Annotated in this window: 55 protein-coding genes, 1 tRNA gene, 1 rRNA gene and 1 pseudogene (1 of these 58 cut by a window edge); 36 read left to right on the top strand and 22 right to left on the bottom strand. The window is 60.2% G+C overall.

Features of this window, described 5'->3' with window-relative positions:
• The 5 genes from FHW37_RS15960 to FHW37_RS15940 all read right to left on the bottom strand — a co-directional run.
• On the bottom strand, positions 1-351 hold the beginning of the coding sequence (locus FHW37_RS15960; protein ID WP_145638183.1) for an ABC transporter ATP-binding protein. 399 nt of this gene lie to the left of the window's left edge; only the first 351 of its 750 coding nucleotides appear in the window; the start codon lies at positions 349-351; its stop codon lies off the left edge, out of view.
• A complete protein-coding gene (locus tag FHW37_RS15955; protein WP_145638181.1) occupies positions 344-1318 on the bottom strand; it encodes a branched-chain amino acid ABC transporter permease in 975 nt (324 codons plus the stop codon). Before FHW37_RS15955 ends, FHW37_RS15960 begins: the two co-directional genes overlap by 8 nt.
• Before the next feature lie 7 nt (positions 1319-1325).
• Entirely contained in the window at positions 1326-2249 is a 924-nt protein-coding gene (locus tag FHW37_RS15950; RefSeq protein WP_145638179.1) for a branched-chain amino acid ABC transporter permease, read from the bottom strand.
• Positions 2250-2258: 9 nt separating this feature from the next.
• Positions 2259-3395 carry an ABC transporter substrate-binding protein gene (locus FHW37_RS15945; protein WP_145638178.1) on the bottom strand — a complete coding sequence of 379 codons (1137 nt, stop codon included), beginning with the start codon at positions 3393-3395 and terminating at the stop codon, positions 2259-2261.
• Positions 3396-3517: 122 nt separating this feature from the next.
• Positions 3518-5155: a benzoate-CoA ligase family protein gene (locus FHW37_RS15940; RefSeq protein WP_145638176.1), complete on the bottom strand. Its 1638-nt coding sequence runs from the start codon at positions 5153-5155 to the stop codon at positions 3518-3520.
• Between the two features lie 198 nt (positions 5156-5353).
• Here FHW37_RS15940 and FHW37_RS15935 point away from each other — a divergent pair, with 198 nt between their 5' ends.
• The 5 genes from FHW37_RS15935 to FHW37_RS15915 all read left to right on the top strand — a co-directional run bounded on the left by FHW37_RS15935 (position 5354) and on the right by FHW37_RS15915 (position 10055).
• The gene (locus FHW37_RS15935; protein ID WP_145638174.1) at positions 5354-6178 is read left to right on the top strand and encodes an alpha/beta hydrolase; all 825 of its coding nucleotides are present in this window, start codon (positions 5354-5356) and stop codon (positions 6176-6178) included.
• A 142-nt stretch (positions 6179-6320) separates the two neighbouring features.
• Entirely contained in the window at positions 6321-7220 is a 900-nt protein-coding gene (locus FHW37_RS15930) for a DMT family transporter (RefSeq protein ID WP_145638173.1), read from the top strand.
• On the top strand, positions 7217-8425 hold the full coding sequence (locus FHW37_RS15925) for a TIGR03862 family flavoprotein (protein WP_145638172.1): 1209 nt from the start codon (positions 7217-7219) through the stop codon (positions 8423-8425). Before FHW37_RS15930 ends, FHW37_RS15925 begins: the two co-directional genes overlap by 4 nt.
• Before the next feature lie 91 nt (positions 8426-8516).
• Positions 8517-9236 carry a YoaK family protein gene (locus tag FHW37_RS15920; protein WP_145638170.1) on the top strand — a complete coding sequence of 240 codons (720 nt, stop codon included), beginning with the start codon at positions 8517-8519 and terminating at the stop codon, positions 9234-9236.
• A gap of 30 nt (positions 9237-9266) precedes the next feature.
• Positions 9267-10055 carry a YdcF family protein gene (locus FHW37_RS15915; RefSeq protein WP_145638169.1) on the top strand — a complete coding sequence of 263 codons (789 nt, stop codon included), beginning with the start codon at positions 9267-9269 and terminating at the stop codon, positions 10053-10055.
• Here the strand turns inward: FHW37_RS15915 and FHW37_RS15910 are convergent, their stop codons facing one another.
• Entirely contained in the window at positions 10056-10541 is a 486-nt protein-coding gene (locus FHW37_RS15910; RefSeq protein WP_186458321.1) for a hypothetical protein, read from the bottom strand. It lies immediately after the preceding gene.
• 112 nt (positions 10542-10653) lie between these two features.
• On the opposite strand from FHW37_RS15910, the gene FHW37_RS15905 reads away from it, so the two are divergent.
• Positions 10654-11316: a trimeric intracellular cation channel family protein gene (locus tag FHW37_RS15905; RefSeq protein ID WP_145638167.1), complete on the top strand. Its 663-nt coding sequence runs from the start codon at positions 10654-10656 to the stop codon at positions 11314-11316.
• Here FHW37_RS15905 and irrA read toward each other — a convergent pair.
• Positions 11313-11729 carry an iron response transcriptional regulator IrrA gene (gene irrA, locus FHW37_RS15900; RefSeq protein WP_145638166.1) on the bottom strand — a complete coding sequence of 139 codons (417 nt, stop codon included), beginning with the start codon at positions 11727-11729 and terminating at the stop codon, positions 11313-11315. The genes FHW37_RS15905 and irrA overlap by 4 nt on opposite strands.
• 303 nt (positions 11730-12032) lie before the next feature.
• On the opposite strand from irrA, the gene fabA reads away from it, so the two are divergent.
• The 5 genes and pseudogenes from fabA to FHW37_RS15875 all read left to right on the top strand — a co-directional run bounded on the left by fabA (position 12033) and on the right by FHW37_RS15875 (position 15304).
• Positions 12033-12548, top strand: a complete 516-nt coding sequence (fabA, locus tag FHW37_RS15895; RefSeq protein ID WP_145638164.1) for a 3-hydroxyacyl-[acyl-carrier-protein] dehydratase FabA — start codon at positions 12033-12035, stop codon at positions 12546-12548.
• A gap of 44 nt (positions 12549-12592) precedes the next feature.
• Positions 12593-13816, top strand: a complete 1224-nt coding sequence (gene fabB, locus FHW37_RS15890) for a beta-ketoacyl-ACP synthase I (RefSeq protein WP_145638162.1) — start codon at positions 12593-12595, stop codon at positions 13814-13816.
• Between the two features lie 4 nt (positions 13817-13820).
• Positions 13821-14627 carry an enoyl-ACP reductase FabI gene (gene fabI, locus FHW37_RS15885; protein ID WP_145638161.1) on the top strand — a complete coding sequence of 269 codons (807 nt, stop codon included), beginning with the start codon at positions 13821-13823 and terminating at the stop codon, positions 14625-14627.
• A gap of 89 nt (positions 14628-14716) precedes the next feature.
• Positions 14717-14898, top strand: a pseudogene (locus tag FHW37_RS15880) (type II toxin-antitoxin system HicA family toxin).
• Between the two features lie 10 nt (positions 14899-14908).
• Positions 14909-15304, top strand: coding sequence for a type II toxin-antitoxin system HicB family antitoxin (locus tag FHW37_RS15875; protein ID WP_145638159.1), 396 nt, complete (start codon positions 14909-14911; stop codon positions 15302-15304).
• A gap of 4 nt (positions 15305-15308) precedes the next feature.
• Here FHW37_RS15875 and FHW37_RS15870 read toward each other — a convergent pair whose 3' ends face one another.
• The 8 genes from FHW37_RS15870 to FHW37_RS15835 form a co-directional block, all read right to left on the bottom strand.
• Complete coding sequence (locus FHW37_RS15870; RefSeq protein ID WP_145638157.1) at positions 15309-15959, bottom strand: tetratricopeptide repeat protein; 651 nt, start codon at positions 15957-15959, stop codon at positions 15309-15311.
• A gap of 87 nt (positions 15960-16046) precedes the next feature.
• The gene (locus tag FHW37_RS15865; RefSeq protein WP_145638156.1) at positions 16047-16298 is read right to left on the bottom strand and encodes a hypothetical protein; all 252 of its coding nucleotides are present in this window, start codon (positions 16296-16298) and stop codon (positions 16047-16049) included.
• Between the two features lie 121 nt (positions 16299-16419).
• Positions 16420-17427, bottom strand: coding sequence for a class I SAM-dependent methyltransferase (locus FHW37_RS15860; protein ID WP_145638154.1), 1008 nt, complete (start codon positions 17425-17427; stop codon positions 16420-16422).
• A gap of 93 nt (positions 17428-17520) precedes the next feature.
• Complete coding sequence (gene pnp / locus FHW37_RS15855) at positions 17521-19656, bottom strand: polyribonucleotide nucleotidyltransferase (RefSeq protein ID WP_145638153.1); 2136 nt, start codon at positions 19654-19656, stop codon at positions 17521-17523.
• Positions 19657-19979: 323 nt separating this feature from the next.
• Positions 19980-20249 carry a 30S ribosomal protein S15 gene (gene rpsO, locus FHW37_RS15850; protein ID WP_112506949.1) on the bottom strand — a complete coding sequence of 90 codons (270 nt, stop codon included), beginning with the start codon at positions 20247-20249 and terminating at the stop codon, positions 19980-19982.
• A gap of 156 nt (positions 20250-20405) precedes the next feature.
• The gene (gene truB, locus FHW37_RS15845; protein ID WP_145638152.1) at positions 20406-21335 is read right to left on the bottom strand and encodes a tRNA pseudouridine(55) synthase TruB; all 930 of its coding nucleotides are present in this window, start codon (positions 21333-21335) and stop codon (positions 20406-20408) included.
• Between the two features lie 19 nt (positions 21336-21354).
• Positions 21355-21756, bottom strand: coding sequence for a 30S ribosome-binding factor RbfA (gene rbfA / locus FHW37_RS15840; protein WP_145638150.1), 402 nt, complete (start codon positions 21754-21756; stop codon positions 21355-21357).
• Positions 21757-21918: 162 nt separating this feature from the next.
• Positions 21919-23652: a hypothetical protein gene (locus tag FHW37_RS15835; RefSeq protein WP_145638149.1), complete on the bottom strand. Its 1734-nt coding sequence runs from the start codon at positions 23650-23652 to the stop codon at positions 21919-21921.
• 324 nt (positions 23653-23976) lie between these two features.
• Here FHW37_RS15835 and FHW37_RS15830 point away from each other — a divergent pair, with 324 nt between their 5' ends.
• From FHW37_RS15830 to scpA, 20 genes are all read left to right on the top strand, one after another.
• A complete protein-coding gene (locus tag FHW37_RS15830) occupies positions 23977-24303 on the top strand; it encodes an STAS domain-containing protein (RefSeq protein ID WP_145638148.1) in 327 nt (108 codons plus the stop codon).
• Positions 24303-24671, top strand: coding sequence for a response regulator (locus FHW37_RS15825; protein ID WP_145638146.1), 369 nt, complete (start codon positions 24303-24305; stop codon positions 24669-24671). The genes FHW37_RS15830 and FHW37_RS15825 overlap by 1 nt, the downstream gene beginning before the upstream one ends.
• Positions 24668-26680: a chemotaxis protein CheA gene (locus FHW37_RS15820; RefSeq protein ID WP_145638145.1), complete on the top strand. Its 2013-nt coding sequence runs from the start codon at positions 24668-24670 to the stop codon at positions 26678-26680. The genes FHW37_RS15825 and FHW37_RS15820 overlap by 4 nt, the downstream gene beginning before the upstream one ends.
• Entirely contained in the window at positions 26677-27171 is a 495-nt protein-coding gene (locus tag FHW37_RS15815; RefSeq protein ID WP_145638143.1) for a chemotaxis protein CheW, read from the top strand. Before FHW37_RS15820 ends, FHW37_RS15815 begins: the two co-directional genes overlap by 4 nt.
• Positions 27172-27219: 48 nt before the next feature.
• The gene (locus tag FHW37_RS15810; protein WP_145638141.1) at positions 27220-28926 is read left to right on the top strand and encodes a methyl-accepting chemotaxis protein; all 1707 of its coding nucleotides are present in this window, start codon (positions 27220-27222) and stop codon (positions 28924-28926) included.
• A gap of 201 nt (positions 28927-29127) precedes the next feature.
• The gene (locus FHW37_RS15805; protein WP_145638139.1) at positions 29128-30939 is read left to right on the top strand and encodes a methyl-accepting chemotaxis protein; all 1812 of its coding nucleotides are present in this window, start codon (positions 29128-29130) and stop codon (positions 30937-30939) included.
• 190 nt (positions 30940-31129) lie between these two features.
• Entirely contained in the window at positions 31130-33055 is a 1926-nt protein-coding gene (locus FHW37_RS15800; protein WP_145638137.1) for a HAMP domain-containing methyl-accepting chemotaxis protein, read from the top strand.
• A complete protein-coding gene (locus tag FHW37_RS15795; protein ID WP_145638135.1) occupies positions 33056-33544 on the top strand; it encodes a chemotaxis protein CheW in 489 nt (162 codons plus the stop codon).
• A gap of 52 nt (positions 33545-33596) precedes the next feature.
• The gene (locus FHW37_RS15790) at positions 33597-34454 is read left to right on the top strand and encodes a CheR family methyltransferase (RefSeq protein WP_145638134.1); all 858 of its coding nucleotides are present in this window, start codon (positions 33597-33599) and stop codon (positions 34452-34454) included.
• 3 nt (positions 34455-34457) lie between these two features.
• A complete protein-coding gene (locus tag FHW37_RS15785; RefSeq protein ID WP_145638132.1) occupies positions 34458-35543 on the top strand; it encodes a protein-glutamate methylesterase/protein-glutamine glutaminase in 1086 nt (361 codons plus the stop codon).
• 115 nt (positions 35544-35658) lie between these two features.
• Positions 35659-36363, top strand: coding sequence for a ParA family protein (locus FHW37_RS15780; RefSeq protein WP_145638130.1), 705 nt, complete (start codon positions 35659-35661; stop codon positions 36361-36363).
• A 127-nt stretch (positions 36364-36490) separates the two neighbouring features.
• Positions 36491-38023 carry an acyl-CoA carboxylase subunit beta gene (locus FHW37_RS15775; protein ID WP_145638128.1) on the top strand — a complete coding sequence of 511 codons (1533 nt, stop codon included), beginning with the start codon at positions 36491-36493 and terminating at the stop codon, positions 38021-38023.
• A gap of 85 nt (positions 38024-38108) precedes the next feature.
• On the top strand, positions 38109-39014 hold the full coding sequence (yghU, locus tag FHW37_RS15770; protein WP_145638126.1) for a glutathione-dependent disulfide-bond oxidoreductase: 906 nt from the start codon (positions 38109-38111) through the stop codon (positions 39012-39014).
• Between the two features lie 11 nt (positions 39015-39025).
• The gene (locus tag FHW37_RS15765; RefSeq protein WP_145638124.1) at positions 39026-39403 is read left to right on the top strand and encodes a hypothetical protein; all 378 of its coding nucleotides are present in this window, start codon (positions 39026-39028) and stop codon (positions 39401-39403) included.
• A gap of 4 nt (positions 39404-39407) precedes the next feature.
• On the top strand, positions 39408-39767 hold the full coding sequence (locus FHW37_RS15760) for a hypothetical protein (RefSeq protein ID WP_145638122.1): 360 nt from the start codon (positions 39408-39410) through the stop codon (positions 39765-39767).
• A gap of 41 nt (positions 39768-39808) precedes the next feature.
• Positions 39809-40045, top strand: a complete 237-nt coding sequence (locus tag FHW37_RS15755; RefSeq protein WP_145638120.1) for a DUF4160 domain-containing protein — start codon at positions 39809-39811, stop codon at positions 40043-40045.
• Positions 40026-40310, top strand: coding sequence for a DUF2442 domain-containing protein (locus FHW37_RS15750; protein ID WP_186458280.1), 285 nt, complete (start codon positions 40026-40028; stop codon positions 40308-40310). Before FHW37_RS15755 ends, FHW37_RS15750 begins: the two co-directional genes overlap by 20 nt.
• 11 nt (positions 40311-40321) lie before the next feature.
• The gene (locus tag FHW37_RS15745) at positions 40322-42355 is read left to right on the top strand and encodes an acetyl-CoA carboxylase biotin carboxylase subunit (RefSeq protein ID WP_145638116.1); all 2034 of its coding nucleotides are present in this window, start codon (positions 40322-40324) and stop codon (positions 42353-42355) included.
• Between the two features lie 78 nt (positions 42356-42433).
• On the top strand, positions 42434-43093 hold the full coding sequence (locus tag FHW37_RS15740; RefSeq protein WP_145638114.1) for a DUF2161 domain-containing phosphodiesterase: 660 nt from the start codon (positions 42434-42436) through the stop codon (positions 43091-43093).
• A 194-nt stretch (positions 43094-43287) separates the two neighbouring features.
• Complete coding sequence (gene scpA / locus FHW37_RS15735; RefSeq protein ID WP_432442872.1) at positions 43288-45414, top strand: methylmalonyl-CoA mutase; 2127 nt, start codon at positions 43288-43290, stop codon at positions 45412-45414.
• A 4-nt stretch (positions 45415-45418) separates the two neighbouring features.
• Here scpA and FHW37_RS15730 read toward each other — a convergent pair whose 3' ends face one another.
• The 5 genes from FHW37_RS15730 to FHW37_RS15710 form a co-directional block, all read right to left on the bottom strand.
• The gene (locus FHW37_RS15730; RefSeq protein WP_145638110.1) at positions 45419-46432 is read right to left on the bottom strand and encodes a LacI family DNA-binding transcriptional regulator; all 1014 of its coding nucleotides are present in this window, start codon (positions 46430-46432) and stop codon (positions 45419-45421) included.
• Positions 46433-46436: 4 nt separating this feature from the next.
• On the bottom strand, positions 46437-47270 hold the full coding sequence (locus tag FHW37_RS15725; RefSeq protein WP_145639268.1) for an ABC transporter permease: 834 nt from the start codon (positions 47268-47270) through the stop codon (positions 46437-46439).
• Entirely contained in the window at positions 47270-48091 is an 822-nt protein-coding gene (locus FHW37_RS15720) for an ABC transporter permease (RefSeq protein WP_145638108.1), read from the bottom strand. The genes FHW37_RS15725 and FHW37_RS15720 overlap by 1 nt, the downstream gene beginning before the upstream one ends.
• A gap of 69 nt (positions 48092-48160) precedes the next feature.
• On the bottom strand, positions 48161-49294 hold the full coding sequence (locus FHW37_RS15715; RefSeq protein ID WP_145638106.1) for an extracellular solute-binding protein: 1134 nt from the start codon (positions 49292-49294) through the stop codon (positions 48161-48163).
• 40 nt (positions 49295-49334) lie between these two features.
• Positions 49335-50474 (bottom strand): ABC transporter ATP-binding protein, encoded by a 1140-nt coding sequence (locus FHW37_RS15710; RefSeq protein ID WP_432442865.1) that lies wholly within the window; start codon positions 50472-50474, stop codon positions 49335-49337.
• 328 nt (positions 50475-50802) lie between these two features.
• Here FHW37_RS15710 and FHW37_RS15705 point away from each other — a divergent pair, with 328 nt between their 5' ends.
• The 5 genes from FHW37_RS15705 (at position 50803) to FHW37_RS15685 (ending at position 55889) form a co-directional block, all read left to right on the top strand.
• Positions 50803-51948 (top strand): ABC transporter ATP-binding protein, encoded by a 1146-nt coding sequence (locus FHW37_RS15705; protein ID WP_145638104.1) that lies wholly within the window; start codon positions 50803-50805, stop codon positions 51946-51948.
• Positions 51945-52871 (top strand): carbohydrate ABC transporter permease, encoded by a 927-nt coding sequence (locus FHW37_RS15700; protein ID WP_145638102.1) that lies wholly within the window; start codon positions 51945-51947, stop codon positions 52869-52871. Before FHW37_RS15705 ends, FHW37_RS15700 begins: the two co-directional genes overlap by 4 nt.
• Positions 52871-53692, top strand: coding sequence for a carbohydrate ABC transporter permease (locus tag FHW37_RS15695; protein ID WP_145638101.1), 822 nt, complete (start codon positions 52871-52873; stop codon positions 53690-53692). The genes FHW37_RS15700 and FHW37_RS15695 overlap by 1 nt, the downstream gene beginning before the upstream one ends.
• A gap of 28 nt (positions 53693-53720) precedes the next feature.
• Entirely contained in the window at positions 53721-55013 is a 1293-nt protein-coding gene (locus tag FHW37_RS15690) for an ABC transporter substrate-binding protein (RefSeq protein ID WP_145638100.1), read from the top strand.
• A 75-nt stretch (positions 55014-55088) separates the two neighbouring features.
• Positions 55089-55889: a phosphodiesterase gene (locus FHW37_RS15685; RefSeq protein WP_145638099.1), complete on the top strand. Its 801-nt coding sequence runs from the start codon at positions 55089-55091 to the stop codon at positions 55887-55889.
• A 194-nt stretch (positions 55890-56083) separates the two neighbouring features.
• Here the strand turns inward: FHW37_RS15685 and FHW37_RS15680 are convergent.
• Both FHW37_RS15680 and rrf read right to left on the bottom strand, forming a co-directional pair.
• Positions 56084-56160 (bottom strand) — tRNA-Met (locus tag FHW37_RS15680).
• A 243-nt stretch (positions 56161-56403) separates the two neighbouring features.
• Positions 56404-56518: ribosomal RNA gene (rrf, locus tag FHW37_RS15675) — 5S ribosomal RNA — on the bottom strand.
• Between the last annotated feature and the right edge of the window lie 300 nt (positions 56519-56818).

Genomic DNA, 56818 nt, shown 5'->3' with positions numbered 1-56818 from the left:
TTTGAAAAAGCGGAAGCTGGAGCCCTGTTTCGCCTGCACCGCCAGCATGACGTTGCGGAGGGCGGAAAAATCCGGCGCGATCGAGGAGACCTGAAACGTGCGGCCGAGACCGAGCTGCGCCCGCTCGGCGACACTCAAGGCGCCGACATCGCGGCCGACAAAGCGGATCGTGCCGGCATCCTGTCGCAACGTGCCGCAGATCTGATGGATGAGCGTCGATTTTCCCGCACCGTTCGGGCCGATCAGGGCATGGATCTCTCCGGGGCGCAGGTCGAGCGTGACACCGTCGGTCGCTCTCAGCGCGCCAAAGTTCTTCACGAGACCAGAAATTTCGAGAACCGGCTCAACCATGTTTGGCCTTTCCGGCAAGAAGCCCGATCAGACCGCCGCGGGCAAAGAGGACGACGAGAAGAAGGATGAGGCCAAGAAAGAACTGCCAGCGCTCGGTCATTCCGCCCAGTGCATATTCGAACACGACATAGAGTGCCGCGCCTGCCAGTGGACCGAACAGACGCCCGGTGCCACCCAAAATGATGAGCACGATCAGTTCGCCGGACATCTGCCAGGAGAGCATGGAGGGGCTGACGAAGCGGTTGAGATCCGCAAACAGGGCGCCGGCAATGCCGGTCAGCATGGCCGAAATGACAAAAGCCGTGAGCCGGATTCGGAACGGCCTTATGCCGACGGTTGCCACACGCACCTCATTCTGCCGGGACGCCTGCAGCGCTGCGCCAAAACGCGAGGCGCGGATCAGGGCGAAGAGGCCGATGCCGAGAATGAGGATGACGTAACAGACGAAAAAGAAGCTCAGCGGCCGCATGGTGCTGATGCCCGGAAACTGGTTGCGCACCAGGATCGACAACCCGTCCTGTCCGCCATAGGCCGGCCAGGAGATTGCGAAATAATAGACCATCTGCGCGAAGGCGAGCGTGATCATGATGAAATAGACGCCCGAGGTCCGCAGGCTGATGGCGCCGATCGCGAGACCGACGATACCGCTGACGAGGATCGAGACGACCCAGATCACCCACATCTGGTTGGTGCCGCCCAAACCGAAGATGACGGGCTCGCCGGAGAAATTATGAGCGGCGAGAATGCCGGCGACATAACCGCCAAGGCCGAAGAAGGCGGCATGGCCGAAGGAGACGAGGCCACCAAGGCCGAGCGCCAGATTGAGGCCGGTTGCGGCGAGCGCCAGAATGGCGACGCGGGTGGCGAGCGTGATGTAGAAGGGCTGGCCAAGGCCATTGGCGATCAGCGGCACGGCGATCAGCAATATGGCCAGGGCGAGATTGACGAGGTTTTCACGGTTCAGCATCGGCATGTTACCCGTGCGCCGCGGGGAAAAGCCCGCGCGGTTTGACGGCCAGGATCAGGGCCATGACCACATAGATCAGCATGGAGGCGATCGCCCCGCCGATCGGGCCGGCCTGTGCGAGCGGCATGAAGAGGCCGACGATCTGCGGCAGGAGCAGCCGGCCGAGCGTATCGACGATACCGACCAGAAGCGCGCCTAAAAGTGCGCCTTTGATCGAACCGATGCCGCCGATGACGATGACGACGAAGGCGAGGATTAGCACCGGCTCGCCCATGCCGACCTGTACCGATTGCAGCGCGCCGACCATGGCGCCGGCAAGACCGGCCAGCGCCGAACCGAGCGCAAACACCACCGTATAGAGCGTGCGGATATCGACACCGAGCGCGCCGATCATCTCGCGGTCGCTTTCTCCGGCGCGGATGCGCATGCCGAGCCGCGTGCGGGAAATCAGGAAATAGAGGCCAAGTGCCACGGCAGCACCGACGGCGATGATGGCGAAACGATAGACCGGATATTCCGCGCCGCCCGGAAGCGAGACCGCGCCCTGCAGAAGCGGTGGGATATCGAGATAAAGCGGGAAAGAGCCGAACAGCCAGCGTGTACCTTCCGAAAAGATCAGGATCAGCGCAAACGTGGCGAGAACCTGATCGAGATGGTCGCGATCGTATAGCCGGCGAACGACGACCAGCTCGACTATGGCCCCGGCCGCCGCCGCCGCGATGAGGCTGGCGACGAGTCCGATCCAGAACGAACCGGTCCAGGCCGCCACGGCGGCGCATGCGAATGCGCCGACCATGTAGAGCGAACCGTGAGCAAGGTTGATGAGGCCCATGACGCCAAAAATCAGCGTCAGCCCGGCGGCCATGAGAAACAGCATAACGCCGAGCTGGATGCCGTTCAGCAACTGCTCCAGAGCAAGTGCAAGGGTCACGAGATGGCCTTACAGCTTGCAGTCTTTGGCGTAGGCATCGCCGTGATCGGCAAAGATCTTCTCGACCGTCTTGTTGGTCAGAACGCCGTCCTTCTTCACCACTTCCGTCAGGTAGATGTCCTGGATCGGATGCTGGTTGGTGTTGAACTTGAAGTTTCCACGCGGCGATTTGATATCGGCTTTCAGGAGCTCGGCGCGGAACGCATCGGCATTCTTGACGCTGGCCTTGGAAGCGGCCGACAGGATCAGCTGGGCGGCATCATAGGCCTGAACGGCGTAGATCGACGGCAGGCGCTTGTATTCGGTCTGGAAGTCGGCAAGGAACTTCTTGCTCGCCTCATTGTCGAAATCCGGAGCCCACTGGCCGGATGCCTTGGCACCGAGCGCGGCGTCACCGATGGCTGGCAGAACGTCCTGGCTGAAGGAGAAGCCCGGACCCATGACCGGGATTTTTACGCCCGACTGGGCGAACTGCTTCATGAAGGCGATGCCCATGCCGCCGGGTAAGAAGACGAAGATGCCATCGGCGCCGGACGCGCGCATCTGGGCGATTTCGGCAGCGTAGTCGGTCTGGCCGACCTGGGTATAGACTTCGGACGCCAGTTCACCCTTGTAATAACGCTTGAAGCCGGTCAGCGAATCCTTGCCGGCCGGATAGTTCGGGGCGAGGATGAACATCTTCTTGTAGGCCTTGTTGGCATATTCGCCCATGGCTTCATGAAGGTTGTCGTTCTGGTAGGCGGCGTTGAAATAGAGCTTGTTGCAATTGGCGCCGGCAAGGGCTGCCGGTGCTGCATTGGTCGAAACGTAGAACTTGCCCTGGGCGACAGCGCCCGGAGCGACGGCCATCAGAAGGTTGGACCAGACGATGCCGGTCAGCACGTCGACATTGTCGCTCTGGATCATCTTGTCGGCGATCGAGACGGCCAGTTCCGGCTTCTGCGCATCATCCTCGGTGACGACGGTGATGTCCTTGTTGCCGGAATTCTTGATCGCCAGCATAAAGCCGTCGCGGGTGTCGATGCCGAGGCCTGCACCGCCGCCGGAGAGCGTGGTGATCATGCCGATCTTCAGCGGCTCTGCAAAGGCAAGGCCGGATGCGCTGACGCTCAGCGCCAGCGTCGCTGCTGCAAGCAAATTCTTCATGTGACGGTTCCCCTTTTTGTTCCCTATGCCACCCCGGCGACAAGCCGTTGGCGATAACCTTCCACATTCGCGTGGAAACTTCCACCGCAACCTGCGGCAAAATTCCAAAGCACAAACAATGGTTAAGCGGAGAGCTGCGCCGGGCTCGGCTGCTTCAGACGAAACCGCTGGATCTTGCCCGATTCCGTCTTCGGAAGCGCATCGGTGAACACGATCGAGCGCGGATATTTGTAGGGCGCAATCGTACTCTTCACATGCTCCTGCAGAAGTTTCGCCATGGCATCGCAGGCTTCGGAACCCGGTACGAGAACGACATGTGCCTCGACGATCATGCCGCGATCCTCATCGGCAACGCCGATCACGGCACATTCGCGCACGGCCTCGTGTTTCAGGAGTGCGGCTTCCACTTCCGGACCGGCAATATTGTAGCCGGCCGAGACGATCATATCGTCGGAACGGGCGGCGAAATGGAAATAACCGTCCTCGTCCTGCACGAATGTATCGCCCGGCAGATTCCAGCCATCGCGGACAAACTTTTTCTGGCGGTCGTCGGCGAGGTAACGGCAGCCGATCGGGCCGCGCACGACGAGATGGCCGGGCGTGCCGCGCGGCACTTCGTTCATTTCGGCATCCACCACCATCGCCTGATAGCCGGACAAAGGCTTGCCGGTGCAGCCCGGCTTGAAATCGTTGAGGCGGTTGGAGATGAAGATATGCAGCATTTCCGTGCCGCCGATGCCGTCAAGGATCGGTTTGCCGGTCTTCTTGACCCACTCGTCGAAGACGGGCGCCGGCAGGGTTTCGCCGGCGGAGACCGCGATGCGCAAGGACGAAAGATCGGCACCGGCATCCATGGCGGCCAGCATGGCGCGATAGGCGGTGGGCGCCGTGAAACAGATGGTCGCCTTATAGGTCTCGATGATCTCGACCATTTTTTGCGGTGCTGCATTTTCCAGAAGTGCGGCGCTGGCGCCAAAGCGCAGCGGGAAGACGGCAAGGCCACCGAGGCCGAAGGTGAAGGCGAGCGGCGGCGAACCGACGAAGACGTCATCTTCCCGAACGCCCAAAACTTCCTTGGCATAGGCATCGGCGATGATCAGGATATCGCGGTGAAAATGCATCGTCGCCTTCGGCACGCCGGTCGAACCGGAGGTGAAGCCGAGCAGTGCCACGTCGTCGCGGCCAGTCTTTACGGCCTCGTATTTGACCGGCTTGTTCAGGGCTGCACGATCGAGCTCGGCGTCATGGTTGGCTGTGCCGTCGAAGCCGATGACCTGCGTGAGGAAAGCGCTTTCCTTGGCAGCAGCGACCAGTTCATCCATCAGCCGGGTATCGCAAAGCGCCAGCGAGATTTCAGCCTTGTCGATGACCTTGGTGAGTTCACCGGCCCGCAGCATCGGCATCGTATTGACGACGACGGCACCGGCTTTTGTTGCGGCCAGCCAGCAGGCGACCATGGCCGGGTTGTTGGCTGAGCGGATGAGTATACGGTGACCAGGTTTTACGCCGTAATCTTCCGTCAGCGCCCGGGCGATACGGTTCGTCCAGTCCGACAATTCCTTGTAGGTGCGGCGGCGGCCATTGCCGATCAGCGCGGTGTGATCGCCGAAACCGCGCTCGACCATGCGGTCGGTCAGCTCGACGCCTGCATTCATCCATTCCGGGTATTCGAAGCCATCGAGTGCAATTTCCGGCCACTCCTCGAAGGGCGGAAGATTGTCGCGGGCAAACGTATCCTGATGGCCTGACGGTCCCAGCATATCCATGTTCCCTGATATTCTTAACGATGTGGCTTTTTGCCTTTTGTCCAGCATTGCACCGACAATCCGGGCTTGCAAGAGAGAAATTTTAAGTTTGTAATAATTTTTGCCGGCGGCATTTTTGCGCGGTTTGCGTGCTTCCCAGCCACGGGTCGCGCCGGTAGGGTCGGGTCAAATCTGCTTCGGGGAGAGACGTGCATGCGCCACAAAATCAGCGACTGGGACGACGCCTATGCCAACGGCATCAACATTGCCCAGGGCGATCGCTGGCCGGCCGCCTGGGTGGAGCCGGCAAAGGCTTACCGCGACCAAGTGGAGGCTGCCGGCCGGGCGAAGCTCGGGCTCGCCTATGGCGACAGGCCGCGCAACCGCTTCGATCTCTTCCTGCCGGAAGGCGATACGGTCGGTCTCGTCGTCTATGTCCATGGCGGGTTCTGGATCGGGCTCGACAACAGTTTCTGGTCGCATTTCGCCGCAGGCGCGGTGGCGCACGGTTACGCGGTCGCCATGCCGTCCTATACGCTTGCGCCGGAAAACCGGATTGCCGGGATCACGGTCGAGATCGGCAAGGCGGTCGAGGCTGCGGCCGGCATGGTGGACGGGCCGATCCGGCTGACGGGGCATTCGGCGGGCGGGCATCTGGTGACACGGATGATCACCACGACCTCGCCGCTGCCGGAGGCGATCCTCGAGCGGATCGCCAATACGGTTTCGATCTCGGGCGTGCACGACCTGCGGCCGATCATCAACACGAAGATGAACCAGAAACAGCGGATCGACCGGGAGGAAGCTTATGCCGAAAGCCCGGCGCTTCTCGAACCGCTGCCGGGGGCAAGGGTTACCTGCTGGGTTGGGGCAACGGAACGCTCGGAATTTTTGCGGCAGAACGCGTTGCTTGCCAATATCTGGAAAGGACTGGGGGCCGAGACGGACACGGTCGAGGAACCGGACAGGCATCATTTCAATATCCTGGACGGGTTGGCCGATCCTGACCATCCGCTGGTCCAGGCCTTGCTCTCCTAGGCCTTGAGGAAGAGAGACTGAAGGCCAACCGATAGGCTGTTTGCGCCATGGCAATTCGTGGCGGGGACTTGCTGCGAATCTGCACCGGGATTAACGTCCCGGCTTTCGCAATATCGCCATTCGCAGTGCCTTGGGGTCACGCATGTCCAGCGAAGCAAATCAATATCGGCTGGGCGTGATCTATGTCGCGCTGTCGGCACTGTCGTGGTCGCTGTCGGGCCTGTTCATGCGCGCGATTACGGCCGACCTGCCGACCATTCTTTTTCTGCGCGGCCTCGTATCCGGCACAGCGATCTTCATTCTGTTTTTCGTGATGGAAGGACGCAATGGTTGGCGGATCCTTCGCGCCATTCGCGGACCGACCATACTCGCGACCCTGTTCTCCTCGGCTTCGATGATCTCGGGCCTCGGCTCGATCTATTACACCTCGGTTGCCGACGCGATGGTGATCTATGCGACCGTGCCCTTCGTGACGGCTGGCCTCGCCTTTCTGCTAATCGGCGAAAAGGCCAGCCGCGCGACGCTGGTGGCAAGCGTCGTGGCCTTCGGCGGCGTGGCTGTGATGCTGACCGATATCCAGGGCGGCGGATCGTTGCTCGGGAAGGGCTTGGCCGGCGTGATGACGCTGACGGTCGCAGCGCTGGCCGTCGTCATGCGACAATACCGCTCCGTGCCGATGATGCCGGCCATGGCGCTTTCGGCCTATCTCTGCTCCTTCGTCACCTTCTGGTTTGCGACGCCTTCGATGGCGACAGGCAACGATATCCTGCTGATCGTGATGTTCGGCATCATTCAGAATGCGCTCGGTCTCAGCCTCTATACATTCGGCGCCAAGCGTATTCCGGCTGCCGATGCCAGCCTGCTGACCGCGCTCGAAGTACCGATGACGCCGCTCTGGGTCTGGATTTTCATGGGCGAAGTGCCGCCGCATGCGACGATGATCGGCGGGCCGATCGTGCTTGTCGCCCTGTTCGGCCATATCTTTTTCGAGGTGCGCAGAAACCGTGACCCGATCGGCGCGGCAGCGCAGCCCGGACAATGACGAAGTCGGTCGCGATCATAGGCGGCGGGCCGGCTGGGCTCATGGCGGCGGAGAAGCTTGCCTCTTCCGGCCATGCCGTCACGGTCTACGAGGCTATGCCCACCTTCGCGCGAAAATTTCTGCTGGCGGGCAAATCCGGGCTGAACATCACGCATTCGGAAGATTTTTCGCGGTTTGCCGAGCGCTTTGGCTCGTCCTCGTCAAGGCTGCGCGCAGCGCTGGACGGTTTCACGCCGGACGACGTGCGGGTTTGGGCAGCAGGTCTCGGCAGCGAGACTTTTGTCGGCACATCGGGCCGCGTCTTTCCGACGGCCATGAAAGCCTCGCCGCTTCTGCGCGCATGGCTGCGGCGGCTCGAGGAAAAGGGCGTGGCTTTGAAACCGCGGCATCGCTGGCTCGGGTTCGATGGCAATGGCCACCGGTTCGAAACGCCGCAAGGAGAGGTCCTTGTTACGCCTGACGCCACGCTTCTGGCGCTTGGCGGCGCGAGCTGGCCGCGGCTCGGTTCGAATGGCGACTGGGTTGCTTGGCTGAGGGCACAAGGCGTCACGGTAAACGAGCTCCAGCCGGCAAATTGCGGCTTCGATGTCGACTGGAGCGAAACGTTCCGCGAGCGATTTGCCGGTGCGCCGCTGAAATCGGTCTCGACAAGATCGGATGCCGGGACGTTTCAGGGCGAATTCGTCATCTCGAAACACGGTATCGAGGGCAGCCTTGTCTATTCCCATTCCGCGGCCCTGCGTGACCGCCTCAATCGGGACGGCAAGGCTTCGTTGGTCATCGACCTGATGCCGGGGCGCACTATTGAACGGCTTGAGAAAGATCTCGCGCGCCAGGATGCCAAGGCAAGCTTTTCCAACCGGCTGCGCAAGGGTGCGGGGATCGAAGGCGTCAAGGCCGCCCTCCTTCGGGAGATCTCGCAGGACGCCAACCGGGTGTCCCCGCACGAACTTGCCGGGCTCATAAAAAATCTGCCGATCCCGCTCTCAAGACCGCGCCCGATTGCCGAGGCGATCTCATCGGCCGGCGGCATTGCCTGGGAAGAGATCGACGAAAATTATATGCTGAAACATCGGCCCGGTCTGTTTGCGGCTGGCGAGATGATCGACTGGGAAGCACCGACCGGCGGTTATCTGCTGACCGCCTGTTTTGCGACGGGGCTTGCTGCCGCCAAAGGGATCGAGGCCTGGCTCGGCGCCCGATAGTCGAATTTGCGATTCCTTGTCATTTTCCGCCTATTGTCTTTTATCAATGCATGACGGTCTGAGCCCGTCAGCATGGGCATCAAGAGGCATCATGACACGGCAGCGGCGGCGGCAGATCATTCACAAGCGGCGAACGGCGACGGGGCTGGCCCTCGTCGCAGCGATCTCCTTTATCGCCGGCATGACGGATGCCGTCGGCCTGCTTTTGTCGGGCGATTTCGTTTCCTTCATGACCGGCAACACGACGCGGGCGGCGCTCGCCTTTGCCGATGCCGACTATAGCCACGCGCTCATTCTTTTTGCGGCACTCTGGGTTTTCATCGCCGGCAATGCGCTTGGGATCGTGATTGCCCACAGGGTTTCGGCCCGCCGCGCCTTCGTCGTCCTGACCGGCGTCGCCATTCTTCTGGCCTTAGCCTCTGCTGTCCCCGTGCCAGTCCATGCACGGCTGCAGTTTTATCTCGTCGTGCTGGCGATGGGGATGATCAATGCCACAGTCGAGCATATCGAGGGATTGCCGATCGGCCTCACCTACGTGACCGGCGCGCTGTCGCGCTTCGGCCGCGGTATCGGCCGCTGGATCGTCGGTGACCGTCAGCCGACGGGTTGGCTGATCCAGTGCGTGCCATGGACCGGCATGGCCTGCGGCGCGGTCTGCGGCGCGTTCCTTACGAAATTTGCCGGCAGCAATGCGCTGTGGATCGTCTCTCTGGCCGCCATGGCCGTGGCACTGACGACGGCGCTCCTGCCGCGGCCGCTGCAACTGCATTTCCAGCAGCCGATCATTCACGGTCGACGCCGTACATTGTAAGCTTTGGCCGACTCAACGATCCGGGCCATAATGTTTCTTCTTCCCAAACTTTTCTGGCTGGTCGCCCAGCCGCTTTCTCTCGCCTTTCTCTTTGCCCTGTTTGGTGCGCTGACCGCCTTTTGCGGCTGGCGCAGGCTCGGTGGCTTCTCGGCTCTTGTCTCAGCGCTGATCCTTTTCGTGACACTTTACACGACAGCCGGCACCGTCGCGCTGCAGACGCTGGAAAACCGGATGCCGAAACCGGATGGTGATCCGCAGGCGCCCTCCTGCATGATCATTCTCGGCGGCGCATTCGAAAACGAAGTCACGACCAGCCGCGGCGGTATCGAGTTCAATCAGGCAGCCGACCGGTTTGTGGAGGCCTTGCGGCTGGCGCTGCGTTTTCCGCAGTCGCGGATCCTCATCTCGGGCGGCGATGGCTCGTTCAGCGGCGTCTACGAAGGCGAGGCGGAGGCATCGCGGCGTTTCTTCGCGGCTTTCGGCATCGGCCCCGAACGGCTGATCGAGGAAAACACGTCGAGAACCACCTATGAGAACAGCCTCAATACGGCTGACCTGCTCAAGGCTCAGGGGCTTTCCGATTGCCTGCTGATCACTTCGGCTTTCCATATGCCGCGATCGACCGCGCTGTTTCGCAAGGCGGGCATCAAAATCGTGCCATGGCCGGTCGACTATCGGACCAGCGGGCGCGCGACGCTTTCCTTCGACTTCACCCAACCGGCGCTGAATGCGCAGCAGACGGCGACGGCGGTCAGGGAATGGATGGCGATTGCCGGTTACACTTTTACCGGCCGGATCGACGGCATTGGAGACAGGTGATTACTTCTTGAAGAGTGTCACGAAGCGGCCGCCACGGACGCGCACCGTCATCTCGCAAGGTGTCGCATCGGTACGGTCGCAGAAGCGGGGATGCATCTGCAGGACGAAGACCATGTTGCCGAAACGCTTGATGAAATCGTAGCCATAGATCTGCGCGGTGGCGATCATGATGTAACCGCCCTCCTTGGCCTGGAGGTAGAAATTGTGAGGGCAGCCGTCTTCCGTGCAGGCCGGACCGCGGACGCCGTCGCAGGTCAGTTCGCCGTGATTGACCACCGCATCGACGATGCCGTCATTGTTGATATCGAAGCGCTTGACGAAGTCCGGACCGAACTCCGCCGTCTTGCAGGTGCTCTGGAAATGCTGCTTTTCGAAAATTTCCGGATCGCTGACCATCTGCTGCTGCGCCCTGACAGGGGCGGCCGTGAGAGCGGGCATCAGGAAAAGCGCGACCATATGGACCACAATCAGCAGAAATTTCTTCACGGCAATCACCAGCTCGACAAATGATCTGTTCATGACACGCGTTCGCGGATGACGAGCGCGATTATCGGCGGCTAAGCTAACTCCGAGCACTTGCGCGACGCTGGAGGATCGAATGTCGCTTCTGATGATTCTCGATTATGCCGGCGTCGCACTGTTTGCCGCAACGGGTGCCCTTGCCGCCTCGCGAAAGCAGCTCGACCTGATCGGCTTTCTGTTCTTTGCGGCTGTGACCGGGCTCGGCGGCGGTACGTTGCGGGATATCATCCTTGGTCGCGCACCGGTCTTCTGGGTGCTGGATCCGACCTATATTCTGATCTGCGTGATTGCCGGCACCTTTGTCTTTCTTACCGCGCACCGGGTGGAATGGCGTTATCGGCTGCTGATCTGGCTCGATGCTTTCGGGCTTGCAGCCTATAGCGTGCTAGGTGCGGCAAAAGGTCTTGCTGCCAGCGGCTCGCCGACGATCGCGATCGTCACCGGAGCCCTGACGGCAGCCTTTGGCGGGATCCTGCGTGACCTGCTTGCCAACGAACCTTCCGTGCTGCTGCGGCCGGAAATCTATATCACCGCGGCAATTGCAGGCTCGGGTGCGTTCACCGCCGCGCAGATGCTGGGCATGCCGCAATATGTGAGTTCGGGATGCGGCGTCGTGATCGCCTTCGCCTTACGCGGCGGCGCCATTCATTACGGCTGGATGCTGCCGCGCTACAAGCCGCGGCCCGGCCGGCCTCATGAAGAAGCGATCAAGGGCAAGAAGGGAAGAAAGAAGCGTTAGGACTTCTTTTCGCGCAGGCGGATGATGACATCCACGTGGGCGATTTCCATGCCTTCCGGCGCTTCCGGAAGGTTTCCGATCTCGAGATTGCTCACGGGAATGTCGAGGACCTCGTTACGGCCTTCCACGAAGAAGTGGTGGTGATCGGAAATGTTGGTGTCGAAATAGGTCTTTGCGCTTTCGACGGCGAGAACCCGGATCATGCCGGCCTCAGTGAACTGGTGCAGCGTGTTGTAGACGGTTGCAAGCGAAACGGGCACGCCGGCCTCGATGGCTTCCTCGTGCAGTTCCTCGACCGTCAGGTGCCGATCACCCTTGGCGAACAGGAGATCTGCCAACGCGACGCGCTGCCGCGTCGGGCGAAGCCCGCAATGGCGTAGTTTGATTTCGATATCCGGAGTGGCATTCGCCATATTCTGTTCCGGCTCCCCGCGCGTGCTCGGCTAAGTTTCAAGCCGAGGATATAACTTTTGCCGGCAGTTCTTTCAATAGTTTCCTCTTTGCCACATGTTTGCAGGCTTAAAAACGCAAGAATTACGCTTCTTGCCTCTGGTTTGCTCCCTTCGCTTCCTATATGCGGACCTGACAATGCGATGTTCCAGCCGCCTTGGGCCGATCGGTTCCTCTGGAGGCCGGCCATCGTTAGGCTTCAATTTTTACCCATCTTGCTCTAGAGCTTGGCAAACAAGAACTTCAACGGGGGGAAACGGGACTTTATGGCAAGCAGACAATCCAGCTTCAGCTACGAAGAAATCATCAGCTGCGCGCATGGCGACCTTTTTGGACCGGGCAACGCGCAATTGCCGCTGCCGCCAATGCTGATGGTTCACCGTATTACCGACATTTCGGAAACCGGCGGCGCTTTCGACAAGGGCTATATCCGGGCCGAATATGACGTTAAGCCCGATGACTGGTATTTCCCCTGCCATTTCGAAGGCAACCCGATCATGCCGGGCTGCCTTGGTCTCGACGGCATGTGGCAGCTGACCGGTTTCTTCCTGGGCTGGCTCGGTGAAGAAGGCCGCGGCATGGCGCTTTCGACCGGCGAAGTGAAGTTCAAGGGCATGATCCGCCCGACCACCAAGCTTCTCGAATTCGGCATCGACTTCAAGCGCGTCATGAAGGGCCGCCTCGTGCTCGGCACCGCTGACGGCTGGCTGAAGGCCGATGGCGAGACCATATATCAGGCGACCGACCTGCGCGTGGGTCTGTCGAAAGACAAGACGGCCTGAGCCGTCTTTGACGCGGCTGACGAAAACAACAAAGGTTTGAACAGATGAGACGGGTAGTTGTCACGGGCCTCGGTATCGTGTCCTCGATCGGAAACGACGCGGCCGAAGTCACCGAATCCTTGCGGCAGGCAAAGTCGGGGATTTCCTTTTCCCCGGATTTTGCGGAGCATGGCTTCAAGTGCCAGGTATGGGGCAAGCCGAACCTCGACCCGACGGATCTCGTCGATCGCCGCGCCATGCGCTTCCTATCCCAGGGCGGCGCGTGGAACCACGTTGCCATGAAACAGGCGCTTGCCGACTCCGGTCTTGAAGAAAAAGACTATAGCGAGAACGAGCGCACCGGCATCATCATGGGGTCGGGCGGACCTTCGACGCGTACGCTGATCGAAGCTGCCGAAATCACCATGAAGAACAACAGCCCGAAGCGCATCGGCCCGTTTGCCGTGCCGAAGGCGATGTCTTCGACCGCCTCGGCCACGCTTGCCACCTGGTTCAAGATCCACGGCGTCAACTACTCGATCTCGTCCGCCTGCTCGACCTCGGCACACTGCATCGGCAATGCTGCGGAAATGATCCAGTGGGGCAAGCAGGACGTGATGTTCGCCGGCGGCCACGAGGATCTCGACTGGACGATGTCGAACCTGTTCGACGCAATGGGCGCCATGTCCACCAAATACAACAACCAGCCGGCCAGCGCTTCGCGTGCCTATGACGTCGACCGCGACGGTTTCGTCATCGCCGGCGGCGCAGGCGTTCTCGTTCTCGAAGAACTGGAGCACGCCAAGGCCCGCGGCGCCAAGATCTATGCCGAAATCACCGGTTACGGCGCAACGTCTGACGGTTACGACATGGTCGCTCCGTCGGGCGAAGGCGCAATCCGCTGCATGCGCCAGGCGCTTGCCACGGTGAAGGGTGAAGTCGATTACATCAACACCCACGGCACTTCCACGCCAGTGGGTGATTCGAAGGAAATCGGCGCCATCCGCGAAGTTTTCGGCGACAAGATCCCGCACGTACAGTCGACCAAGTCGCTGACGGGCCACTCGCTCGGCGGTGCCGGCGTGCAGGAATCCATCTACGGCCTTCTGATGATGCAGGAACGCTTCATCGGCGAAAGTGCCCATATCGAAACGCTCGACCCGGAATTCGACGGTGTGCCGATCGTCCGCAAGCGGATTGACGATGCCAAGATCGACACGGTCCTTTCCAACTCATTCGGGTTCGGCGGTACAAACGCCACGCTCGTCTTCCAGCGCTATAACGGATAATTCCATGACGGGAATCATGCAGGGGAAACGCGGCCTGATCATGGGGGTCGCCAATAACCACTCCATCGCCTGGGGCATTGCAAAGGCTCTTTCGGCGCAGGGTGCAGAGCTTGCCTTCACCTTTCAGGGTGATGCGATCGCCAAGCGGGTAAAGCCGCTGGCAGCCGAGCTCAATTCGGACTTCGTCATCCCTTGCGACGTCGAGGACATCGCTTCCGTCGATGCCGCGTTTGCGGCGATCAAGGAACGCTGGGGTTCGTTCGATTTCATCGTTCATGCCATCGGTTTTTCCGACAAGAACGAGCTCAAGGGGCTTTACGCCGATACGACGCGGGAAAATTTTTCGCGCACGATGGTGATTTCCTGTTTCTCCTTCACCGAGATTGCCAAGCGGGCAGCGGAGCTGATGCCGAATGGCGGCTCGATGCTGACGCTGACCTATAACGGCTCGCAGCGCGTCATCCCGAACTACAACGTCATGGGCGTCGCCAAGGCGGCTCTGGAAGCCTCCGTGCGTTATCTGGCGGCCGATTACGGCCCGCGCGACATCCGCGTCAACACGATCTCTGCAGGCCCGGTCCGCACGCTTGCAGGCGCCGGCATTTCCGACGCGCGCGCGATCTATTCCTGGAACAAGGAAAATGCACCGCTGCGCCGCACCGCGACGATCGAGGATATCGGCGGCTCCGCCCTCTATCTCCTCTCCGATCTTTCCCGCGGCGTAACCGGCGAAGTCCATTACGTCGACGCCGGTTACAGCATCACCTCGCTGCCGACGCTGGACAAGCTGCGCAAGGCAGACGTGGAGTAATACACCTCTTGCGATGCGCATTATTTTGCGCATCGCTTTGCCTCATGATCTGATCCGGATTATCTTCCAGCCATGGTTGGGAGCGGTTCATGGAGCGCAATAACCACAGGATCATCGCGCGCTTAAAGCGTGAAGGTTTTCAGCTCGATCGATCAAGGGATCGCATCACAAGCTGCGCCGCGGGACCCAGACCATCATCGTGCCTCATCCGAAGAAAGATCTTCCGATCGGCACTGCATCGGCGATCGCAAGACAGGCCGGATGGATTTGAGGTGAGCCGCATGAGATATTTCATCGCCATCGTGCACAAGGACGAAGACAGCGCTTTCGGCGTTAGTTTCCCGGACCTGCCATCTGTGTTCTCGGCCGCCGATCTGGAGGCGGATCTGACCGCCAATGCCATCAAGGCTCTGCGTCTCTGGGCCGAGGATTCCGTCCTTCCTGCCCCCTCACCCTACGACGATCTCATCCAGCGCGAAGATGTCCGTGAGCAGCTCGCTCAAGGTGCGTTCCTGATGCGTATACCATTCATAGGAGACGATACGCGGATCGTGCGGGCCAACGTGACCTTCGAGAAGGGCATGCTTGATGCGATCGACCATGCCGCCAAGGAGCGGGGCCTGACGCGCTCGGCATTCCTTGCCAGTGCTGCGCGCAAGGAAATAGAGGAAGCCTGAAACCTTAAGGCTGCGCCAGCTCCTTCAAGGCGTCCGGATTGCCGGACGCCGCTGCTTCCCGCAGCAGGGCTTGCGAGCGTTTTGGGTCGCTCGTCTTCAACAGGACCGATAGTTTCAGCTTTGCCCAATGGTCATTGGTCTGCGGCAGGCTCTTTTCGAAATAGCGCTGTGCCAGTGACAAATCCTGCGGCACGCCCTCGCCATCCATCAGCATGAAGGCGAGCATGTGGTAGGCCCAGATATTGTCCTTCTCCGCCGCCAGCCGATACCATTGCGCGGCAATGGCGGGATCGACGGGCAGGGTTATGCCCTTGTGATAGAACCAGCCAACCCGTAGCTCGGCGTATTTGTCGCCTTTTGCGGCCGACTGGCGATACCATTCCAAGGCGGCAACCTTGTCCTGCCGCACGCCGACGCCATTCTCATAAGCCTCACCCAGCTTGTAGGCAGCAGAGGCGTTACCGATATTCGCGGCAAGGCGGAAATAATGGGCGGATATTTTTAGATCATCCGGGCCTTTGACCTTGTAGTTGCGATAGGTCTCGGCCGCGTTGAACCATTCCCAAGCGAGTTCGACGTCATTGCGCGGCAGCGGCGCCTGGGCGCATGCGCCCGTCGCAAGCAGCAAGAGAGGTATTGCAAAAACCAACTTCATAGCTGACGAGATCCCGCACCATGAAAGCAACTTTAAGATGCAATCAGCTGCAAAGCAAGATACCGGCTAAGATGTTGGAGCCCTGGCCTAGGCAGCTACCCAGACGACAAATATCAGTGCGATGATTATCAGGCCCAAGATCACGAGTTTCTTGCGCCTGCCGTTGTTCAGATCGATGCTGCTGGAATCGGTTCCCGGGTTGTCGGCTTGCGGACGGGGAGTTTGAAAGGCCATCGGGGCTTCCGACACCTGTCCCCTCGCCCCACCACTCTTGATGTCACCTGCGATCGCGTTCGCCGCATCTTCGGTCAATGGTGGACGGGAAGAGACATTCGGCATGATCCACTCCGCAAGTTGATACTCAAGTTTGGAAGCCACCGAATGCTAATCTCGCTACTCTGGAGAGCAACAGGATTCTTTATCGCCTTATAAAATCAGCACCGCTGGAGGTGTGATCGTCCTACTTCCGGGCCCAGAGGACCTTGAAGCGGGCATTGCGGCAGGTCTCGCCGTGCTCGCGGAAACCTTCGGCAAGAACCGGCTCGTAAGGCAGGCCGCGATTGGCAACCAGCATCAGACGGCCGCCGTTTTTCAGAGCCGCTGCTGCCGTGCGGATCATGGTCTTGCCGAGTTCTGGATCTGTCGCCTGCGCTTCGTGGAAGGGCGGGTTCATGATAATGAAATCGTATTTGTCGCGCGGCGGCTCGGCACCCAGATCCTGCCAGTAGAAGCGGGCATCGAGGTTCGGGCAGTTGCGGGCGAGATTGCGCTTGGCAAATTCCAGTGCCTGATAATCAGCCTCGAACAGGTCGATACGGTTCACGCGCGGCGACTTTTCGGCGAGCATGACCGACAGATAACCCCAGCCGGCGCCGAAATCGGCTGCATTGCCATCAAAGTCGGTTGGCAGGCGGCCAGCCAGGAGTTCGGAACCGCCATCGACCTTTTCGTGCGAGAACATGCCCGGCGAGGTTTCGTAACGGGCCTCGACGATGACGGTCGACTTCTTCAGGGCCTTGATCGCAGCACTTGCGTCAGCCGGGCGTGCGAACCAGATGGCGACGCCATGATATTTTGGCGCGTAGTCGAGCGTGATGCCGAGCTTCAGGAGCGTGTTGCGGAGCGGCTGGATGCCATCCTCCTTACCCCCGGCGACAACGATCACGCCGCCTTCCCTGACGCGCTGCAGGGCCTCTGCGACGCGATCCTCGTTTTCACCGCGATGCTTGCCGCAAAGAACCAGACCGAAATCGTAACCCTCGTCCTCGGCAACCGGAAAGGCGCCTTCGCGAAGTTTGCGGAACAGCGGGCGGAAGGGCTGGATCGCAGTGATCTCTCCGGCGAAACCTTCCGGAAGGGCGTTGCCGGCCTCGGCACCAAGGAAAAGCACCCGTTCGCCTTCGGCGGGCATGGGCACGCTTTCGGAGGCGAAAGGATGGAAGAGGGTTTTCAGGGCGTCGCGGCTCATGGTGTCGGACCTTGGCGAGATATTTGATGGATGGATAAAGAAAAAGGCGCGGAAGACAAACTTCCGCGCCTCGATCTCTCGATAGACGAAAGCTTACTCGGCGGCTGCTTCGCCTTCGGCCTTCTTGATTTCCTGGCCGGTGGCCTGGTCAACGACCTTCATCGACAGGCGAACCTTGCCGCGCTCATCGAAGCCCATCAGCTTGACCCAAACCTTGTCGCCTTCCTTGACGACGTCCGAGGTCTTGGCAACGCGCTCGGAAGCGAGCTGCGAGATGTGCACGAGGCCGTCACGGGCGCCGAAGAAGTTGACGAAGGCGCCGAAATCGGCGGTCTTCACAACGGTACCTTCGTAGATGGCGCCGACTTCCGGTTCTGCAACGATCGAGTGGATCCACTTGCGGGCGGCTTCGATTTCCTTGCCGGACGAGGAGGCGATCTTGACGGTGCCGTCGTCTTCGATGTTGATCTTGGCGCCGGTCTTCTCGACGATTTCGCGGATGACCTTGCCGCCCGAACCGATGACTTCGCGGATCTTGTCGACCGGGATGTTCATGACTTCGATGCGCGGTGCGAATTCGCCGAGCTGCGAACGGCCTTCGGAGATCGCCTTCGACATTTCGCCGAGAATGTGGGTACGACCGCCCTGTGCCTGGCCGAGAGCGACCTTCATGATCTCTTCGGTGATACCGGCGATCTTGATGTCCATCTGCAGCGAGGTGATGCCGTCAGCAGTGCCGGCAACCTTGAAGTCCATGTCGCCGAGGTGGTCTTCGTCGCCGAGGATGTCGGAGAGAACCGCAAAGCGGTCACCTTCGAGGATCAGGCCCATGGCGATACCAGCAACCGGCTTAGCGAGCGGAACGCCGGCGTCCATCAGAGCAAGCGAGGTGCCGCAGACGGTTGCCATCGAGGACGAGCCGTTGGACTCGGTGATCTCAGAGACGACGCGCAGCGTGTAGGGGAACTGTTCCGCCGAAGGAAGCATCGGGCGGATAGCGCGCCATGCGAGCTTACCGTGACCGATTTCGCGACGGCCCGGGGAACCCATGCGGCCGGTTTCGCCAACCGAGTAGGGCGGGAAGTTGTAATGGAGCAGGAAGCGCTCCTTGTACATGCCGGTCAGGCTGTCGACATACTGTTCGTCTTCGCCGGTGCCGAGCGTGGCAACGACGATCGCCTGCGTTTCACCGCGGGTGAAGAGTGCCGAACCGTGGGTACGCGGCAGGAGGCCGACTTCGGAAACGATCGGGCGAACGGTCGACAGGTCGCGGCCGTCGATGCGGCTCTTGGTGTCGAGGATGTTCCAGCGAACGATCTTGGCCTGCAGGTGCTTGAAGACAGAGCCGATGACTTCGGCAGAATACTTCGGCTCAACGCCTTCCGGGAAGAAGTGTGCCTTGACCTTTGCCTTGACGGCGTCGACGGCAGCGTAACGATCAGCCTTCTGGGTGATCTTGTAGCCTTCGCGCAGTTCGGCTTCGAAATGCTTCAGCATTTCGGCTTCGAGTTCCGAATAATCCTCCGGCTCGAATTCGCGCGGCTCCTTGGCGGCAACTTCAGCGAGCTTGATGATCGCATCGATAACCGGCTGGAAGCCCTTGTGGCCGAACATGACGGCGCCGAGCATGACTTCTTCGTTGAGTTCCTTGGCTTCCGACTCGACCATCAGGACGGCGTCCTGGGTGCCGGCGACGACGAGGTCGAGAACCGATTCATCCATTTCGTCGAGATGCGGGTTCAGGACGTATTCGCCGTTGATATAGCCGACGCGTGCACCGCCGACCGGGCCCATGAACGGAACGCCGGACAGCGTGAGTGCTGCAGACGTGGCAACCATGGACAGGATGTCCGGGTTGTTCTCGAGGTCATGCTGGATGACGGTGACGACGACCTGGGTGTCGTTCTTGTAGCCTTCCGGGAAAAGCGGGCGGATCGGGCGGTCGATCAGGCGGGAAACGAGGGTTTCGTTTTCCGACGGACGGCCTTCGCGCTTGAAATAGCCACCCGGGATCTTGCCGGCGGCATAGGTCTTTTCCTGGTAGTTGACGGTCAGCGGGAAGAAGTCCTGGCCCGGCTTCGGCGCCTTGGCCGAAACGACGGTGGCGAGAACGACGGTTTCGCCGTAGGTGGCGAGAACGGCGCCGTCAGCCTGGCGGGCGATCTTGCCCGTTTCCAGCTTGAGCGGGCGGCCGGCCCATTCGATTTCTACAGAGTGGGTATTGAACATGTCTTGTCCTTCAATGCGGGAAAAACGCACGCCTTAAAGGCGCCAGCGCAATCGACCGCAGATGTGACGCGCCACGGGCAAGACAACGGGAGGCTTCATCCATTCCGGTTTCTTAAGAGAAACCTTGGCCAAGATCGTTGAAAATCTCGGCCAAAAAGCATCCGGCAATCCTGCCCCATGACAGGTCTGGGTTGATCTGGCGAACCCGGTCCATCCGGTTTCGCCCTTGGTTTCGCGCGAGAGAGCGCGGCAGTCACAAATCTGGGCAGAGCCCGAAAAAGGTCCGGCGGATGTTCAATTCAGAACGTCCGCCGGAGAGTTTTTTAGCGACGAACGCCCAGGCTGGTGATCAGCTTGGTGTAACGGCCTTCGTCCTTCTTCTTGAGGTAGTCAAGAAGCGAACGGCGGCTGGAAACCATGGTCAGAAGGCCACGACGGGAGTGGTTGTCCTTCTTGTGGCCCTTGAAGTGTTCGGTCAGGTTGTTGATCCGCTCGGTCAGGATGGCAACCTGGACTTCCGGAGAACCGGTATCGCCTTCGAAGGTTGCGTATTCCTTGATGAGTGCGGTCTTGCGTTCTGCAGTGATCGACATCGTCTGATCCTTTTTATGAAGAGGAAATCGGGTCGCCAAAGGCCGGGATGTCGTCCAGCCTTGGCCGTGAATGCTAAGTCGATGCCCGAAGGCAGCCCCTTGGCTGGCGCTGCCTATAGACCATTCAGGCCACAATTGGAAGAGGCGCGCGGCCGATCAGCCGAACACCCGCTTCGGGCGGAATTCGCCCTGGCCGATCTCGCCGATGGCGATCAGCTTGCCGCGCACCGTGGCATAGGCTTCCGGCTCTTCGACCGGGACATCGCGGCCACGCAGGATGATCGGGTTGCCCATCTTGATGCGATGCGCCTGATCTTCGGTGACCGGCAGATGCGGCAGCGAGGACAGAGCCTCGGCCGTATTGATCAGATAGGCGTCGAGTGCAGCCAGGCGCTCGTCGCGATCCTCGATCTTTTCGAGTTCGACGAGATCTTCGAGCGGCACCATCTTGTCTTCGCCGAAGGGCGCAACGAAGGTGCGGCGGAGATCGGAAATATGGCCGTAACAGCCAAGTTCACGGCCGAAATCGCGGGCGAGAGCACGGACATAGGTGCCCTTGCCACATTCGACCTCGAAATGCGCCATATCACCTTCGGTGCCGAGCAGCGTCAGACGGAAGATTTCGACTTCACGCGACGGGATCTCGACCACTTCGCCGTCACGGGCGAGATCGTAGGCGCGCTCGCCAGCGATCTTGATCGCCGAAAACTGCGGCGGGATCTGGCTGATCGTGCCGGTGTACTTTGGCAGAAGCGCGCGAATATCCTCTTCGGCAGGACGCTTGTCGGAGCTCTGCGTTACCTCGCCCTCGAGATCGTCCGTCGAGCGTTCTTCACCCCAGGTGACCGTGAATTCGTAGATCTTGCGGCCGTCCATGACGTAAGGCACGGTCTTCGTCGCATCGCCGAGCGCGATCGGCAGCATGCCTGATGCAAGCGGATCGAGCGTGCCGGCATGGCCGGCCTTCTGGGCGTTGAACAGCCACTTGATCTTGGAGACGGCTTCCGTCGAGCCGAAATCGATCGGCTTGTCGAGGATCAGCCAGCCGGAAACCGCCCGGCCCTTGGGTTTGCGTGGTTTGGACATATATGCTCTTGGTTCGTGCTTATTCTTCGGTTTCACCATCGAGGTCACGCTGGACCTCGGGCGAGCGCAGGAGCTGATCGATCTTCTTGTAATTGTCGAAGCTCGTATCGTCACGGAAGCGGACTTCCGGCATGTATTTCATCTGCCGGAGCTGGCCGCCGATACGGCCACGGATGAATTTCGAATTGCGGTTCAGCGCCTCGATCACCGCGTTATGATCCGGCACGCCGAGCGGCGTCACATAAGCGGTCGCAATCTTCAGGTCCGGCGACATGCGCACTTCGGACACCGAGATCACGGTCTTTTCAATCAGGTCGTCGCGCACTTCACCGCGCTGCAGGACCTGGGTTATGGCGGCGCGGACCTGTTCTCCAACGCGAAGCATGCGCTGCGAGGGCGCCGAGGATGTTGCCTTGGTCATCGTGTTTCTCTGTATGAGCGTCGCCGGGGTTCGTCCCGAAGCGGGCGCTTCTTCAATTAAAGGCGGTCAAATGACGTAGGGCGGCCTAAAGGTCAAGGCGCGGAGGCGAGATATCTTCGCCGCCACGCCTTCGATATCAGCCGGTCACTGTGTTGCGATGCCTTAAAACAGGGCGTCGTCTATATCGTCATCGCTCATGACAGAGGCGACGACAGCGGTCTCTGCCGGCGGTTCCGTCCCCAGCACGGCAGCATGCAGCTCGCGCTCGGAGACCATAGTGTAGAGACGGCCGATGCGACCGCCGAGATCTGCAAGCGCCGTCTCGATGCCGGCAGCAGGCAGGATCTCTTCGAAAGATGCACTATCCTCGGCGCAGGCGCGCAGGACTTCCCCGAGCTCTGCCTTGAAATCGAGGCGAGCGAGCGAGGCATCCATGTCTCCGACAGCGGTGCGGCTCTGCTCGCTGAGGTTCTTGACCTCGATATCCATGCGGTCTCCGACCAGGCGGATATTGTCGAGCGCCTTTTCGAGCCTCAGGTCCAGCGAATCCTTGGCTTCTGCTTCTTCGATCGCAGTCAGCTTCAGAGCAGCGCCTTCCAGCGTGTGCAGTTCGACCATGATCTTGTCGGCGGTCTCATCGAGCTGGGCGGCATAATTGCGCAGTTCCGCGGTGATGACATTGATCGCCTTGCCCTCTTCGCCGATCTTGCCGCAACGCAGATTGGTGTTGAGCGCCATATAGTGAATGTCGGTGCGTACGAGCTGGACGACACCGATACCCTTGACCAGTTCGTCGACCGTTGCTGCGGTAGAGCGGCTGAGTTCCGAAGCCTCGCCGGCAACGGCCTCGATCTCGCGGACAGCGGTGCGTGCCGCAGCGACATTGCCTTCCAGCTGACGCATCGCATTGTCGCTGCCATCATCATCGCCTTCGGTGATCGCCCGGCGCAAACCGTCGATCTGCATCAGGTCGGAGCGGAAGCTGACAACGGTCGCGACGATCTTGCCGGTGTCTCGGTCGAAATCATCGATCGACTGCCCAAGCTGCATGGAAACGAGCTGGCCGATGACGGCCGAAAGGCTTTCGCGCTGAGCGCCGGTCAGCGACGCTGCTTCCGGAGAAGAGAGATATTCGTCGAGCAGCTTCAGGCTCGACTGGCAATGTTCGATGCGCTGGCGGGTGATATCGCCGATCTGCATTGCCGACAAAGTCGAGGCAAGCTTGCCCTGGATGCCACGGGCAATCGCACGCACGCTTTCAGCGCGCTCCATCAGAAGCTTGCGCTGCTTGCCGATCTCGGTGCCGCCGTTCGAAAGACCCGTGACGATTGCCGGAATAGTCTTGTCATAACTCTGGACGATCTTTTCGCCCTTGACCATGACGGAGCCGAGGCCCTTGCCCAGAAGATTGAGCTTCTTGGCGAAGTCGTCGACCTGGCGGGTGCCTTCCTGGATGCGCTCGAGGATTTCCTCGGCAAACCCGGCAAAATCCGCGATACCGGCGCCAGCAATCTTGGCAGTAACGGCAAAGGTGCGCAGATAACGCAGCGTCTCCTGCATGTCCTCGGCATGGGGGCGCAGGTTCCGTTCGGCACCGGCAAGCGACTTGAAGCCCGTCTGGCGGCCAACTTCTATGCCGCTCAGACCCGAAAGCCGTGCAACCGTCTGCTCGAGCTCGGCCATCGTGGCGTTCGCGGTTTCCTCATCGAGGGAACCGGTGACCTGGTCCAGAGATCCGATCAGCTTGTTCAGGACATCCAGAATCGACAGGAGCGCAGCACCACCTTCGAGGAAACGTTCCTCGATGCGGGAGCGCGCGATCTCCATTCTTTCGACGAGGGCGCCCGGCCCTTGCGATACCGGAGCGATATCCAATTTTGCTGCTGTGACTGCCACGTCGTGCCACCCTTTAACGGTCGGCCGGGCGCCCATAGGGAGCCGGCCATATTTCGCCCTGTTCAATTTGGGACAGCTCTCAGCCGACAGGCGGCACGGGTGTCCTTCGATGAATTCAGTCTGCAATTGAGGGGGTTAACCGGAGGGAAATCGCGTCCCGTTTTTGGGCTGCGTGGTTAATTTTTCGTCCCGCCGGAAGGGTCATTCGACGGCTTACAACTAATACCAATTCATAAGTTACCGAAGCCGATTAACTCGCCGTTAATTATCTAAGACCAAATTTGCAAAGATATTTCAGGAAGTTCGAACTATATTGGGGTATGAATGTCTGTGCCGGACGTTAAAGAAGACCGCATCTCGCTGCCGTCCGCTCTGACCATGCGCGCGATTACTTCGACGCATGCTCAAATTCTCGCTTTCCTGGATGAAAATCCGTCGGCGACAATCGAATTTGAAGAAGAACCACAGGTCGATATCAGCTTCATTCAGCTCATCGAGGCAGCCCGCATCTATGCCGGCACGCAAGGCAAGTCGATTGCGCTTGCCAAGCCCGCGAATGGAGCCCTTCTCGAGACGCTCCGCAGAAGCGGTTTCCTCGAAGGCATGTCGGCCGAAGACGCATATTTCTGGCTTCATCAAGGGGACATTTAATGAGCGCCAATATCCTGACCGTCGATGACTCGGCGAGTATCCGCCTGACCACGAGGGTCGCGTTGACGAATGCGGGTTATCAGGTCACCGAGGCCGTCGATGGCCTCGACGGAATTGCCAAGCTGAATGCCGGCGAATTCGATCTGGTCGTCACCGACCTGAACATGCCGAACATGGACGGCCTGACGATGATCCGCGAACTGCGCAAGCTGCCGGCCCATATGGGCGTGCCGGTCATCTTCCTGACGACGGAATCCGACAACGAGCTGAAGCAGCAGGCGAAATCGGCCGGCGCCACCGGCTGGCTGACCAAGCCGTTCGACCCTGAAAGCCTGGTCAAGATCGTTCGCAAGGTGCTCGGCAGATGAGCTTTCCTGATCCTATCGCCGTCTTTCGGACGGAAGCAGCGGAACTACTCGAGCAGATCGAGGCCGGTCTTCTCGATCTCAATGTGAATCTGGGCGACAAGGATCAGGTGGACGCGGTTTTCCGCGGCCTGCACACGCTCAAGGGTTCCGGCGCGATGTTCGGCTTCGAGGCGCTCGCCGCCTTCACCCACCATTGCGAAACGGCCTTCGACCGGGTGCGCAAGGGCGAAGTGCCGGCAACCCAGGCACTGGTTACCGCCGTTCTCGAAGCTAAGGACCACATGCGGGCCCTGGTCGAGACGCCGACCGGCGACCATGAAGCGGTTGGCGAAACACTCCTCGCCAACCTGCGCCGCGCAGTCGACGGTTCCGGCTCCGGCAGCAATGGAGCGGCAGCCGAAGAGGCCGGCCCCGCCCAGACGCTCTACAAGATGCATTTCAGCCTGCCGCAGAACGCGATGGCAAACGGGACCAACCCGCTGCCACTGCTGGACGAGCTGCGTGAGCTCGGCGAATGCCGCATCGTCGCCGATCGCTCCAACATTCCTGCCCTCGACACGCTTTTCCCGACCGACCTGCATATTTCCTGGGATGTCGAACTTCTGACGACCCAGCCGCGCTCGGCCATTGAAGACGTGTTCATCTTCGTCATGGACGAGATGGAACTGACGATCGAAACGGTCGAGGTTCCGGCCGCTGCAAAACCTGCAACCGCCAAGGCGCCTGCCGCCGAACCGGCAAAGGCCGCGGCAGCGGAACCTGTTGCCGCCAAACCGGTTGCGACGCCGGCACCGGCCGCAGCTCCTGCCCCGACCGATGCCAAGGCCGCCAAGGCTGCGGAAAACGTCCGCGTTCCGGCCGAAAAGCTCGATGAACTGATGGACCGCGTCGGCGAACTGGTGATTGCCCAGTCCCGCCTCAGCCAGCTTGCCGGCGGTAGCGGCGATCTGCAGCTGCGCGCCGTCTCTGAAGACGTGGAACGCCTGTCCGGCGAGTTGCGCGATACGATGATGGTGCTGCGCATGGTGCCGGTCACGCATCTGTTCAGCCGCTTCCGCCGCCTCGTGCACGATCTCGCGCATGAAACCGGCAAGGCGATCGAACTCGTCACCGAGGGTGAAACCACCGAAGTCGACAAGAGCGTCATCGAACGTCTCGCCGACCCGCTCGTCCATCTCGTCCGCAATTCCTGCGACCATGGTCTCGAAACGCCCGAACAGCGTCTTGCGGCGGGCAAGCCGGAGGCCGGAAAGATCATGCTTTCGGCCCGCCAGCAGGCCGGCGAAGTCATCATCACCATCAAGGACGACGGCCGCGGCATCGACAAGGATCGCGTCCGCGCCAAGGCGGAATCCTCCGGTCTGATCGGTGCCAATGCCAACCTGACCGACCAGGAACTCTACCAGCTGATCTTCCAGCCGGGCTTTTCGACGGCACAGACGGTCACCAATCTCTCCGGCCGCGGCGTCGGCATGGACGTGGTGAAGCGGACGATCGACGCCCTGCGCGGCACGATCAACGTCACGAGCCATCCGGGCAAGGGATCGGAAATCTCGCTCGCCATTCCGCTGACGCTTGCGATCATCGACGGCCTGCTCGTGCGGGTCGGCTCCGGCCGCTATGTCATTCCGCTTTCGGCGGTCGAGGAATGCCTCGAACTGTCGATCGAAGAGGACATGCGTTCGCGTGGCCGCAGCTTCATCTCGCTGCGTGACAGCCTCGTGCCGTTCCTGCGACTACGCGACCTGTTCCGGACCGGCACCAAGCCCGATCCGTTCCAGAAGGTCGTCGTCATATCGACCGGTTCCGAGCGTGTCGGTCTCGTCGTCGACCAGATCATCGGCGACCACCAGACGGTCATCAAGTCGATGTCCAAGCTTCATCATGACGTGGCGACCTTCTCGGGCGCCACCATTCTCGGAGACGGGGACGTGGCCCTGATCCTCGACGTCGGTCACCTCGTGGCCGAAGGACAGCAACAGGAGGCGCATCTGCGCGCGGCGGGATGAGTGAAGCAGTCAGAAAAATGCCGGAAGAGCTTTGGGGCGGCCGCGAGGAACTCGAGGTCCTGACCTTCGACATCGCCGGCGAGATGTTTGCGCTCGAAGCCTTCATCGTCCAGGAAATCCTGGATCTGTTGCCCGAGACCAGCGTTCCCGGCGCCAAGGCCTTTGTCGGTGCCGTCATCAACTTTCGCGGAAAGGTCATTCCGCTTGCCGATATTCGGCTCGCCTTCGGCATGGAAGCGACCAAGCCGACGATCGACAGCCGCATCATCGTCATCGAGATCGAAATCGACGACGAGCCGGTCCTGGCCGGCATCCGCACCGACAAGGTGCATGAGGTGACGACACTCCTGCGCACCGCAGGCGAACCGCCACCAAGCGTCGGCATGCGCTGGCGCCCTGATTTCATCGATTGCCTCGTCAAGCGTGGGACCGAGTTCATCATCGTCCCCAATCTTCAGGCGATCTTCTCAGCTCAACACGCTCACGCCTAGGCCGCAGGCCTCAACGGGCAGTGGCCCCTTTTGAACGGGAATAAAAAGATGCGTGCTTCAATCAAGCTCAAACTGGCAGCGGCATTCGGCTTCGTCATCCTGATGCTGGCCGCCACTGCGACCTATGGCCTTATCAGCCTTTCCAGCCTCAATGACACGCTCGAGAACGTGTTGCAGGGACCAGCCATGCGGCTCAAGCTGGCGCAGTCGCTGAACAACGAGCAGTTGCAGCAGATCCGTCAGCAGAAGAACCTTCTCCTGGCCGCCAGCCCCAATGACATGCAGGGCGCCATTGCCAAGGGCGATGATGCGCGCCGCGCTTTCGACGAAACGTTCAAGGCCGTTGAATCGCGCGCCACCGAGCAGGGCAAGGTTCTCTGGGGTAAGCTCGCGGCCTTCACTGTCGAATTCCGCAAGCATGACGACGAAATCCGCAAGCTGATGCTGGCCGGAGATGCAACCGGCGCCAACAAGATTTCCTCGAACGAAGCCCGTACGGTCACCAACCAGATCGATGCCCTGCTTTCCGACGTGGTCAAGCTTGAAGAAGGTCGTCTGGACGATGCCGATGCACAAGCCGATATCGACTATGCACAGACCCGCCTGATCATGATCTCGGTCGCGGCTGGCGCTTTCCTGATTGCCGCCCTTGCCGCCTTCTGGATCGCCATGAGCATCAACAAGGGCCTCGGCAATGCCGTGCGCGCCGTGCAGAGCGTTGCCGATGGCGACCTGACCCGCTTTGCGCCGATCACCAGCAAGGACGAGATCGGCGAGCTGCTCGGCTACGTCAACACGATGATCGAGCGTCTGCGTGGCGTGGTCGGCGATGCGCTTGCAGCCTCCGACAACGTCTCCTCGGGCAGCCAGGAACTGTCGGCCAGCGCCGAGCAGCTTTCGCAGGGCGCGACCGAACAGGCATCGGCTGCCGAAGAGGCTTCCGCCTCGATGGAAGAGATGGCCGCCAACATCAAGCAGAACGCAGACAACGCTGCCCAGACCGAGAAGATTGCCCGCCAGTCTTCGCGTGATGCCGAAGCTTCCGGCCAGGCCGTTGGCCGTGCCGTTGGCGCCATGCGCACGATCGCAGAAAAAATCTCGATCGTTCAGGAAATCGCCCGCCAGACCGACCTTCTCGCCCTGAACGCCGCCGTCGAGGCAGCGCGTGCCGGCGAACATGGCAAGGGTTTTGCTGTTGTCGCTTCGGAAGTCCGCAAGCTTGCAGAACGCAGCCAGGCTGCTGCTGCCGAAATCAGCGCACTTTCGGGCGAGACCGTGCAGGTTGCGACTGATGCTGGCGAGATGCTGAACAAGCTGGTGCCGGATATCCAGAAGACGGCGGAACTGGTTTCGGAAATCTCGGCCGCCTGCCGCGAGCAGGACATCGGTGCAAGCCAGATCAACGAAGCGATCCAGCAGCTCGACAAGGTTACCCAGCAGAACGCAGGCGCTTCGGAAGAAATGTCGGCAACCTCGGAAGAGCTCGCATCGCAGGCTGAAGAGCTGCAGGCCTCGATCGCCTTCTTCCGCATCGAACAGTCGGGTTCCAGCCAGAAGGGCAAGCGCGCGGCAGCGGCTCCGGCACGCCAGGCAGCCAAGCCTGCTGCCAAGCCGGCAGCACAGCGCCCGGCCGTCCGCAGCAGCGGCAGCGACCACTCGGTCTCGAGCCAGCAGGCACGTGCCAAGGGATTTGCCCTCGACATGTCGATGGGCGGCCCTGACGCCGACGACGCGGATTTCCGCGAAAGCGCCTGATGCAACTGAATTCGATCCCGGCCTGATCTTGGCCGGGATCACCGCCGCCGTGTGTATGCGACGACGTTGGCCGGTTCCGCCGGTTCGGGCAGATGATCGAATGTATCGATCTTACGCCCATCAACTTGCCCTGCCTTGGGTACCGGAGAGCCGGATCCAGACAGGCTGATGTCGAAATAGCGCATATCGGGGGATACGATCTTGCGGTTTACTATCAAGCTTAAGCTGGCCCTGACCTTCGGCCTCATTCTTGTCGCGACGGCCGCCATGGCGATGTTCGCGATCTCCAGCCTTTCGAGCCTGAATGGTGCGATTACCGACATCATCGCTGGCCCGACGACCAATGTCAGGGTTGCCGGCGAACTGACGGATGCGATCAACAATTCCATCCGTGCCGAAAAGAACGCGATCATGAACACTGACGCGTCGCAGATTTCCGGTTATGCCGATCAGGTTGCCAAGGCACGCCAGGCTGTCCAGGCTTCACTCACCGTCCTCGACAACGAGCAGGCAAGCGGCGTCAAGGCCCGGCTTGTGGAGTTCCGCAACGCCATGCCGGACTGGGTTGCCATGCAGGACCAGATCATCGGGCTGGCCAAGCAGAATACGAGCGAGTCCAACGACCGCGCCGCCGGCCTTTCCATGGGCGAAGGTGTGAAAATCACCAACCGCCTGATGCAGAGCGTCGCCGGCCTGAATGACGAGATTTCGAAGGACCTCAAGGCGACGGACGAGTCGACCAACATCCAGTACGAAAACGCACGTAACATGCTGATCGGCGTCGTTATCGTTCTTCTGATCTTCTCCATCGCAATGGCATTGTGGATTTCTCTCGGCATCAATTCCGGCCTGAAGAAGATCTCTGCCGTCGTAGACGCGGTAGCCATCGGCGATCTGAACAAGGATGTCGAAGTCAAGTCCAACGACGAAATCCGCGATCTCGTTCAGACCATCAACGTCATGACCAGCAACCTGCGCAATACGGCCAATGTTGCCGACCAGATCGCCGGCGGCAATCTGACGATATCGCCGAAGCCGCTTTCCGACAAGGATACGCTCGGCATCGCGCTGGAAAGCATGGTCGAACGCCTGCGTGGCGTTGTTGCCGATGCACTTTCGGCTGCCAACAACGTCTCCTCGGGCAGCCAGGAACTGTCTTCCAGCTCGGAGCAGCTTTCGCAGGGTGCGACCGAACAGGCTTCCTCGGCCGAAGAGGCTTCCGCCTCGATGGAAGAGATGGCCGCCAACATCAAGCAGAACGCAGATAACGCTGCCCAGACCGAGAAGATCGCCCGCCAGTCGTCCAAGGATGCGGAAGCTTCCGGCGAGGCCGTCGGCCGTGCCGTTGGCGCCATGCGCGTGATTGCCGAAAAGATCTCGATCGTTCAGGAAATCGCCCGCCAGACCGACCTTCTCGCTCTGAACGCCGCCGTCGAGGCAGCGCGTGCCGGCGAGCATGGCAAGGGCTTTGCTGTTGTCGCTTCGGAAGTCCGCAAACTTGCAGAACGCAGCCAGGCTGCTGCTGCCGAGATCAGCGCTCTCTCGGGCGAAACCGTCCAGGTTGCGACCGAAGCCGGCGACATGCTGAACAAGCTCGTTCCCGCCATCCACAAGACCGCCGAACTGGTCTCGGAAATCTCGGCCGCCTGCCGCGAGCAGGACATAGGTGCAAGCCAGATCAACGAAGCGATCCAGCAGCTCGACAAGGTCACGCAGCAGAACGCCGGTGCCTCGGAAGAGATGTCTTCGACCTCCGAAGAACTGGCGGCGCAGGCTGAAGAACTGCAGGCCTCGATTGCCTTCTTCCGGGTCGACAATGCCAGCAAGGCGCGCATGCAGTCGGAAGCCGCAGTGGCACGGCCTGCCGCCAAGGCGCCGGCTCCCAAGCCCATGATGCCGAAGGCTCAGGATCGCTCGGTGGCAGCACAGCAGTCACGTGCCAAGGGTTTTGCTCTCGATCTCGCCATGGGCGGACCGGACAGCGAAGACCACGACTTCAGAGCGAGCGCCTGAGCGTATCGTTCCCATGATCCGTCGAGGCCGGTCCGTCCGGCCTCGACCACGTGCAGGATGAACCTGCATCGATGTCTGATCGAATGATGCTTTTCACGAGGTCACGCCCCTTTAACCGGCGGTCTCGGCATCCATGAGGCGACATCTGCGGACGGAGATGGACCTTTTTTCAGAATGGATGGATATCGAGATGCGCTTTACAATCAAATGGAAATTAGGGCTGGGTTTCGGCCTGCTGACGCTTTCTCTCATTGGTATTGCCGGCTTTGCGGCCGTAAGCCTTCACGATCTCGATGACGCAAACAGCGGTCTGATCGACGGCCCTGTCCGCCGTCTCGAGCTGGCATTGAACGCCGATATTGCCGAGATCGATGCCATTCGTGCCCAGAAGAACGCGCTTCTGGTTTCCAATCCGGCGCAATCGCTGAAATTCTTCGAGGAAGGCCGCGCCAACCTCGCCACGATGACCAAGATGTTCGAAGAAGGCGTCTCGATCGCGCCTGCCGACGAAAAGCCGCGCTGGCAGAAACTCGTCGCCTATAGCGCCACCTTCCTGACCGATACGAAAAATCTCGAGGCGCTTCACGCCAAGGGCGACAATGCCGGTGCCACCGAGATATCGATGGGCGAGCTGCGCGACCTGACGGTCGAAATGAACAACGAGATCAAGGCACTGGTTGATCTGCAGCGCAGCAACATGGCCGAGACCGGTAGGGAAAACGACGCGCTGTTTGACGAAACCATGCTGATCATGGGGATCGTTGCGGCAGCGGCAGTGCTCCTGGCAATCGGTGCTTCCGTATGGATCATGCTCGGCATCAGCCGCGGCCTTGGCAAGATCGCATCCGTCGCCAATGCCGTTGCGATCGGCGACCTGAACCAGAAGGTCGAAGTCAAGACGAATGACGAGATCAAGGATCTGATCGATACCGTCAACGTGATGACCGGCAATCTGCGCGGCACTGCCGGCATTGCCGACCGTATCGCCGCCGGCGACCTTTCCGTCGATGCCAAGCCTCTGTCGGACAAGGACATGCTCGGCACCGCGATGCAGAACATGGTCACCAACCTGCGCAGCACGGCCAATGTCGCCAACCAGATCGCGAATGGCGATCTGACCATTTCGCCAAAACCGCTGTCCGACAAGGACGTGCTCGGCCTTGCCCTGCAGAGCATGGTAGAGCGCCTGCGTGGCGTCGTTTCGGACGCGCTGTCGGCCTCGACCAATGTTTCCTCGGGCAGCCAGGAACTGTCTTCCAGCTCCGAACAGCTTTCGCAGGGGGCGACGGAACAGGCATCGTCGGCTGAAGAGGCTTCCGCTTCGATGGAAGAGATGGCCGCCAATATCAAGCAGAATGCCGATAACGCGGCCCAGACCGAAAAGATCGCCCGCCAGTCGTCCAAGGATGCCGAGGCTTCCGGCCAGGCCGTTGCACGCGCCGTCGGCGCGATGCGCACGATCGCCGACAAGATCTCGATCGTGCAGGAAATTGCTCGCCAGACCGACCTTCTCGCCCTCAACGCCGCGGTGGAAGCTGCTCGCGCTGGCGAACATGGCCGTGGTTTTGCGGTTGTTGCTTCGGAAGTAAGAAAGCTCGCCGAACGCAGCCAGACGGCGGCCGCCGAAATCAGCGCGCTCTCTGGCGAGACCGTGCAGGTCGCGACCGATGCAGGCGAAATGCTCAACAAGCTGGTGCCAGACATTCACAAGACCGCCGAGCTGGTGGCCGAGATTTCGGCGGCCTGCCGCGAGCAGGATATCGGTGCGAGCCAGATCAACGAAGCGATCCAGCAGCTCGACAAGGTAACCCAGCAGAATGCCGGCGCCTCGGAACAGGTTTCGGCCACGTCCGAAGAACTGGCGGCGCAGGCGGAAGAACTGCAGGCCTCTATCGCCTTCTTCCGCGTGGACCGTGGCAATGCACGGGACCGTTCGCAGGCTGCCTCTGCCCCGGCAGCGGCCAAACGCCGGCCCGGCGAAGCAGGCCGTTCTCATGAAAATTCCGGCCACGAACGCCCCGTGGCATCACAGCAGGCTCGTGCCCGGGGCTTTGCCCTCGACATGTCCATGGGCGGACCAGACCAGGACGACGACGAATTCAAGGAAAGCGCGTAAATGGCAAGCACATCCCCTGAATCACAGTTTGTGACCTTCAGCCTCGGCGAGGAGATTTTCGCGGTCCCCGTCGAGGTGGTTCGCGAAATCCTCGACCATGAGGAGCCGTTCAAGATCCCGCATGGACCGGACTATCTTCTTGGCCTGCGCGATGTGCGCGGCCAGGGGGTTCCGGTGATCGATCTCCGGCTTCGTCTCGGCATGTCGCGGACGGAAAAGACGCCGCATACGCGGATCCTGGTTCTCGACGTTCCCGTCGCGGACCGGGTTCTGGCACTCGGACTCGTTGCCGACCGGGTCTACGAGGTCGTGCCCTTCCGCGAAGACCAGATCGAGACGGCACCGGATATCGGCGTGCGCTGGCGCTCGGACTATATCGCGGGTGTCGTCAGGCGGGATGTCGGTTTCGTCGTCATCATCGACCTTGCCCGGCTGTTCTCGGATTCGGGCTCCGCACTGGCCGGCGTCGGCGCGCAGAAGGTCGCCTGATCGCGCGCCGCAATCGCGTGAACTGAACAAGTAAAGAGTACGAGGGGTCGGCGTGGATACGGCAATCAGGAGCCAGTCGCTGGACGACAGGCTGAGCAAGCGCAATTTCGACCTGCTGTCGAAATACATTTACGACTATAGCGGCATCAAGATGCCGCTCAACAAGATGACCATGCTTGAAGGCCGCCTGCGCCGCAGGCTGCGCCTGACCGGCATGACGAGTTTCGACTCCTATTGCGATTATCTGTTCAAGCATGGCGGGCTCGAGCAGGAAGCGATCCACCTGATCGATGCGGTCACCACCAACAAGACGGACTTTTTCCGCGAGCCGAAACATTTCGACTACATGGTCAGCCACGCGCTGCCGGATATCCTGAAATCCTTCGGCGACCGCAGGCTCAGGACCTGGAGCTCCGCTTGCTCGACCGGTGCCGAGCCCTATACGATGGCGATGGTGCTTTCCGAATATCTGGGTGCCAAGGCACCGGAGCGGGATTACTTCGTTCTCGCCACAGATCTTTCGACGGACGTGCTCGATAAAGCCAAGCGCGGCATCTACCAGAACGAACTTCTGCAGCCGGTCCCCGGCGAGATGATGCGCAAATATGTGATGAAATCGGCCGACAACCGCCGCCACGAGATGCGTATCAGCCCGAAGCTGCGCACCAAGCTTGGTTTTGCGCGGCTGAACCTGATGGACGACAAATATCCGGTCGGCGATCCGATGCACATCATCTTCTGCCGCAACGTGCTGATCTATTTCGACAAGCCGACACAGCAGCATGTTCTGAACCGCCTTTGCGACTGCCTCCTGCCCGGCGGATATCTTTTCATCGGCCATTCGGAAACCGTCACCGGCTTCGACCTGCCGGTGAAACAGGTTGCCAACACGGTGTTCAAGAAAGGCTGAGAGATGGCGGCAGGCAAGATCAAGGTTCTGATCATCGACGATTCCGCCAGTGTGCGGCAGACGCTGAGTTCGGTGCTTTCCGCCGATCCGGATATCGAGGTTATGGGCGTTGCCAACGATCCATTCATGGCAGCGCGGAAAATCCGCGAAGAAATTCCGGACGTCATTACCCTCGACGTCGAGATGCCGCAAATGGACGGGATCACCTTCCTGCGCAAGCTGATGGCGCAGCATCCCATTCCTGTCGTGATGTGCTCATCGCTGACCGAGAGCGGTTCAGAGACACTGATGCAGGCGCTTGAGGCAGGCGCTGTCGATATCATCCTCAAGCCGAAGATCGGTGCAGCCGATCATCTGGCTGAGGCGGCAGACCGTATCCGCACGGTCGTAAAGTCTGCCGCCAATGCGCGGGTCTCGAAACACCGTGCTACGCGACTGACGGAGCGCAACTCGACTGCCAAACTGACGGCCGATGCCGTTCTGCCGCCGCCGAGGATCGGTGCCATGGCGAAGACGACGGAAATGGTCGTCTGCGTCGGCGCCTCGACCGGCGGAACGGAAGCGCTGCGCGAACTTTTGGAAGCATTGCCGGCCAATTCGCCAGGCATGGTCATCGTCCAGCACATGCCGGAGAAATTTACCGCCGCCTTTGCAAAACGCCTCAATGGCCTCTGCGAAGTCGAGGTCAAGGAAGCGGTCGATGGCGACCCTGTGCTGCGCGGACACGTGCTGATCGCGCCCGGCGACAAGCATATGCTGCTTGAACGCAAGGGCGCGCGCTACGAGGTTTCGGTGCGTGAGGGCCCGTTGGTCAGCCGGCACCGGCCTTCGGTCGATGTGTTGTTCCGATCGGCGGCGCGCTCAGCCGGTGCCAATGCGATGGGCGTGATCATGACCGGCATGGGCGATGACGGCGCCCGCGGCATGAACGAGATGCACCAGGCCGGCGCCTATACGGTGGCGCAGGATGAAGCGAGCTCCGTCGTGTTCGGCATGCCCAAGGAAGCGATCGCCCATGGCGGCGTCGACAAGGTGGTTTCGCTCGATCAGATCGCTCGGGAAATCCTGGCCGCAGATCGTCGCCGATGAAGGTTCACAGTCCGATTTTTGGTCTTCGTTAACCATGTTGGACCAAGAATCGGACGGCGCATCATGAGGGTGCGGTTCAGAGCGGTCAGCTCGCAGCCGAACAGGAATTCCCCTTATGCCAGTCATCACGTTTGCCAATACCAAGGGCGGCGCCGGCAAGACGACCGCCGTGCTTCTGCTTGCCTCCGACCTTGCCCAGCAGGGATATCGCGTCACGGTTCTCGACGCCGACCCGCAGCGCTGGATTTCGAGATGGCACCAGATGTCGCCGCAGAATGACCGGCTCAACGTCATTTCCTACGTGACCCAGGCTTCGATCGAACGGCATATTTCCGAAAACCTTTACAAGACAGATTATTTCGTCGTTGACCTGCCCGGCGCCCAGAGCCCGCTGCTGGCCAAGGCAATCGGCCTTTCCGACCATGTTCTGATCCCGATACAGGGCTGCGCCATGGATGCCCAGGGCGGCGCAAACGTGCTCGAACTCTTGCGTTTCCTCGACGAGAAGGGTGGCATCCGCGTCAACCATTCCGTCGTGCTGACCCGCGTCAACTCGATGGTGACGACGCGCGCCCTGCTGGCCGTCAAAATGCTGCTGGCCGAACGGGGCGTTGAAGTGCTCGGCACGCCGATCATCGAACGCGCCGCCTTCCGTGACATCTTCGATCTCGGCGGCACGCTCTACACGATGGACGAAAACCGTATCAGCAATCTCGACAAGGCCCGCCAGAATGCCCGCGCCTTTGCGATGGAAATGATCCGTCGTGTGCCGCTGAAGGGTACCAGGACGCTGTCGAGCCGCTTCGTCAGCGCCGCCTAAACCGCGCCACTGTTTATGCGCCGGACATCGCGGCCCTGCCTGCCGCGATGATACTTCCGATCTGCGATCAAAGGTTTGCTCTCTCCCGAAGACGCGTTACACAGATGTGAAGCATTCGGGAGGCAGCATGCGTTCAGTCTTGAGTGAAGTCGAAAGACGGCGGGCCGAAGCACGGCTCGGCGGCGGTGAAAAGCGCATTGCCGCACAGCATGCAAAGGGGAAACTGACGGCCCGGGAACGGATCGAAGTCCTGCTCGACGAAGGCTCTTTCGAAGAATTCGACATGTACGTGACCCACCGCGCGGTGGATTTCGGCATGGAGAGCCAAAAGATCGCCGGCGATGGCGTCGTGACCGGCTGGGGCACGATCAACGGCCGGCAGGTCTATGTTTTTTCCCAGGATTTTACAGTCTTCGGCGGTTCGCTTTCCGAAACGCATGCCCAGAAGATCTGCAAGATCATGGATATGGCGGTGCGTGTCGGAGCGCCCGTGATCGGCCTCAATGACTCGGGCGGCGCCCGCATCCAGGAAGGTGTCGCCTCGCTTGGCGGTTATGCGGAAGTGTTTCGCCGCAATGCCGAGACATCCGGTGTCGTGCCGCAGATTTCCGTGATCATGGGCCCTTGCGCCGGTGGCGCGGTCTATTCGCCGGCGATGACCGATTTCATCTTCATGGTGCGCGACACGTCCTACATGTTCGTCACCGGACCGGATGTGGTCAAAACCGTGACCAACGAGATCGTCACGGCCGAAGAACTCGGTGGCGCGAAAACGCATACCCAAAAATCCTCGGTCGCCGATGCGGCTTTCGACAATGACGTCGAGGCTCTGGAGGCCGTGCGCCAGCTGTTCGATTTCCTGCCGCTGAACAATCGTGAAAAGCCGCCGACGCGCCCTTTCCACGATGATCCGGCGCGGCTTGAAATGCGGCTCGACACGCTGATCCCCGACAGTGCGGCAAAACCTTACGACATGCGGGAACTGATCACGGCGATCGCCGACGAGGGCGATTTCTTCGAGATCCAGGAAGCTTTTGCGAAAAACATCCTGACCGGATTCATCCGGCTTGAGGGACAGACGATCGGCGTCGTTGCCAACCAGCCGATGGTACTGGCCGGCTGCCTCGATATCGATTCGTCCCGCAAGGCCGCCCGTTTCGTGCGTTTCTGTGACGCTTTCTCGATCCCGATCCTGACGCTGGTCGATGTGCCGGGTTTCCTGCCGGGCGTGGCGCAGGAATATGGCGGCGTGATCAAGCACGGTGCAAAACTGCTGTTTGCCTATTCGGAGGCGACCGTTCCGCTCGTGACGCTGATCACGCGAAAGGCCTATGGCGGCGCTTATGACGTGATGGCATCGAAACATATCGGCGCCGATATCAATTATGCCTGGCCGACGGCGGAAATCGCGGTGATGGGCGCCAAGGGGGCGACCGAAATTCTCTATCGCTCCGAATTGGATGATCCTGAAAAGATTGCGGCCCGCACCAGGGAATATGAGGAGCGGTTTGCAAATCCCTTCGTGGCGGCCGAGCGCGGCTTTATCGACGAGGTGATCATGCCGCATTCGTCACGCCGGCGCATCGCCCGCGCCTTTGCCTCGCTGCGCGGCAAGCAGGTGACCACGCACTGGAAAAAACACGACACTATCCCGCTGTGACTGGAGACATTGGCGACATCGGCTCCCATATGAAGCCGGGCGCCTTCTCCGTGCCGCGCTGAATTCAAGCACAAGGATGATTTTGATGACCGAGAAATCCCCCGCCGACAATTTCCCAGCCGGCTATGAACCTGACAAGGTCTGGATCTGGGACAAGGGTAATGGCGGCCAGTTCGCCAATATCAACCGGCCGATCGCCGGGCCGACCCATGACAAGGTCCTGCCTGTCGGCAAACATCCGCTGCAGCTTTATTCGCTCGGCACGCCGAACGGCGTGAAGGTGACGATTCTTCTGGAAGAGCTCCTGGCCGCCGGCCATTCCGGCGCGGAATATGATGCCTGGCTGATCAAGATCGGCGATGGCGACCAGTTCGGTTCCGGTTTTGTGGACGTCAATCCGAATTCGAAAATTCCGGCTCTCTCGGATCACGCTCCGAAGGATGGTGGCGAGCCGGTCCGGGTATTCGAATCTGCCTCGATCCTTGTCTATCTGGCGGAAAAATTCGGCGCCTTCCTGCCGACCGAGCTGCGCGCCCGCACGGAAGCGATGAACTGGCTGTTCTGGCAGATGGGCTCGGCGCCTTTCCTCGGCGGCGGTTTCGGACATTTTTATGCCTATGCGCCGATGAAGATCAAATATGCGATCGACCGTTATGCGATGGAAGTAAAACGCCAGCTCGACGTGCTCGACCGGCATCTCGCCGACAACCAGTATATGGCGGGCTCCGAATACACGATTGCCGACATGGCGATCTGGCCGTGGTACGGCAATCTGGCACTGGGCCAGGCCTATGGCGATGCCGGCAACTATCTCGACGTCGGCACTTACAAAAACGTACAGCGCTGGACGGCCGAGATTTTTGCGCGTCCGGCCGTCAAACGTGGCAGAATGGTCAACCGCATGTCGGGCGATCCGTCCGAACAGCTTCACGAGCGTCACGACGCATCCGATTTCGATACGAAGACGGCCGACAAGATCGGCAAGGACTAAGGAATAAACGCATGGCCCGACCACCCGAAATGACCAAGCATAGAGGCTTTCCTTCCGGATTGCCGGGCCATGGCCACCACTTCACCATCCGTCGTGCCAATGAAAAGGGGGCAACGCCACTGAAGGCGCTGCCCCGCCTCGCCCGCCCGAACACGATCGAGCAGAAGGTGGATGCCGCCTTCCTGCATGCGCTCTGGCACCATTTTGGCGACGAGCCCTTCGAGCGCGGCAATCTCGACGCCGGACGGCTCAACCTTCTTTTCGGCCGGGAAGTCGTGCCGGCGGAAAGCCCATTCGATCCCGCGTCCTACGAAGCCTTGCTGCGCATCGACGAAAGGGTTGGCCGGAAGAATTTTCCGGATGCCTTCGAAGACATTTTCGAGGTCTAGACGCATGGCCAAGACCCCAGAAATGCCAAAACACCGCGGTTTTCCGGCGGGCCTGCTCGGCACCCAGTGGCAATATACGTTGCGCCGGGCAAACCCGAAGGTGACGGCGCTGAGCGCCTGGAAGCGCCACCCGACCATGGACAAGTCGATCGCCTTTGCCGATATCGGTTTCGTTCAGGCCATCTGGCAATATTTCGGCACCGAACCGTTCCAGCGCGGAAACCTTGACGGTGAGCGTCTGTGCCGCCTGTTCGGGCGCGAAATCCTGCCGGCGGAGCGGGCGTTCGATCCCGCCTCCTATGAGGCGTTGCTGAAGCTCAACGAGCCGCTCGCCCGCAAGAATTTTCCGCAGGCGTTCGAGTAGATATCCGAGGTTTTAGGCAAAGCACCAAGGAGGAAGTGCCAATGCCGACGCTGCTTTTGTGGAAAGGCCACCGCTTCCTCTTTTATTCCAAGGAGATTGGCGAGCCACCACATGTCCATATCCTGAAGGACGAAAAGCAGTTGAAGGTCTGGCTGAAGGATTCCAGCGTGGCGCGCAATGCTGGCTTCGCGCCTCATGAGGTGAATGCTATCCTCAAGGTGGTTGAGGATCACAGGGAAGGTTTCGAGGAGGCATGGCATGACCATTTTGGACATTGATGATCGAAACCTGCAGATTTCGGATGTAAGCGTTTCCGAGAACTCCATTGTTTTCATCATGGTAGATGGCCGTACGATTACCGCGCCGCTCTGGTGGTATCCCCGCTTGCAGGCCGCATCACCTGCTGACCGAGATGGGTGGAAAATCCTGCCATTCGGTGATGCGGTCGGATGGGAAGAGATCGACGAGTATATCAGCGCCAAGGCATTGATTGTCGGCGGTACGGCACCCGGCGCCACGCCGCCGGCGGAAGCGGCGGAGTGATCGGCAAAAGCATGTTCAAGAAAATCCTCATCGCCAATCGCGGCGAAATCGCCTGCCGGGTCATTCGCACAGCGAAGAGCATGGGTATCGCCACCGTCGCCGTTTATTCGGATGTCGATCGCGACGCCCTGCATGTAAAAATGGCCGACGAGGCGGTGCATATCGGCCCTGCGCCATCGAACCAGTCCTATATCGTCATCGAGAAGATTCTTGAGGCGATCAGGAAGACCGGCGCCGATGCGGTGCATCCCGGTTATGGTTTTCTCTCCGAAAACGCGGCCTTTGCGGCAGCGCTCGAAAAGGCAGGCGTTGCCTTTATCGGACCACCGGTCAAAGCGATCGAAGCGATGGGTGACAAGATCACCTCGAAGAAGATCGCCGCCGATGCCGGTGTCTCCACCGTGCCCGGTCATATGGGCCTGATCGAGGATGCCGATGAAGCGGTGAAAATCTCCGCTTCGATCGGTTATCCCGTGATGATCAAGGCTTCGGCCGGCGGCGGCGGCAAGGGCATGCGAATTGCCTGGAATGAGCAGGAAGCACGCGAGGGTTTTCAATCGTCGCGGAACGAGGCGAAAAGCGCGTTTGGCGACGACCGCATCTTCATCGAGAAATTCGTTGACCAGCCACGCCATATCGAGATCCAGGTGCTGGGCGACCAGCACGGAAACACTCTTTATCTCGGCGAACGGGAATGCTCGATCCAAAGGCGGAACCAGAAGGTCATCGAGGAAGCCCCCTCGCCTTTCCTGAATGAAGCGACCCGCAAGGCCATGGGTGAACAGGCGGTCTCGCTTGCCAAAGCCGTTGGCTATTTTTCAGCCGGTACGGTCGAGTTCATCGTAGACGGCAACCGGAATTTCTATTTTCTCGAGATGAATACCCGCCTGCAGGTGGAGCATCCGGTGACCGAACTCGTCACCGGCATCGACCTTGTCGAACAGATGATCCGAGTTGCCGCCGGCGAGAAACTCACCTTCGGTCAGGACGATGTGAAGCTCGATGGCTGGGCGATCGAAAGCCGGCTTTACGCCGAGGATCCCTATCGCAATTTCCTGCCGTCGATCGGAAGACTTTCGCGCTATCGGCCGCCGGCCGAAGGCAAGCAGCCGGACGGCACGATCGTCCGCAACGATACCGGCGTCTTCGAAGGCGGCGAGATCTCGATGTATTACGATCCGATGATCGCAAAGCTCTGCGCCTGGGCGCCGGGTGCCGGTTCATCTGCACGGCTGGCGGCGATCGATGCGATGGCGTCGGCGCTGGATGGTTTCGAAGTCGATGGCATCGGCCACAACCTGCCCTTTCTCTCGGCGGTCATGGAGCATGATCGTTTCCGTTCCGGAAAGATCACGACGGCCTTCATTGCGGAAGAATTTCCGGACGGTTTTTCCGGCGTGCATCCCAGTAACGAAGCCGCACGAAAACTCGCCGCGATCGCGGCTCTGGTCAACCAAGCCGTCCAGGAACGTGCGGTGCAGATTTCCGGCACGATCGGCAATCACCGGCGGGTTCTTGGAAGGGATTGGGTCGTGACGTTGGGCGGAACGGGTTCGGACATTCTGGAGCAAACCGTCAGCCTCGATACAGGGCCGGATGGAGCGACGATACGCTTTGCCGACAGCACGGCCGTCTCTGCCGCAAGCGGCTGGCTACCCGGCCAGACATTGGCGAATTTCAAGATTGGCGGCGAGTCGATGAGCGTCAAGGTCAACCTCGTCGGCACCGCCATCCGGCTGCGCTGTCGCGGCATGGATGTGAGCGCCCGCGTCCGCTCTCCGCGGGTGGCGGAGCTTGCCCGCCTGATGCCGATCAAGCTTCCACCCGACACGTCGAAAATGCTGCTCTGCCCGATGCCGGGCGTCATCACCAGCATCACGGTCAATGTCGGAGACAGGGTCGAAGCCGGCCAGACGCTGGCCACGGTCGAAGCTATGAAGATGGAAAACATCCTCAAGGCCGAAAGGCAGGGCGTGGTGAAGAATGTTGCGGCTTCGGCCGGCCAGAGCCTTGCCGTTGACGAACTGATCATCGAGTTCGAATAGGCTGGCGACAGTGGCTCATGGATCGGACATGCTCGCAAGGGCGTGTTCGGCCCGGCCAATCGCTGATTTCAGGCATTCATGGAAACCTCACTCTATCTTCCCGTCAAACAGTTCCTCGAGGCCGCCGGCTACGCGGTCAAAGGCGAAATCGGCGGCTGCGACATCCTTGGCCTTAGCGATGGCGACCCGACTGTCATGGTCGTCTGCGAATTGAAGCTGAGTTTCAATCTTGAGCTCATTCTGCAGGCGGTGGATCGCGCGGCAGCGGCGGATGAAGTGTGGATCGCCGCCCGCGTCTCCGCCAAAGGCAGGGGACGCGAGGCCGACAAACGTTATCGCGATCTCTGCCGACGGCTCGGGATCGGCATGCTGGGAGTGTCCGATTCCGGCGAGGTCAGCATCCTCGTCAGTTCCGTTTCGCCCATGCCTCGCACGAACCCGAAGCGACGTACGCGGCTGATCAAGGAACACCGCAAGCGGCAAGGCGATCCCGCGCTTGGCGGATCGACAAAAGTGCCGATCATGACTGCATACCGCCAGCAGGCACTCGCCTGTGCAGCGGCTCTCGCTGACGGTCCGCTGCGGCCGCGTGACCTGAAGCCGAGCGTACCGACCGCCGGTCAGATCCTGCTCAACAACTATTACGGCTGGTTCGAGCGGATCGACAAGGGCGTCTATGGCCTCAGCGAAAGCGGGGCGAGCGCGCTCAGGCAATGGCAGACGCCCAGCGCGAGTTAAGAGCCTTTGCCTCACAAGGCTGGCATTGGCAGGAACTAAATGCGGAACCTGGCTTTCAGCCTCTGATCCGCGTTCTATATTGATGGCTATACGCCATTGGCGCGTGCATACGAAACCGCTTGTCGAGGAGGAAATCGGTGTCGGACAGCAGCTCGAAAGGTCTCGATCCGGGTCAGAATTCCGGCAACAAGGGTTTGGAGGAATGGCAGGCCCTTGCGCAAAAGGAGCTGAAGGCTTCGCCGGACACGCTTGTCTGGCACACGGCTGAAGGCATCGATATCAAGCCGCTTTATACATCCGAAGATCTTCAGGGCCTGGATCATCTGGAATCCCTTCCTGGGATAAAGCCTTTCATGCGCGGGCCGCGCGCGACCATGTATGCCGGCAGACCCTGGACCATACGGCAATATGCGGGGTTTTCGACCGCGCAGGAATCGAACGCGTTCTACCGGCGCAACCTCGCTGCCGGCCAGAAGGGATTGTCCGTCGCCTTCGATCTCGCCACCCATCGCGGTTATGACAGCGACCATCCGCGCGTCGAAGGCGATGTCGGCAAGGCGGGCGTGGCGATCGACAGCGTCGAGGACATGAAGATCCTGTTCGACGGCATTCCGCTCAAGGACATGTCGGTCTCGATGACGATGAACGGTGCCGTGATTCCGATCCTCGCTTCCTTCATCGTCGCTGGCGAGGAACAGGGCTGTTCGCGCGCAGAATTGTCGGGCACGATCCAGAACGACATCCTCAAGGAGTTCATGGTCCGCAACACCTATATCTATCCGCCCGAACCCTCGATGCGGATCGTCGCCGACATTATCGAATACACGGCGAAGGAAATGCCGCGTTTCAATTCGATTTCCATATCCGGCTATCATATGCAGGAAGCGGGTGCGACACTGGTTCAGGAACTGGCCTTCACGCTTGCCGACGGGCGGGAATATGTGCGGGCGGCACTGGCCAAGGGGCTTAATGTCGACGACTTCGCAGGCCGCCTTTCCTTCTTTTTCGCAATCGGCATGAACTTCTTCATGGAAGCGGCCAAGTTGCGGGCTGCCCGGATCCTGTGGTCGCGGATCATGGAGGAGTTCAAGCCGCAAAAGCCAGGCTCGCTGATGCTGCGCACCCATTGCCAGACATCCGGCGTGTCTCTCGCCGAGCAGGACCCCTATAACAATGTCATCCGCACGGCTTATGAAGCATTGTCCGCAGTGCTCGGCGGCACACAGTCGCTGCACACCAACGCGCTTGACGAAGCCATGGCTCTGCCGACGGATTTTTCGGCGCGCATTGCCCGCAATACGCAGCTTATCCTCCAGCACGAAACCGGTGTCACCAAGGTCGTCGATCCGCTGGCAGGCTCCTATTATGTCGAGAGCCTGACCGCCGAACTGGCGGACAAGGCCTGGGCACTGATCGAGGAGGTCGAGAGCCTTGGTGGCATGACCAAGGCCGTGGCGGACGGACTGCCGAAACGGATGATCGAGGAGGCCGCGACGCTGCGCCAAGCCAAGCTCGATCGTGGCGCGGAAATCATCGTCGGCGTCAACAAATACCGGCTGGAAAACGAGGAGCCGATCGATATCCTCGCGATCGACAATACTGCCGTGCGCAATGCCCAGATCAAGCGATTGCAGGAGGTTCGCCGGACCCGTGATCAGCAGCGTGTTTCGGCAACCCTTGCCGTCATCGAACGGGCGGCCGAGAGCGGCGAAGGAAACCTGCTGGAACTGGCAATCGAAGCGGCACGGGCGCGGGCAACGGTCGGCGAAATTTCCGATGCGATGCGGCAGGCTTTCGGTGACCATTCCGCCGAGCCGGAAGTGGTGAACGATATCTACGGTGCGGCTTATGAGGGCGACCCGGAATATAAAACGATCGTGACCCGGCTTGCGGATTACGGCAAGGTTTCGGGCAAGCCCAAAATCATGATCGCCAAGCTTGGCCAGGACGGTCATGATCGCGGAGCAAAAGTGATTGCTTCGGCCTTTGGCGATATCGGTTTCGAGGTTCTGGCCGGGCCCCTGTTCCAGACACCGGACGAGGCGGCGGAACTTGCCGTCCGGGAAAAGGTACAGGTGGTCGGCATGTCCTCACTGGCTGCAGGCCACAAGACGCTGGCGCCACTGCTTGTCGAGGCGTTGAAGCAAAGGAAGGCAGATAACGTCATCGTCGTGGTCGGTGGGGTCATTCCCCGGCAGGATTATGATTACCTGCTGCAGAACGGCGTCTCGGCCGTATTCGGGCCGGGCACCAACCTTCTGGACGCGGCCAATTCGGTTCTCGACCTGCTCGAAGGCAGACGGCGCAATAGCGTGGCGTAAAGGCTCAACGGGGAACGAAGCTTTTGCGCGTGACCAGTTCCGGCACGACGCGCTCGTAACCGCGCGCTGCATCGGGATTTTGCAGCCGATGTTCTAGCAGCTGGACAGCGCGCGCGGCCATGATGCCAGGATCCTGGCGGAAGGTCGTCAACTCGTAGCTGAGCCAGGAAGCCTCCGGGACGTCATCGAAACCGATGAGGCCGATATCTTCAGGGATACGCAGTTCCGTTTCCCGGCGAATGAAATCCATGACGCCGAAGGCAAGAAGATCATTGGCGCAGAAGATCGCATCCGGCTTTTCCCCGCCCGCGAAAAGATCCCGTGCTGCGATGAGCCCACCATCGTAATCCGATTCAGGCCCGCGCACAGCCATGGTTTCTGCGCCTCCGGCCTTTGCAGCTGCCAGGAAGGCATTCTCCCTTTCGGCAATGCTTGGTGTGCCGGATTTCGAGCCGACAACCGCCAGCCGACGACAGCCGGCAGCGAGGAACAGTTCGGCTGCCCTGCCCGATGCTTCCGAATTTCCGGCGCTCACATGGTCAGCCTCGGTTTCTGAACGACCGATGACGACAAGCGGCTGGCCATTGCGTTGCGCAAGCTCGAAAAAGCTTGCCGGCGGCGACCCGGAAATGATGATCGTCGCTTCGGCACGGTGACCGATCAGCATTTTCTGCGCCGCCAGCAATTCCTCTTCCGTCTGTCCGGTATTGATCAGGATCGGAATGCTGCCGCGGGCAATCAGCGCCTTGGTGAGCGCCGCGATGAGGTGGGCGCGAAAGCCGAGTTCCGGCTTGGTAGCGACGATGCCGACCAGGCGGCTCTGGTTGGCCAGCACGCCACGGGCAAGATCGTTGACGTGGTAGCCGAGTTCTTCAGCTGCGCGCAAAACCTTCTCGCGCGTTGCTGCGGAAACACTGGCTCCGGGCGTGAATGTGCGAGACACCGCCGATCGCGACACGCCGGCCAACTGCGCCACCTGTTCGGCACTGACGAAGCGCATTCTCTTTTCGTCTTTCATGGCCTCAATGCCCTACCTTGGAAAGGACGTCGGCCTTCAGGAACCGTTCCACCACCATCATGAAAATCAGCGATGGAACAAGCAGCAAGAGGGCAGTGATCGATGCGATCTGATAATTGCCGCCGGAACCGGCGGTATAAAGCAGCAGCGGCAGCATGTTGACGTCCGGCGCGCCGACGAAATAGCTGCCCGTGAATTCATCCAGGCTTTCGAGGAAAACGAAGATGGCGCTTGCCATCAGGCCGGGTGCGGCAAGAGGCAGCGTGACGTCGAAAAAGGCGCGCATCGGTGCGGCGCCGATATTGCGGGCAGCCTGTTCGAGTTCCGGATCGACCGCCGAAAAGGCGGCAGTGGCGATCCAGACGGCATAAACGAGGCCGTGCGAGACGTGGACAAGGACTACACCGGGCACCGTGCCATTGAGGCCGATCTCATAGAATATGCGGGCAATGTTGACGTAGACCGTCAAATTCGGAAAGGCCTGCGGAATGAGAAAGGCAAGCAGGATGAGGCTGCGGAACGGCAGTTTCAGCCGCGCCAGCGCGTAGCCGGTGGGGATTGCCAGAAGCAGGGACACCACGACCGTCAGGACCGCGACAATCAGCGAATTGGTCAGCGATTCAATCGCGCCTCCGCGTGGAGCGAAAACCTTCTCCCAATAGCTGAAGCCGTATTGAAGCGGCAGGCTATGGGGAAAGTACCATTTTTCGGCGACCGTCCAGAGCACGAGATTGAAGAGCGGGCCGAAGATGAAAAAGGCGAGAAGCCCGAAGATGATGCCACGCGGGATCCACCAGAGGGTGGACCAGGCACCGCCGCCAAAAGAGATATTCCGCATCATGCGCGCTCCTTCAGGCTGGCGCGCAGATAAATCCAGGCGACGGAAGAGGCGAGTACCAGCGAGATCAGACCGAGCGCATTGGCGACACCGTAGTCACCGTAGGAATTGACCCGGAAGGCGATGTCGGCGGTCAGCATGGTCGGCGTCTGGGCATTGATCATCAGCGGTACCGAAAGAACCGACATCATCGTCACGAAAGAAAGGATAAGCCCGACAGTCAGCGTCATCTTCACCTGCGGCACGACGATCTCGATCAGCACCCGCAGGCGCGATGCGCCGAGATTGCGGGCTGCCTCGATCGTATCACGGTTGAGCGATGCCATGGCGCCGGCAACCAGCAGGGCGACAAAGGGTGTCTGCTTCCAGACGAAGGCGATGACGATGCCGCGCCAGTCGAGAAAGCTCGTCGCATCGATCGGCGCAATCAGTCCGAGATTGATGGCGACATTGTTCATCATCCCGCTTTTGGACAGGAAGGTACGCAGGACCTGGCCGACGACGATGAAGGGAATGAACATAGGCCAGCGATAGAGCCAGCGCAGGATGGCGACGGCAACGGGATGTTCACCGAGGGTCAGATAACCGCCGATCGCAATCGACAGAAGGCCGATCAGCGCCGTCGAGATCGCAATGATCACCACGCTGAAGATGATGTCCTTGGTATAAAGGTCAAAGGTCTTTTCGAAATTGCCCCAACCGAAAGCACCCTCCACCTGGAAGGCGCCGACCGCCGACATGACGAGCGGCAGGATGAAGAGGAAGGCAATCACTGCCAGTGCCGGCAGCACCAGCAGAAGACCCAGAAAACGTCCGGACATAGTCGACCAATCAAATGAGAAAGAGGCTCCCCGGAAACGGATCCGGGGAGCTGGATTTCCGGATGGCGGTTACTTTACCGACTTCTCGTAGGCTTCGAGGATCGCGTTGTTGTAAGGTGCGATCGGGAAAGGCTTGCCCTTGGAGGCAAGATCAGCCGGCGAGATATCGACGAAGAGCTTGTTCCAGGTGGCGTCGTCGAGTTCCGGCTTGACGTTGGTGGCGTCGATACCCGGATACCAGTTGAAGCGCTTGACGATGCCTTCGGCCTGGATCTTCGGGCTGGTCGCAAAAGCGATGAACTTTTCAGCCAGGTCCTTATGGGCGGTCTTTTCCGGCATGACATAGTGCATCGGCTGGCCAGGCATGCCCGGAGCCGGCAGGACGAGCTTCATGCTCGGCGGCAGCTGGCCGCTGGCCTTCCAGGAATAGAACATGTCGACCCAGACCGGACCCATGGCGATTTCGCCGCGGGCGAGAAGGTCAAGCGTGCCGGCATTGCCGGGGGTCAGCGTCGCGTTCTTGGTGAAGTCGGCGAGGCTCTTGAAGGCCGCATCCCACTTCTTGGTCTCTTCTTCCTTGAAGGGGCCGTTCATCAGCATGTTGGCATCGCCGCCGCCGAAGGCATAGATCCAACCCATGACGAAGGATACGCCGGAAGCGCCGCCCTTGATGCCGTTATAACCGAACTGCTTCGGATGAGCCTTGGCCCATTCAACCAGCTCAGCATAGGACTTCGGCGGGTTCGGAACGAGATCCGGATTGTAGGCAATCGCGGTCTGGCTGTTGAACATCGGCATGACGTAACCGTCGACATCGGTGCCGAGCGCCATCTTGGCATTGTCGCGGGTGACAAGCTTGCCGGTGTCGATGTCCGAACGGTACTTGTCGAGATAGTTCTTGGTGACCATCGGGCCGACGAACTTTTCGTGGACGACGGCAACGTCGATATCCCACTTGTCGGACTTTGCAGCCGACTGGGCATCGAAACGCTCGAGAATCTTCTGCGAACCGGCATCGCCGGGGCCGGTGCCGACGGCGCGGACCGTGTTGCCCGGATAGGCCTTCTCGAAAAGCGGGCCGAGATACTGGTTGATGTAGTCGACCATGTTCTGGTCGCCGGCGGTTGCGACGGTCAGCTCTTCGGCCTTGACCGGCAGGGCGGCAAAGGCGAGGGCGAAGGCTGCGTAAGACAATCTTCTCATGGATTTTGCTCCGTGGAGGTGAGAGGTCGGCATTATAAAGTCAGGCAGAAACCTTCCCGGACGTCATCGCCCGGGAATTGGTGGAGCCGGCCGCCTGATGCGGCGAGCTGAAAAGAAAGAGCGCTTCGGCCGGCACATGCACGGCGACGGCATCGCCCGGTGCAAAGGCGCGATCGGCATCCGCCATGATCTCGCGATCGCCCAACCGCACGACATGGCGCCAATGGCCACCCGGATAGCTGACGGCAAGGACTTCGCCGCGGAACGTGATGCCGGTACCCGGTGCCATGACGTCGCCAGCGGGGGCGAGACGAGCAGCTTCGGGGCGGAAACGGGCTTCGACGGAGCCGGTGGAAAGCGGCCGCGCCATCAAGGCGACGCTGCCCGCAGCATTGACAGGCCCCTCAGCGATGACAAATGCCTCGCCATCAACGGTGCCCGAAAGCGGCACGACGTTTTCGGCGCCCATGAAGGCTGCGACAAAGGCGGAGGCCGGACGATTATAGACTTCTTCCGGCGTACCGGCCTGGGCAATACGGCCGGCATCGAGAATGACGATCCGGTCGGCCATGACCATGGCCTCTTCGCGATCATGGGTGACGTGGACGGCCGTAATGCCAAGCCGCTTCTGCAGCGCCCGCAATTCATGGCGGACGGTCAGGCGGATACGGGCGTCCAAATTGGAGAGCGGTTCATCGAGAAGCAGGATTTCCGGATCGATCGCAAGGGCGCGACCAAGCGCCACACGCTGGCGCTGGCCGCCGGACAGCGCCGACGGTTTTCTTGCTTCCAGACCCTGAAGACCAAGCAGGGCCTGCATGGCTGAAACCCGCTCGGCAATCTTCGAGCGGGGAGCGCCGCGAAGCTTCAGGCCATAACCAATATTCTGCGCGACGGTCATATGCGGCCAGAGGGCATAGGACTGGAAAACAAGCGCCATGCCGCGCTTGTGCGGCGGCTCGGCTGTCATGTTACGACGGCGCACCATGACCTCGCCTGCCGAAGCTGTCTGAAAACCGGCCAGCAGGCGCAGAAGCGTGGTCTTGCCGCAGCCCGAAGAGCCTAGAAGAGCAACGAATTCGCCCTTGGCGATGGACAGGTTGATATCGTTAAGAACCTGCGTGGAGCCATACCGGCTGGCGATGCCGCGCAACTCCACAAAACCTTCGTCCATCGCCATTCGATACCTCTTTTGCACACCCGTGCAATCTTTCGAGGATCTCTTAGAGCGTGATTTTTACAGGCGCATGACACTGTGTCGGCGATTGGTGATCGTCAGGCCGAACTGAGCCTCACCCGGTATTTCATTTCGTCAAACGCGCTGTGCCGCAACGCATGCGATGACCTTGATATGGCCGCATCTGAAAATGACGAAAATCCGCAGCAGGCAACTTCGCCCACAAGAGGTTGCAACAGATCGCGCCGACATCCCAGTCACCGAATTTTCTCAAAACTGTCGCAGTCCTGTTACCTGCACGCCGCATAGGCGCCCCGAAAAGGAGCGCAGAATGCAGCCTCAATCAATCACCATCTCTGGAATCGGCAAGGGCTTCGGCGCGGACGACGTGCTCAAGGGCATCGATCTTTCCATCGTTCCCGGCGAGTTTCTGTCGCTTGTCGGCATGTCGGGCTGCGGCAAGTCCACACTGCTCAGGATCATTGCCGGGCTCGAGACTGCCGATCGCGGTACCGTCTCGATCGGCGCGCGTGACCTGACCGACGTCGATCCGGCAGACCGTAACCTGGCCATGGTTTTTCAGTCCTATGCGCTCTATCCGCATATGAGCGTCCGCGACAATATCGCGACGCCGCTGCGCATGCGCCGCCTGTCCATCTGGGAGCGGCTGCCGCTCATCGGACGCCTGCTGGTCAAGGCCGAAACGCTGCGCGAGATCGATAGCGCCGTAAAGGAAGCTGCCGACGTTCTGCAGATCAGCCATCTCTTCGATCGGAAGCCGGCACAGCTTTCCGGCGGCCAGCGCCAGCGCGTGGCGTTGGCGCGCGCTCTTGTCCGCTCGCCTTCCGCCTTTCTGATGGATGAGCCGCTTTCGAACCTCGATGCAAAACTGCGCGCCCATATGCGCAGCGAGCTCATCAATCTTCACGATCGCCTCGGGGCAACCTTTGTCTATGTCACGCATGACCAGATCGAGGCCATGACGATGTCCGACCGCATCGCGTTGATGTCGGAAGGACGTATCGAGCAGCTCGGAACACCTGATGAGCTCTATGGAGCGCCTGCGACCCTGACGGTCGCCCGCTTTATCGGCACGCCGTCCATCAATCTGCTGCCGGCCGAAATCGACAATGCTGGTGATGTCCTTCTTTTCGGGCGCAGGCTGGGCCTTCGATCCAGCAATGCCGCGCGCGGCCAGGCTACACTCGGTATTCGCTCGGAAGACATCTTCCCGTCGGCAGACGGTATCGGCGCGCGTATCCTGCGCAGCGAGACCCAGGGCGCCGACAGATACGTCACCTGCCAGCTCTATGACGATGAGAAGATCACCGTGGTGCTGCGCCAGCGGGCCGGCGAAGAGATCAGCATGAATGACCAGGGTCGAATCCGGCTCGGCTTCAGCAAAGCGCATATGCATCTCTTCGGATCGGACGAGAAGCGCTGCGAGCTCACTTCTCTCGAGCAGGTGCCGGCATGAGCATCGCGGCCCCCATAGCCGAGGTGGATATCGCTGCAAAGCCGCGACGGTCGTCGACTGCCCGCCGGATGGCGCGCCGCGGTATCCTTTTCGCCTTGCCTGCAGCACTGCTGCTAGTGCTGACCTACATCATACCGATGATCGTGCTGGCCGTATTCTCGGTCACCGATTACCAGCTGGGCGCGCTTTCAACCAGTTTTGTCGGGCTTGAGAATTTCCGCAAGGCATTCGCCGATCCCGTCTTCATGCGGGCGCTCTTCAACACTGTCCTCTATGCAGTGATCGTCATTCCGGCCGGTGTCTTCCTCGCGCTCGGAATTGCCTTGCTGGTCTATAACCGCAAACGCAGCCGTGCCTTCTGGGAAGTTGCCTACTTCCTGCCGGTCACGGCGACGCTGGTCGCCATGGCAACCGTCTTCCAGTTCCTGCTGCATCCGTCACTCGGACCTGTGAATGCCGCCATCAAGTGGCTCGGCTTCGAGCCGGTCAGCTTCCTCTCGAATCCCGTGCTGCTCATTCCGACGATGGCCATCATCGGCATCTGGCAGGTGCTAGGCTTCAACATGGTGCTCTTCCTGTCCGGCCTGACGGCGATCCCCAAGGACCTGCATGAGGCAGCACGCCTCGACGGCGCCAAGAACCCGATCGACCGTTTTCTGACGGTGACCTGGCCGATGCTCGGCCCGACGACAATGTTCGTTGTCGTCACGACCTCGATCTCCGCCTTCAAGGTTTTTGAGACCGTTGCAGTGCTGACCAAAGGGCGCTCGGGCTCGGAAGTCCTGCTCTATGCGATCTATCTCGAGGGCTTCGAATATTCGAATACCGGCTACGCCGCCGCCCTGACTCTGATTTTCCTGGCCATCGTCCTGATACTGTCGATCGGCCAGACGCTGCATATGGACCGGAAGGTGCATTACTGATGAGCGGGCTCAAGAAATACATTCCCCATGCCGTGCTGGCGGTCGGAGCATTCATCATGCTCCTCCCGTTCTACTGGATGTTCCTGACATCGATCCGCTCGGCTGCCGAGATCTTCGATGTGTCGCTGTGGCCTATCCCGCAGGAATTTTCGGCGGCGGAGAACTATTCCCGCGCCGCGGGTCAGGTGCCCATGGCACGCTTCATGCTGAACGGCGTGATCGTCTGTTTCGGCATTCTATTCGTCCAGGTCGTCACCGCGGTGCCTGCGGCCTACGCTCTCGCCAAGCTGCGTTTCCCCGGACGCCGGCTGTTTCTGGTGCTTGTCATCGCGGCGCTTTGCGTGCCGATCCAGGCGCTCGCCTTGCCGCTCTTCGTCGGGCTGGCACAGGCGCAGCTGCTGAACACCTATTTCGCGATGATGATGCCCTTCTTCCTGTCGGTCTTCGCGATCTTCCTCTTCAACCAGTCTTTCCGCAGCTATCCGAGCGAGATCATCGAGGCGGCCCGCATGGACGGGTTTTCCGAGCTGGAAATCTGCTGGCGGCTGGTGCTGCGCGGCTCCCTGCCGTCTCTCGCAGCCTTCTCGGTATTCTCGCTCGTCGCCCATTGGAACGACCTCTACTGGCCGATGATCGTCGTCACGGACACCAATCTCGCACCGCCGCCGCTCGGCATGCTGCTCTTCGCAGACGTCGAATCCGGCGCGAACTACGGCGCGATCATGGCGGGTGCAGCCATCATCACCGCACCCATGGTGGTCTGCTTTCTCATCGCCAGAAAACACTTCATCGCCGGCATCACCATGACCGGTGTGAAATAAGCCCCTCCCCAACTCCCCGGAGATTTCCATGACCATCAACCGACGGACCATTCTCGGCGGCCTCGCCCTTGGCCTCACCCTGACCGGCTTCACCGCATCTGCCCATGCGGAAGATGTCACGCTCAACGTGCTCTACAACCTGCCGGGCTTCACGAAATTCCATCAGCCGCTGGCTGACGAATTCATGAAGCGCAATCCAGACATCAAGATCAACTTCCTTGCTCCGGCAGCAGGTTACAACGAAGGCCAGCAGCAGGTTCTGCGCGCCGCCGTGACCAACAATCTTCCGGACGTCTATTTCTCCGGCTACAATCTGACCGGCGAACTGGTTCACACGCTTCTGCCGCGCAAGCAGATTACCGAGCTGACGCCCTTCATCGAAGCTGACGGCGGCCAGGCCTTCCTCGACAAGAACTACAGCCCGAAAATGGCGGCTCTCGGCCAGGTCGACGGCAAGCAGTATGGCCTGCCGGTCAATGCTTCTTCGCCGATCATGTATGTCAATGCCGATCTGGTGAAGAAGGCTGGCGGCGATCCTGCCAACATGCCGAAGACCTTTCCGGGCCTGATCGAGCTTGCAAAGAAAATCCACGCGCTCGACCCGAAGGTCGCCGGCATGGGCTACGACATCAACGGCTGGCCGGATGACTGGCTCTGGCAGTCGCTGGTCTTCGAACAGGGCGGCAAGCTGGTCGACGAATCCACCAAGAAGGTTTCCTTCGACAACGAAATCGGCCTCAATGCGCTGAAGCTCACCCGCCAGTTCGTCACCGAAGGTGGCCAGAACCTGCTCGACTGGGACCAGTCGCGCCAGCAGTTCGGTGCAGGCCTCACGGGCTTCATCTTCTCCACGCCGGCACACGTTCAGACCATCGAAGCGCTGGTCGGCAACCGCTTCCAGCTGGCCACCACCACTTTCCCGCTCGACAACGCCAAGGATGGCGGCGTTCCGACCGGTGGTAATTCGGCCGTGATCCTGACGCAGGACAAGACCAAGCAGGAAGCTGCCTGGAAATATCTGAAGTGGGTGACCGGCCCGGAAGCCCAGAACACGATCGTTCGCATCACCGGCTACCTGCCGACCAACAAGCTTGCGACCGGCCCGGACTTCCTAGCGCCCTATTATGCCGAACATCCGAACGTCAAGACTGCCTCGCTGCAGGCTGACCGTTCGCTCCCTTGGGCCGGTTATCCGGGTGGCGATTCGGTTCGCATCTGGCGCACCCAGCGCGACATCATCGGCACGGTCATGCGCGGAGAAATCACCCCGGAAGTTGGTCTCAAGCAGATGGTTGAACAGACCAACGCCCTGATGAAGTAATCGGACTTATCGCCACACCTCAAAGGCCGCGGAAAAACTCCCGCGGCCGATCTGTTTTTTCAGGAAGTTCAGCCAGTGAAAATCATCCAGCTCACAGACACGCATCTGATGCCGTCCGGCCATTCGGTCAACGGGATCGATCCGGAGAAGCAGTTGCGCGCTGCCGTTGCGGATATCGTCGAAAAACATGCCGATGCAGACCTGCTCGTCATGACCGGCGACCTGTGCAATCACGGGGATCCGGAGGCCTATGCGATCCTCAAGGATATTCTTTCCTCTGTGCCGTTTCCCGTACGCCTCATGCTCGGCAATCATGACGACCGCGCCAATTTTGTAACGGCTTTTGCCGAACATCCGCGCGATGAGAACGGTTTCATCCAGTCCTTTCAGGATACGGAATTCGGTCGACTGATCTTCCTCGACAGCCATGAGCCAAACGTCATCGGCGGGATTTTCGGCGCCGATCGCCTAGCGTTTCTCGAAGCTGCCCTCGCTGGCGCCGGCGAGCTTCCGGCCACCGTATTCATCCACCATCCGCCGATGGACTGCGGCATTGCGCATTTCGACCATATCGGCATGCACGATGACGGTGCTGTGATGGACGTGCTTTCGGCCCATAAAGGCGGCGTCAGGCATATCGTATTCGGCCACATCCATGTGCCGATGGCGGGCACCAGTTCAAGCGGTATCGCCTATAGTTCAGGGCAGGCATGTTCGCATCGGTTCATCACGGATCTGACGGATCCGATGCCATATTGGACAGGCGGCAATCCCTGCTACCGGATCATCGAGATCGGGACTTATGGTTTTCGGGCTTACGATGCGCAGGTTGGTGAAGTTGTAACGGGACGCGCACCGATCTGCGAAGGGCCGTGATGGCCGAAGCGGCGATTCTTTCGTCGCCGTTTTGAATATCCGAAGGACTATAAATGCTTTACCGGCGCGGCGAGTTGGCACTCTCCGCGTCATTTTTATGACTTGTCAGCGACCCGCGCGGTTGAGCCTTGAGGCTGGCGCCGCGTCGCGCTGCGTTTGCCTTCGTTTATTCCGGTATTCTTTGAGGAAAGATTTGGTTGCGGGGGCAGGATTTGAACCTGCGGCCTTCAGGTTATGAGCCTGACGAGCTACCGGGCTGCTCCACCCCGCGTTGAGCGCAAACCTTTGGTTTGCGCGGCTACGTCCCAGCGAAGCTGTGACGGACTGTGCCGGAGCAAAACCCTATGGGTTTTGTCTCCTGTAAGGATGGCACCAGATCAAGACCTGATAGCGATCCTTGCATTCTTTTTGTTCTGCTGTGACCCTTAACGACGAAAGGCCGCTTATGGGCGGCCCTTTGGATCGGCATGGGCCGTCAGTTTTCGTGATGAGAAGATTTGATTGCATTTAAAAGACCTGGCAGCGACCTACTCTCCCGCGTCTTGAGACGAAGTACCATTGGCGCAGGGGTGTTTCACGGCCGTGTTCGGAAAGGGAACGGGTGCAGCCACCCCGCAATAACCACCAGGTCATTTAAAGGCAATTTTTTCGAGAAGCTGGTGAGAGGTAACCCTCTCGTTTGTCTGTTTAGAACACGTCTTGAACTTTTCCAATCCGACGAATGCTTTTGGCACCCGTACAGGCCAGAGGCCGTCGCCAATCGTTTGGCGCGCCGTCCGCAGGGCTACAGCCCGTGAGGACAAAAGTTATGGCCATCATGACTGCTCGAAGAGCAGTCGTGATGAGCATGGTCAATGAGAACGATCAAGCCAATCGGGCTATTAGTAAGGCTAAGCTTCACACATTGCTGCGCGTCCACACGCCTCCTA

This window comes from Neorhizobium alkalisoli (genome assembly GCF_007829835.1).
Classification (GTDB): domain Bacteria; phylum Pseudomonadota; class Alphaproteobacteria; order Rhizobiales; family Rhizobiaceae; genus Neorhizobium.
Note: the sequence above shows the minus strand (reverse complement) of the source record. Positions and strands in the feature narration are given on the sequence as shown.

Bases quoted from the DNA above. Each gene is read 5' to 3' on its own strand.
- FHW37_RS15955 (WP_145638181.1), bottom strand. From the start codon at position 1,318: ATGCTGAACCGTGAAAACCTCGTCAATCTCGCCCTGGCCATATTGCTG.
- FHW37_RS15945 (WP_145638178.1), bottom strand. From the start codon at position 3,395: ATGAAGAATTTGCTTGCAGCAGCGACGCTGGCGCTGAGCGTCAGCGCA.
- FHW37_RS15940 (WP_145638176.1), bottom strand. From the start codon at position 5,155: ATGCTGGGACCGTCAGGCCATCAGGATACGTTTGCCCGCGACAATCTT.
- FHW37_RS15935 (WP_145638174.1), top strand. From the start codon at position 5,354: ATGCGCCACAAAATCAGCGACTGGGACGACGCCTATGCCAACGGCATC.
- FHW37_RS15930 (WP_145638173.1), top strand. From the start codon at position 6,321: ATGTCCAGCGAAGCAAATCAATATCGGCTGGGCGTGATCTATGTCGCG.
- FHW37_RS15925 (WP_145638172.1), top strand. From the start codon at position 7,217: ATGACGAAGTCGGTCGCGATCATAGGCGGCGGGCCGGCTGGGCTCATG.
- FHW37_RS15920 (WP_145638170.1), top strand. From the start codon at position 8,517: ATGACACGGCAGCGGCGGCGGCAGATCATTCACAAGCGGCGAACGGCG.
- FHW37_RS15915 (WP_145638169.1), top strand. From the start codon at position 9,267: ATGTTTCTTCTTCCCAAACTTTTCTGGCTGGTCGCCCAGCCGCTTTCT.
- FHW37_RS15905 (WP_145638167.1), top strand. From the start codon at position 10,654: ATGTCGCTTCTGATGATTCTCGATTATGCCGGCGTCGCACTGTTTGCC.
- irrA (WP_145638166.1), bottom strand. From the start codon at position 11,729: ATGGCGAATGCCACTCCGGATATCGAAATCAAACTACGCCATTGCGGG.
- fabA (WP_145638164.1), top strand. From the start codon at position 12,033: ATGGCAAGCAGACAATCCAGCTTCAGCTACGAAGAAATCATCAGCTGC.
- fabB (WP_145638162.1), top strand. From the start codon at position 12,593: ATGAGACGGGTAGTTGTCACGGGCCTCGGTATCGTGTCCTCGATCGGA.
- fabI (WP_145638161.1), top strand. From the start codon at position 13,821: ATGACGGGAATCATGCAGGGGAAACGCGGCCTGATCATGGGGGTCGCC.
- FHW37_RS15875 (WP_145638159.1), top strand. From the start codon at position 14,909: ATGAGATATTTCATCGCCATCGTGCACAAGGACGAAGACAGCGCTTTC.
- FHW37_RS15870 (WP_145638157.1), bottom strand. From the start codon at position 15,959: ATGAAGTTGGTTTTTGCAATACCTCTCTTGCTGCTTGCGACGGGCGCA.
- FHW37_RS15865 (WP_145638156.1), bottom strand. From the start codon at position 16,298: ATGCCGAATGTCTCTTCCCGTCCACCATTGACCGAAGATGCGGCGAAC.
- FHW37_RS15860 (WP_145638154.1), bottom strand. From the start codon at position 17,427: ATGAGCCGCGACGCCCTGAAAACCCTCTTCCATCCTTTCGCCTCCGAA.
- pnp (WP_145638153.1), bottom strand. From the start codon at position 19,656: ATGTTCAATACCCACTCTGTAGAAATCGAATGGGCCGGCCGCCCGCTC.
- rpsO (WP_112506949.1), bottom strand. From the start codon at position 20,249: ATGTCGATCACTGCAGAACGCAAGACCGCACTCATCAAGGAATACGCA.
- truB (WP_145638152.1), bottom strand. From the start codon at position 21,335: ATGTCCAAACCACGCAAACCCAAGGGCCGGGCGGTTTCCGGCTGGCTG.
- rbfA (WP_145638150.1), bottom strand. From the start codon at position 21,756: ATGACCAAGGCAACATCCTCGGCGCCCTCGCAGCGCATGCTTCGCGTT.
- FHW37_RS15830 (WP_145638148.1), top strand. From the start codon at position 23,977: ATGTCTGTGCCGGACGTTAAAGAAGACCGCATCTCGCTGCCGTCCGCT.
- FHW37_RS15825 (WP_145638146.1), top strand. From the start codon at position 24,303: ATGAGCGCCAATATCCTGACCGTCGATGACTCGGCGAGTATCCGCCTG.
- FHW37_RS15820 (WP_145638145.1), top strand. From the start codon at position 24,668: ATGAGCTTTCCTGATCCTATCGCCGTCTTTCGGACGGAAGCAGCGGAA.
- FHW37_RS15815 (WP_145638143.1), top strand. From the start codon at position 26,677: ATGAGTGAAGCAGTCAGAAAAATGCCGGAAGAGCTTTGGGGCGGCCGC.
- FHW37_RS15810 (WP_145638141.1), top strand. From the start codon at position 27,220: ATGCGTGCTTCAATCAAGCTCAAACTGGCAGCGGCATTCGGCTTCGTC.
- FHW37_RS15800 (WP_145638137.1), top strand. From the start codon at position 31,130: ATGCGCTTTACAATCAAATGGAAATTAGGGCTGGGTTTCGGCCTGCTG.
- FHW37_RS15795 (WP_145638135.1), top strand. From the start codon at position 33,056: ATGGCAAGCACATCCCCTGAATCACAGTTTGTGACCTTCAGCCTCGGC.
- FHW37_RS15785 (WP_145638132.1), top strand. From the start codon at position 34,458: ATGGCGGCAGGCAAGATCAAGGTTCTGATCATCGACGATTCCGCCAGT.
- FHW37_RS15780 (WP_145638130.1), top strand. From the start codon at position 35,659: ATGCCAGTCATCACGTTTGCCAATACCAAGGGCGGCGCCGGCAAGACG.
- FHW37_RS15775 (WP_145638128.1), top strand. From the start codon at position 36,491: ATGCGTTCAGTCTTGAGTGAAGTCGAAAGACGGCGGGCCGAAGCACGG.
- yghU (WP_145638126.1), top strand. From the start codon at position 38,109: ATGACCGAGAAATCCCCCGCCGACAATTTCCCAGCCGGCTATGAACCT.
- FHW37_RS15765 (WP_145638124.1), top strand. From the start codon at position 39,026: ATGGCCCGACCACCCGAAATGACCAAGCATAGAGGCTTTCCTTCCGGA.
- FHW37_RS15760 (WP_145638122.1), top strand. From the start codon at position 39,408: ATGGCCAAGACCCCAGAAATGCCAAAACACCGCGGTTTTCCGGCGGGC.
- FHW37_RS15755 (WP_145638120.1), top strand. From the start codon at position 39,809: ATGCCGACGCTGCTTTTGTGGAAAGGCCACCGCTTCCTCTTTTATTCC.
- FHW37_RS15750 (WP_186458280.1), top strand. From the start codon at position 40,026: ATGACCATTTTGGACATTGATGATCGAAACCTGCAGATTTCGGATGTA.
- FHW37_RS15745 (WP_145638116.1), top strand. From the start codon at position 40,322: ATGTTCAAGAAAATCCTCATCGCCAATCGCGGCGAAATCGCCTGCCGG.
- FHW37_RS15740 (WP_145638114.1), top strand. From the start codon at position 42,434: ATGGAAACCTCACTCTATCTTCCCGTCAAACAGTTCCTCGAGGCCGCC.
- FHW37_RS15730 (WP_145638110.1), bottom strand. From the start codon at position 46,432: ATGAAAGACGAAAAGAGAATGCGCTTCGTCAGTGCCGAACAGGTGGCG.
- FHW37_RS15725 (WP_145639268.1), bottom strand. From the start codon at position 47,270: ATGCGGAATATCTCTTTTGGCGGCGGTGCCTGGTCCACCCTCTGGTGG.
- FHW37_RS15720 (WP_145638108.1), bottom strand. From the start codon at position 48,091: ATGTCCGGACGTTTTCTGGGTCTTCTGCTGGTGCTGCCGGCACTGGCA.
- FHW37_RS15715 (WP_145638106.1), bottom strand. From the start codon at position 49,294: ATGAGAAGATTGTCTTACGCAGCCTTCGCCCTCGCCTTTGCCGCCCTG.
- FHW37_RS15710 (WP_432442865.1), bottom strand. From the start codon at position 50,474: ATGGCGATGGACGAAGGTTTTGTGGAGTTGCGCGGCATCGCCAGCCGG.
- FHW37_RS15705 (WP_145638104.1), top strand. From the start codon at position 50,803: ATGCAGCCTCAATCAATCACCATCTCTGGAATCGGCAAGGGCTTCGGC.
- FHW37_RS15700 (WP_145638102.1), top strand. From the start codon at position 51,945: ATGAGCATCGCGGCCCCCATAGCCGAGGTGGATATCGCTGCAAAGCCG.
- FHW37_RS15695 (WP_145638101.1), top strand. From the start codon at position 52,871: ATGAGCGGGCTCAAGAAATACATTCCCCATGCCGTGCTGGCGGTCGGA.
- FHW37_RS15690 (WP_145638100.1), top strand. From the start codon at position 53,721: ATGACCATCAACCGACGGACCATTCTCGGCGGCCTCGCCCTTGGCCTC.